This is a genomic window from Micromonospora sp. WMMB482, from assembly GCF_019038635.1.
In the GTDB taxonomy this organism is placed as follows: Bacteria; Actinomycetota; Actinomycetes; order Mycobacteriales; family Micromonosporaceae; genus Micromonospora; species Micromonospora marina.
This window is the reverse complement of the sequence record NZ_JAHOPD010000020.1, coordinates 2552442-2609769: the sequence shown is the minus strand read 5'-3', so window position 1 is coordinate 2609769 and position 57328 is coordinate 2552442. Positions and strand designations below refer to the sequence as shown.

Annotated in this window: 54 protein-coding genes (2 of these 54 only partly in view); 23 read left to right on the top strand and 31 right to left on the bottom strand. The window is 73.1% G+C overall.

The window, feature by feature from the left end; genetic code table 11:
* The 4 genes from KSK32_RS13245 to KSK32_RS13230 form a co-directional block, all read left to right on the top strand.
* Positions 1-17: the end of an SCP2 sterol-binding domain-containing protein gene (locus KSK32_RS13245; RefSeq protein WP_018785487.1), read on the top strand. It extends 436 nt beyond the left edge of the window; 17 of the gene's 453 nt are visible here — the last part of the coding sequence; its start codon lies beyond the left edge, outside the window; its stop codon occupies positions 15-17.
* Between the two features lies 1 nt (position 18).
* Entirely contained in the window at positions 19-1233 is a 1215-nt protein-coding gene (locus KSK32_RS13240; RefSeq protein ID WP_216931502.1) for an acyl-CoA dehydrogenase family protein, read from the top strand.
* Positions 1234-1403: 170 nt separating this feature from the next.
* The gene (locus KSK32_RS13235) at positions 1404-2969 is read left to right on the top strand and encodes an AMP-binding protein (protein WP_216931501.1); all 1566 of its coding nucleotides are present in this window, start codon (positions 1404-1406) and stop codon (positions 2967-2969) included.
* Positions 2970-3044: 75 nt separating this feature from the next.
* Entirely contained in the window at positions 3045-4535 is a 1491-nt protein-coding gene (locus KSK32_RS13230) for a N,N-dimethylformamidase beta subunit family domain-containing protein (protein WP_216931500.1), read from the top strand.
* Here the strand turns inward: KSK32_RS13230 and purD are convergent.
* The 3 genes from purD to KSK32_RS13215 form a co-directional block, all read right to left on the bottom strand.
* On the bottom strand, positions 4519-5766 hold the full coding sequence (gene purD, locus KSK32_RS13225; RefSeq protein WP_216931499.1) for a phosphoribosylamine--glycine ligase: 1248 nt from the start codon (positions 5764-5766) through the stop codon (positions 4519-4521). The two genes, KSK32_RS13230 and purD, sit on opposite strands and share 17 nt — an antisense overlap.
* Before the next feature lie 90 nt (positions 5767-5856).
* Positions 5857-6258 (bottom strand): endonuclease domain-containing protein, encoded by a 402-nt coding sequence (locus KSK32_RS33395; RefSeq protein ID WP_254187042.1) that lies wholly within the window; start codon positions 6256-6258, stop codon positions 5857-5859.
* A gap of 749 nt (positions 6259-7007) precedes the next feature.
* Positions 7008-8297, bottom strand: coding sequence for an adenylosuccinate synthase (locus KSK32_RS13215; RefSeq protein ID WP_216931498.1), 1290 nt, complete (start codon positions 8295-8297; stop codon positions 7008-7010).
* Positions 8298-8418: 121 nt separating this feature from the next.
* On the opposite strand from KSK32_RS13215, the gene KSK32_RS13210 reads away from it, so the two are divergent.
* Positions 8419-9417 carry an acylglycerol kinase family protein gene (locus KSK32_RS13210; protein ID WP_216931497.1) on the top strand — a complete coding sequence of 333 codons (999 nt, stop codon included), beginning with the start codon at positions 8419-8421 and terminating at the stop codon, positions 9415-9417.
* Positions 9418-9491: 74 nt separating this feature from the next.
* Complete coding sequence (locus KSK32_RS13205) at positions 9492-11426, top strand: chromosome partitioning protein (protein ID WP_216931496.1); 1935 nt, start codon at positions 9492-9494, stop codon at positions 11424-11426.
* 51 nt (positions 11427-11477) lie between these two features.
* On the opposite strand, the gene KSK32_RS13200 is transcribed toward KSK32_RS13205, so the two are convergent.
* Positions 11478-11903, bottom strand: a complete 426-nt coding sequence (locus KSK32_RS13200; RefSeq protein WP_216931495.1) for a DUF3151 domain-containing protein — start codon at positions 11901-11903, stop codon at positions 11478-11480.
* Positions 11904-12165: 262 nt separating this feature from the next.
* On the opposite strand from KSK32_RS13200, the gene KSK32_RS13195 reads away from it, so the two are divergent.
* On the top strand, positions 12166-13377 hold the full coding sequence (locus KSK32_RS13195) for an LOG family protein (RefSeq protein ID WP_216931494.1): 1212 nt from the start codon (positions 12166-12168) through the stop codon (positions 13375-13377).
* A 91-nt stretch (positions 13378-13468) separates the two neighbouring features.
* On the opposite strand, the gene fbaA is transcribed toward KSK32_RS13195, so the two are convergent.
* Together fbaA and KSK32_RS13185 are read right to left on the bottom strand one after the other, a co-directional pair.
* Positions 13469-14491 (bottom strand): class II fructose-bisphosphate aldolase, encoded by a 1023-nt coding sequence (gene fbaA, locus KSK32_RS13190; protein WP_216931493.1) that lies wholly within the window; start codon positions 14489-14491, stop codon positions 13469-13471.
* Between the two features lie 162 nt (positions 14492-14653).
* Complete coding sequence (locus KSK32_RS13185; protein WP_018785498.1) at positions 14654-15037, bottom strand: phage holin family protein; 384 nt, start codon at positions 15035-15037, stop codon at positions 14654-14656.
* Between the two features lie 138 nt (positions 15038-15175).
* On the opposite strand from KSK32_RS13185, the gene KSK32_RS13180 reads away from it, so the two are divergent.
* A complete protein-coding gene (locus KSK32_RS13180; RefSeq protein ID WP_120572362.1) occupies positions 15176-15385 on the top strand; it encodes a hypothetical protein in 210 nt (69 codons plus the stop codon).
* A 12-nt stretch (positions 15386-15397) separates the two neighbouring features.
* On the opposite strand, the gene KSK32_RS13175 is transcribed toward KSK32_RS13180, so the two are convergent.
* Together KSK32_RS13175 and KSK32_RS13170 are read right to left on the bottom strand one after the other, a co-directional pair.
* Positions 15398-16450: an LCP family protein gene (locus KSK32_RS13175; protein ID WP_216931492.1), complete on the bottom strand. Its 1053-nt coding sequence runs from the start codon at positions 16448-16450 to the stop codon at positions 15398-15400.
* A complete protein-coding gene (locus tag KSK32_RS13170; RefSeq protein ID WP_216931491.1) occupies positions 16450-16932 on the bottom strand; it encodes a SigE family RNA polymerase sigma factor in 483 nt (160 codons plus the stop codon). Before KSK32_RS13170 ends, KSK32_RS13175 begins: the two co-directional genes overlap by 1 nt.
* 118 nt (positions 16933-17050) lie before the next feature.
* On the opposite strand from KSK32_RS13170, the gene KSK32_RS13165 reads away from it, so the two are divergent.
* Genes KSK32_RS13165 through KSK32_RS13155 form a run of 3 tightly spaced genes read left to right on the top strand, consistent with a single transcriptional unit; the run spans position 17051 to position 21923 of the window.
* Positions 17051-18547, top strand: coding sequence for a 3' terminal RNA ribose 2'-O-methyltransferase Hen1 (locus KSK32_RS13165; protein WP_216931490.1), 1497 nt, complete (start codon positions 17051-17053; stop codon positions 18545-18547).
* Positions 18544-21060, top strand: a complete 2517-nt coding sequence (locus tag KSK32_RS13160; protein WP_216931489.1) for a polynucleotide kinase-phosphatase — start codon at positions 18544-18546, stop codon at positions 21058-21060. Before KSK32_RS13165 ends, KSK32_RS13160 begins: the two co-directional genes overlap by 4 nt.
* Before the next feature lie 23 nt (positions 21061-21083).
* Positions 21084-21923 (top strand): DedA family protein, encoded by an 840-nt coding sequence (locus KSK32_RS13155; RefSeq protein WP_216931488.1) that lies wholly within the window; start codon positions 21084-21086, stop codon positions 21921-21923.
* 172 nt (positions 21924-22095) lie between these two features.
* On the opposite strand, the gene KSK32_RS13150 is transcribed toward KSK32_RS13155, so the two are convergent.
* The 17 genes from KSK32_RS13150 to KSK32_RS13070 form a co-directional block, all read right to left on the bottom strand.
* Positions 22096-22473: a helix-turn-helix transcriptional regulator gene (locus KSK32_RS13150; protein WP_007454255.1), complete on the bottom strand. Its 378-nt coding sequence runs from the start codon at positions 22471-22473 to the stop codon at positions 22096-22098.
* Between the two features lie 57 nt (positions 22474-22530).
* The gene (pyrE, locus tag KSK32_RS13145; RefSeq protein ID WP_091413808.1) at positions 22531-23070 is read right to left on the bottom strand and encodes an orotate phosphoribosyltransferase; all 540 of its coding nucleotides are present in this window, start codon (positions 23068-23070) and stop codon (positions 22531-22533) included.
* A 154-nt stretch (positions 23071-23224) separates the two neighbouring features.
* On the bottom strand, positions 23225-24034 hold the full coding sequence (locus KSK32_RS13140; protein ID WP_216931487.1) for an SDR family oxidoreductase: 810 nt from the start codon (positions 24032-24034) through the stop codon (positions 23225-23227).
* Entirely contained in the window at positions 24031-24759 is a 729-nt protein-coding gene (locus tag KSK32_RS13135) for a hypothetical protein (protein WP_216931486.1), read from the bottom strand. Before KSK32_RS13135 ends, KSK32_RS13140 begins: the two co-directional genes overlap by 4 nt.
* Positions 24760-24831: 72 nt before the next feature.
* Entirely contained in the window at positions 24832-25608 is a 777-nt protein-coding gene (locus tag KSK32_RS13130) for a hypothetical protein (RefSeq protein ID WP_216931485.1), read from the bottom strand.
* Positions 25609-25675: 67 nt separating this feature from the next.
* Positions 25676-26674, bottom strand: coding sequence for a hypothetical protein (locus tag KSK32_RS13125; RefSeq protein ID WP_216936055.1), 999 nt, complete (start codon positions 26672-26674; stop codon positions 25676-25678).
* 64 nt (positions 26675-26738) lie between these two features.
* Positions 26739-28307 carry a polyamine aminopropyltransferase gene (locus KSK32_RS13120; RefSeq protein WP_289256564.1) on the bottom strand — a complete coding sequence of 523 codons (1569 nt, stop codon included), beginning with the start codon at positions 28305-28307 and terminating at the stop codon, positions 26739-26741.
* Positions 28304-29077 carry a hypothetical protein gene (locus KSK32_RS13115; RefSeq protein ID WP_216931484.1) on the bottom strand — a complete coding sequence of 258 codons (774 nt, stop codon included), beginning with the start codon at positions 29075-29077 and terminating at the stop codon, positions 28304-28306. Before KSK32_RS13115 ends, KSK32_RS13120 begins: the two co-directional genes overlap by 4 nt.
* Positions 29077-29499: a DUF350 domain-containing protein gene (locus KSK32_RS13110; protein ID WP_216931483.1), complete on the bottom strand. Its 423-nt coding sequence runs from the start codon at positions 29497-29499 to the stop codon at positions 29077-29079. The genes KSK32_RS13115 and KSK32_RS13110 overlap by 1 nt, the downstream gene beginning before the upstream one ends.
* A gap of 31 nt (positions 29500-29530) precedes the next feature.
* Entirely contained in the window at positions 29531-29956 is a 426-nt protein-coding gene (locus tag KSK32_RS13105) for a DUF4247 domain-containing protein (protein ID WP_216931482.1), read from the bottom strand.
* Positions 29953-30447, bottom strand: a complete 495-nt coding sequence (locus tag KSK32_RS13100; RefSeq protein ID WP_216931481.1) for a DUF2617 family protein — start codon at positions 30445-30447, stop codon at positions 29953-29955. Before KSK32_RS13100 ends, KSK32_RS13105 begins: the two co-directional genes overlap by 4 nt.
* 1 nt (position 30448) lies before the next feature.
* Positions 30449-31087, bottom strand: a complete 639-nt coding sequence (locus KSK32_RS13095) for a DUF4178 domain-containing protein (protein ID WP_216931480.1) — start codon at positions 31085-31087, stop codon at positions 30449-30451.
* An 81-nt stretch (positions 31088-31168) separates the two neighbouring features.
* Positions 31169-31540, bottom strand: coding sequence for a hypothetical protein (locus KSK32_RS13090; RefSeq protein ID WP_216931479.1), 372 nt, complete (start codon positions 31538-31540; stop codon positions 31169-31171).
* 242 nt (positions 31541-31782) lie between these two features.
* Positions 31783-32994, bottom strand: a complete 1212-nt coding sequence (locus KSK32_RS13085; protein WP_216931478.1) for an MFS transporter — start codon at positions 32992-32994, stop codon at positions 31783-31785.
* A gap of 275 nt (positions 32995-33269) precedes the next feature.
* Complete coding sequence (gene clpB / locus KSK32_RS13080) at positions 33270-35861, bottom strand: ATP-dependent chaperone ClpB (protein WP_216931477.1); 2592 nt, start codon at positions 35859-35861, stop codon at positions 33270-33272.
* 156 nt (positions 35862-36017) lie between these two features.
* On the bottom strand, positions 36018-36272 hold the full coding sequence (locus KSK32_RS13075; protein WP_216931476.1) for a hypothetical protein: 255 nt from the start codon (positions 36270-36272) through the stop codon (positions 36018-36020).
* A complete protein-coding gene (locus KSK32_RS13070; protein ID WP_374226710.1) occupies positions 36269-36586 on the bottom strand; it encodes a DivIVA domain-containing protein in 318 nt (105 codons plus the stop codon). Before KSK32_RS13070 ends, KSK32_RS13075 begins: the two co-directional genes overlap by 4 nt.
* Before the next feature lie 79 nt (positions 36587-36665).
* On the opposite strand from KSK32_RS13070, the gene KSK32_RS13065 reads away from it, so the two are divergent.
* From KSK32_RS13065 to KSK32_RS13050, 4 genes are all read left to right on the top strand, one after another.
* Positions 36666-36896 (top strand): winged helix-turn-helix domain-containing protein, encoded by a 231-nt coding sequence (locus tag KSK32_RS13065; RefSeq protein ID WP_216931475.1) that lies wholly within the window; start codon positions 36666-36668, stop codon positions 36894-36896.
* Between the two features lie 68 nt (positions 36897-36964).
* Entirely contained in the window at positions 36965-37465 is a 501-nt protein-coding gene (locus KSK32_RS13060) for a cation:proton antiporter regulatory subunit (protein ID WP_216931474.1), read from the top strand.
* Positions 37466-37470: 5 nt separating this feature from the next.
* Positions 37471-38688, top strand: coding sequence for a cation:proton antiporter (locus tag KSK32_RS13055; RefSeq protein WP_216931473.1), 1218 nt, complete (start codon positions 37471-37473; stop codon positions 38686-38688).
* A gap of 166 nt (positions 38689-38854) precedes the next feature.
* Entirely contained in the window at positions 38855-39283 is a 429-nt protein-coding gene (locus KSK32_RS13050) for a hypothetical protein (RefSeq protein ID WP_013473407.1), read from the top strand.
* Between the two features lie 303 nt (positions 39284-39586).
* Here the strand turns inward: KSK32_RS13050 and KSK32_RS13045 are convergent, their stop codons facing one another.
* The 5 genes from KSK32_RS13045 to dnaK all read right to left on the bottom strand — a co-directional run bounded on the left by KSK32_RS13045 (position 39587) and on the right by dnaK (position 44359).
* On the bottom strand, positions 39587-39793 hold the full coding sequence (locus KSK32_RS13045; RefSeq protein ID WP_216931472.1) for a hypothetical protein: 207 nt from the start codon (positions 39791-39793) through the stop codon (positions 39587-39589).
* A 176-nt stretch (positions 39794-39969) separates the two neighbouring features.
* Positions 39970-40410 carry a heat shock protein transcriptional repressor HspR gene (locus KSK32_RS13040; RefSeq protein WP_216931471.1) on the bottom strand — a complete coding sequence of 147 codons (441 nt, stop codon included), beginning with the start codon at positions 40408-40410 and terminating at the stop codon, positions 39970-39972.
* A gap of 24 nt (positions 40411-40434) precedes the next feature.
* A complete protein-coding gene (gene dnaJ / locus KSK32_RS13035; protein WP_216931470.1) occupies positions 40435-41625 on the bottom strand; it encodes a molecular chaperone DnaJ in 1191 nt (396 codons plus the stop codon).
* 79 nt (positions 41626-41704) lie between these two features.
* Positions 41705-42442, bottom strand: coding sequence for a nucleotide exchange factor GrpE (gene grpE / locus KSK32_RS13030; RefSeq protein WP_216931469.1), 738 nt, complete (start codon positions 42440-42442; stop codon positions 41705-41707).
* 48 nt (positions 42443-42490) lie between these two features.
* A complete protein-coding gene (gene dnaK, locus KSK32_RS13025; RefSeq protein ID WP_216931468.1) occupies positions 42491-44359 on the bottom strand; it encodes a molecular chaperone DnaK in 1869 nt (622 codons plus the stop codon).
* 210 nt (positions 44360-44569) lie between these two features.
* On the opposite strand from dnaK, the gene KSK32_RS13020 reads away from it, so the two are divergent.
* From KSK32_RS13020 to KSK32_RS13010, 3 genes are read left to right on the top strand one after another with little or no spacing between them, the layout of a single operon-like run.
* Positions 44570-46390, top strand: a complete 1821-nt coding sequence (locus KSK32_RS13020; protein WP_216931467.1) for a GTPase domain-containing protein — start codon at positions 44570-44572, stop codon at positions 46388-46390.
* 37 nt (positions 46391-46427) lie between these two features.
* Positions 46428-48086, top strand: a complete 1659-nt coding sequence (locus tag KSK32_RS13015; protein WP_216936049.1) for a GTPase — start codon at positions 46428-46430, stop codon at positions 48084-48086.
* A gap of 53 nt (positions 48087-48139) precedes the next feature.
* Positions 48140-49366 carry a hypothetical protein gene (locus KSK32_RS13010; RefSeq protein ID WP_216931466.1) on the top strand — a complete coding sequence of 409 codons (1227 nt, stop codon included), beginning with the start codon at positions 48140-48142 and terminating at the stop codon, positions 49364-49366.
* A gap of 233 nt (positions 49367-49599) precedes the next feature.
* On the opposite strand, the gene KSK32_RS13005 is transcribed toward KSK32_RS13010, so the two are convergent.
* Positions 49600-50358: a hypothetical protein gene (locus tag KSK32_RS13005; RefSeq protein ID WP_216931465.1), complete on the bottom strand. Its 759-nt coding sequence runs from the start codon at positions 50356-50358 to the stop codon at positions 49600-49602.
* A gap of 487 nt (positions 50359-50845) precedes the next feature.
* On the opposite strand from KSK32_RS13005, the gene pdhA reads away from it, so the two are divergent.
* The 5 genes from pdhA to KSK32_RS12980 form a co-directional block, all read left to right on the top strand.
* Positions 50846-52024 (top strand): pyruvate dehydrogenase (acetyl-transferring) E1 component subunit alpha, encoded by a 1179-nt coding sequence (gene pdhA / locus KSK32_RS13000; RefSeq protein ID WP_013473399.1) that lies wholly within the window; start codon positions 50846-50848, stop codon positions 52022-52024.
* On the top strand, positions 52024-53013 hold the full coding sequence (locus KSK32_RS12995; RefSeq protein WP_216931464.1) for an alpha-ketoacid dehydrogenase subunit beta: 990 nt from the start codon (positions 52024-52026) through the stop codon (positions 53011-53013). Before pdhA ends, KSK32_RS12995 begins: the two co-directional genes overlap by 1 nt.
* Positions 53014-53018: 5 nt before the next feature.
* The gene (locus tag KSK32_RS12990; protein WP_216936047.1) at positions 53019-54494 is read left to right on the top strand and encodes a dihydrolipoamide acetyltransferase family protein; all 1476 of its coding nucleotides are present in this window, start codon (positions 53019-53021) and stop codon (positions 54492-54494) included.
* A 224-nt stretch (positions 54495-54718) separates the two neighbouring features.
* On the top strand, positions 54719-54856 hold the full coding sequence (locus KSK32_RS12985; RefSeq protein WP_013283356.1) for a hypothetical protein: 138 nt from the start codon (positions 54719-54721) through the stop codon (positions 54854-54856).
* A gap of 348 nt (positions 54857-55204) precedes the next feature.
* On the top strand, positions 55205-57328 hold the 5' portion of the coding sequence (locus KSK32_RS12980; RefSeq protein ID WP_216931463.1) for a hypothetical protein. Its footprint extends 669 nt past the window's final position; 2124 of the gene's 2793 nt are visible here — the first part of the coding sequence; it begins with the start codon at positions 55205-55207; its stop codon lies beyond the right edge, outside the window.

The window sequence follows — 57328 nt, the reverse complement described above, 5'->3', positions numbered from 1 at the left end:
ACATCCCCAAGGCCTGACATGGCCGAGTTCTCGCTCGACCTGAACGAGGAACAGCGGGACCTTCGCGACTGGGTGCACGGCTTCGCCGCCGAGGTCGTGCGCCCGGCCGCGGCCGAGTGGGACGCCCGGGAGGAGACCCCGTGGCCGATCATCCAGGAGGCCGCGAAGGTCGGCCTGTACGGGTTCGAGTTCCTCGCCACCTGCTGGGCCGACCCCACCGGCCTCTCCCTGCCGATCGCCAGCGAGGAACTCTTCTGGGGTGACGCCGGCATCGGCCTGAGCATCTTCGGCACCTCCCTCGCGGTCGCCGCGATCTACGGCGCCGGCACCCCCGACCAGCTCGTCGAATGGGTGCCGCAGTGCTTCGGCGACGTCGACTCCCCGGCCGTCGCCGCGTTCTGCACGAGCGAGCCGGAGGCCGGATCCGACGTCGGCTCGATGCGGACCCGCGCCGTCTACGACGAGGCCACCGACGAGTGGGTGATCAACGGGCAGAAGGCGTACGCCACGAACGGCGGAATCGCCGGGGTGCACGTGGTCACCGCCTCGATCGAGCCGGAGCTGGGCTCGCGCGGCCAGGCCGCGTTCGTCGTACCCCCCGGCACGCCCGGCCTGACCGCCACCCGCAAGCTGCGCAAGCTCGGGCTGCGCGCCTCGCACACCGCCGACGTCTTCCTCGACGACGTCCGGGTGCCCGGCCGCTGCCTGCTCGGCGGCAAGGACGCGCTCGACGAGCGGCTGGCCCGCGCCCGGTCCGGGCAGCGCGCCTCCGGCCAGGCGGCGATGCGGACGTTCGAGCTGTCCCGCCCGACAGTCGGCGCGCAGGCGCTCGGCGTGGCCCGCGCCGCCTACGAGTACGCCCTGGACTACGCCAAGGAGCGGGTCCAGTTCGGACGCCCGATCATCGAGAATCAGGCGGTGGCGTTCGCGCTCGCCGACATGAAGACGGAGATCGACGCGGCTCGGCTGCTGGTCTGGCGCGCCTCCTGGATGGGCCGCAACAACCGGCCGTTCACCGCCGGCGAGGGTTCGATGTCCAAGCTCAAGGCCGGTGAGGTGGCCGTCTCGGTGACCGACAAGGCGGTCCAGCTCCTCGGCGGCGCCGGCTTCCTGCGCGACCACCCGGTCGAGCGGTGGTACCGCGACGCCAAGATCTACACCATCTTCGAGGGCACCTCCGAGATCCAGCGGCTGGTCATATCCCGGGCCGTCTCCGGGATGCAGATCCGCTGACCGAAGGCGGGCCGCGGCCCGGCCGTCGACGACGCCTCGTGCCGTCGACGGCCGGGTCGCCGCTCCCCGGGCCGACCCGCACCGCGATCGGGCACAAGATCATGCCGAGGCGGACGGCCGACCCGTGCGGAGCCTGGTCGACGAACCACGAACGCGAAGGGAGTTGCGCCGTGGACCTGCCGTTCATCGCCGCCACGCTTACCCGACGTGGACTGCTCACCCCGGGCGCACCGATCCGCGTGGCCTCCCAGCTGAACGCGCTGCGCCGATGGGGCTGGAGCCTCGCCGGGGAGCTGCGCCAGGCCGCCGCCCGCGATCCCGGCCGCGTCGCGATCGTCGACGAGCGCGGCGCCACCATGACGTACCAGGAACTGCTCGACCGCTCCGAGCGGCTGGCCCGGTCGCTGCGGTCCCACCTAAGCGTGCAGAACGGCGACCGGGTCGGCGTGCTCTGCCGCAACCACCACGGCCTGATCGAGGCGATAGTGGCGGCGATGCTGCTCGGCGCGGACGCCGTCCTGGTCAACACCGGGCTGTCCGCCGCACAACTGGTGACTGTGGCCGAGGAGCAGGGCCTGCGCGTCCTGGTGCACGACGGCGAGTTCACCGAGCGTGTCCTCGGCCTCCCGGCCGAGCTGCCCCGGATCGACGAGCGGCGGCAGGAGGAGCTGATCGCCGCCGCGGTCCCCGGTGAGAAGCTCCAGCCGCCGGAGCGCGACGGGCGCACCATAGTGCTCACCTCCGGCACCACCGGCGCGCCCAAGGGTGCCCGCCGGCCCACCCCGCACGGCTTCGGCCCGTTGGTGTCCATCATCGACCGCATCCCGCTGCACGCGAAGAACACCGTGATGATCGCCGCGCCGATCTTCCACACCTGGGGGTACGCCGCGCTCCAGGTGTCGTTCGCGCTGCGCGCCACAGTCGTGCTGCACCGCCGCTTCGACCCGGCCGCCACGCTCGCCGCGCTCGCCGACAAGCGGTGCGACGCGATGTTCGCCGTACCGGTGATGCTGCAACGACTCATGGAGGTGGCGCCGCCGGAGCCCCGGCCACCGCTCAAGGTGGTAGCGGTCAGCGGCTCCGCGCTGCCCGGCAACCTGGCCACCGCGTTCATGGACCGGTACGGCGACGTGCTCTACAACCTCTACGGCTCGACCGAGGTCTCCTGGGCCTCCATCGCCGGCCCGGCCGAGCTGCGCGCCGCGCCGACCACCGCGGGCCGGCCGCCGCACGGCACCCGGCTGGCCATCCTGGACGGAACCGGGCAGCCGGTCCGCGACGGCGAGGTCGGGCGCATCTTCGTGGGCAACGAGATGCTGTTCGAGGGCTACACCTCGGGCACCGGCCGGGAGAGCCGCGACGGCCTGCTGGACACCGGCGACCTGGGCCGGCTGAACGCCGACGGGTTGCTCTTCGTCGACGGCCGGGCCGACGACATGATCGTCTCGGGTGGCGAGAACGTCTTCCCGTCCGAGGTGGAGGATCTGATCGCCCGGTTGCCGCAGGTCCGCGAGGTCGCCGTGATCGGCGTACCGGACCCCGGCTACGGCCAGCGGCTGGCCGCGTTCCTGGCGCTGCGCACCGGCGAGACGCTCGACCCGGAGGCGGTCCGCGAATACGTCCGGCGCTACCTGGCCCGCTTCTCCGTGCCCCGCGACGTGGTGTTCGTGAAGTACCTGCCGCGCAACGCCACCGGCAAGGTGCTCACCCGGGAGTTGCGCCGCTACTTCGACTGATCCACATCGGTCACCGGACTGCCGCCGTCCGGTGCTACGGTCTCCCCCGATCGAACGGGGAAACGGAGCACCACAATGGACAGGCTTCGGCGGCGTACCGCACTCGGCCTCCTCGTCGGCGGCGCGTCCGCCGCCGCGCTCGGCCCGTTCGACCCGGTCCTCGGCGGCCGGCCCGACGACTCACCCACCCGGTGGCCGGAACCGCCCGTCGAGCGGGAGAACCGCGCCGCCGGTGAGCCGTGGTGGCCCGAGCACGGCGGCCGGGCCGCCGACGACCGGCGGCGCCAGATCCAGGGGTACGCCTCGACGACGAGCGTCGCGCCCGGCGAGGAGATCGACTTCCACGTCGCGGTCAACCCGGGCGGCCGGTTCCGGATCAGCGTGCACCGCCTCGGCTGGTACGACGGCGCGGGCGCCCGCACGATGCTGACCAGCCCCGAGTTGCGCGGCGTGCCGCAGCCGGTGCCGGTGGCCGACCCGGACACCGGCGTGCTCGACTGCCGGTGGCCGGTGTCCTGGCGCCTGTCCGTCCCGCACGGCTGGACCTCCGGCCTCTACCAGGCGGTCTTCACCTCGGCCGGCGGCTGGCGGGCCTGCACGCCGTTCGTGGTACGCGACGACCGGCGCCCGGCCGCGCTCTGCGTGGTGCTGCCGGTGACCACCTGGCAGGCGTACAACCAGTGGCCGCGCGACCGGCGGGTCGGCAGGAGCCTCTACAACGGCTACCGGGCCGACGGGCGGCGCGACCCGGCACTGCGCGCACGAGCGGTGTCCTTCGACCGCCCGTACTCCGGTGCGGGCCGGCCCACCCACTTCGACCGCGACGAGGCCGCGATCCGGTGGCTGGAACGCAACCGCTACGACGTCAGCTACGCCACCAGCTTCGACCTGCACTCCGGGCGGCTCGACCCGGCCCGGTACCGGGGCCTGGTGTTCTGCGGGCACGACGAGTACTGGTCGGCCGAGATGCGCCGCGCCACCGAGGTCGGACTGGACGGGGGCACCAGCCTCGCGTTCCTCGGCGCGAACAGCGTCTACTGGCATACCCGCGTACGCGCCGCCGCCGACGGCCGCGCCGAACGGGTCGTCGAGTGCGCCAAGACGCTCCCCGACCCGGGCGCCGGCACCGGCGACCCGACGGTGACCTGGCGCGACCTCGACCGGCCCGAACAGGCGCTGCTCGGCGTGCAGTACAACGGCATCGTGTTGACCCCGCAGCCGCTCGTGGTGCGCGCCGCCGACCACTGGGTGTGGGCGGGCACCGGCGTCGCCGACGGCGACCGCATCCCGGGCGTGGTCGCGGGCGAGGCGGACGGGCTGCACGCGGCCCTCCCCCGGCCCACCGGGACCACGCTCAGCTCCTCGCCGTACCCGGCACAGCAGGGCGGGCGGCGGCTCCAGAGCAGCCACGTCCACGAAACGGCACGTGGGGCTGTCGTCTTCGCCAGCGGCACACTCGGCTGGACCCTGGCACTGGACCGGCAGGGACACCGTGACCCGCGCATCGAGCGGGCCACGGCGAACGTGCTCGAGCGGATGGTCGGGCCGGTCAGCCCGGAATCGTGATCCGGCCGTCCACCGCCGCCGCCGCGACGTCGGTGCGGTGGTGGGAACCGGCCAGCTCGACGTCGCGTACCAGCTCGTAGGCGGCGTCGCGCGCGGCGGCCAGGTCCGGCCCGGTAGCCGTACCGCAGAGAACCCGGCCGCCCGCGGAGCGCAACGTGCCGTCGGCGTCCCGGCGGGTGCCGGCGTGGATGATCCCGGCGCGGTCCGCGCCGGTGATCACGTCACCGGTACGCGGGCCGGCCGGATAGCCGTCGGCCGCCACCACGACCGTCACAGCCGCGCCGTCGCGCCACCGCAGCGGCGGGTGCGCGCCGAGTGTGCCGGTGGCGGCGGCGTGCAGCAGCCCGCCCAGCGGCGTCTCCAGCAGGGCGAGCACGACCTGCGTCTCCGGGTCGCCGAAGCGCGCGTTGAACTCGATCACCCGCGGGCCGGACGGGGTGATCGCCAGGCCCACGTAGAGCAGGCCGGTGAACGGGGTGCCCCGGCGGCGCAGCTCGGCGAGCGTCGGGTGCACCACGTCGCGCATCACGTCTTCGACCAGGTTCGGCGGGGCCCACGGCAGCGGCGCGTACGCGCCCATGCCGCCCGTGTTCGGCCCGGTGTCGCCGTCGCCGACCCGCTTGAAGTCCTGCGCGGGCAGCAGCGGCACCGCCGCCTCGCCGTCGGTCACCACGAACAGGGAGACCTCGGGGCCGGACAGGTACTCCTCGATCACCACCCGGCCGCACTCCGCGGCGTGCCGCTCGGCGACCGTCCGGTCGTCGGTGACCACCACACCCTTGCCGGCGGCGAGCCCGTCGTCCTTCACCACGTACGGCGCGCCGAACTCGTCCAGCGCCCGCGCCACCGCCGCCGCGCCCTCGCAGGTGTACGCGCGGGCGGTCGGCACACCGGCAGCGGTCATCACGTCCTTCGCGAACGTCTTCGAACCCTCCAGCCGGGCCGCCTCCGCGCCCGGGCCGAACACCGCGATGCCCTTGGCGCGTACCGCGTCGGCGACGCCCGCCACCAGCGGCGCCTCCGGTCCGATGACCACCAGGTCGGCCGCGACCTCGACGGCGAGGGCCGCCACGGCCGCCGGGTCGGTGGGTGTCACCTCCCGCAGCTGCGCCACCGCCGCGATCCCCGGATTCCCCGGAGCCGCGACGAGCGCCTCGACAGCCGGGTCACCGGCGAGTCCGAGCGCGAGAGCGTGCTCTCGCCCACCACCACCCACAAGAAGTACGCGCACGACCGGCATCCTACTGACCGCCCCACCCCACCCCGTCGATCAAGGAGTTCGCGTCTCAGATTGAGGGGTGAGGGTCCGCAAACTCCTTGATCACCGGTGTTTCGGGCTCTGGCGCAGGGCGCGTTTCACCGTCTGGGGGATGTAGTCGGGGCGCAGGGTGTCGGACCAGGTGAAGCGGAGGATCCGCCAGCCGGCGTTGACCAGGCGGTTCTGCCGGAACCGGTCCGCGTAGACAGCCTCGGGCGTCAAGTGCGGGGCCCGGCCGTCCGCCTCCGCGATCAGGCGTGCGCGCCGCCAGCCCAGGTCCCCGATGCCGAGCAGGTAACCGTCCTCGTCCCGTACCGGCAATTGCAGCACGTCCGGCGGCACACCACCGTCGTCGCACCGGAGCCGGGCGCGGGTCTCCAGAGGCGACTGCGCCCGGCCGTCCGCCTCGGCCAGGTATCCCCGCGCGGCGACCGCCCCTCGGCGTCCGGCGAGGCGCGCGAGCACCCAGGGGCAGGTCGTTCTCGGCCAGAATCCCCTGGTTGAGCGCGGAATCGAGAACGGAAACCGCCGGGTACCGTCGAGCCCGCAGCAGCACGTCGGCTACGGTGCGCACCGGCGTCGTGACCGGTACGCCGTCGGCCCGGCACACGTCCACCTCGCCGAGCGTCAACTGGTGCACCGTCAGGCCCGGCTCCGCCCGGCGCTGCATGTGCGGTCGATCCGGCGGCACCGAGACGTGGATCGCCGCCGTCGGCGGAAGGCCGGCGATGCCGTGCAGCTCGGCGGCGGTACCCATCACGGCGACCGCGCCCTGCCCGAGGCTCGCGATCGTGGCGCGAATCATGGCACGTCGTAGTGCCACCGGCGTCGGTCCGGCAGGTAGCAACCGCGCGAGACGCGCGTCCATCGCCCGGACCGGACGAGGTACCCGATCTGCTCCCGGCCGAGGCAGGCGCAACGCCTGTCCCGCCGTCACGAACCCGCCCTGCGTGGCGGCCAGCCGCATCAGCTCGTCGAATTCACCCACACGCGCAGGCTCCCCCGCGCCACCCCACAGCCGACACCCCTGTGGACAACTCTGTGGACAACCGGGACTGTCCTCCCCCTAGCCCATCCCGCCCTCCACCCCCGCCCGCCCCGGTGATCAAGGAGTTTGTGTCCGGATCCGACGCCGAACTGGACACAAACCCCTTGATCACCGGGGTGAGGGCGTGGGGCGCGGAGAGGGGGGGTGGGGGTGGGGTGGGGTGGGGTTAGGGGAGGAGGGGGTGGCGGAGGACGTTTTCCTCTCGGCCTGGGCCTACTCCTACGACGCTGACGCGGGTGCCGGTCAGTTCTTCGATCCTGGCGACGTAGCGGCGGGCGTTCTCCGGGAGCTCGTCCTCGGTCCGCGCCTTGGTGATGTCCTCCCACCAGCCGTCGAGCTCTTCGTAGATCGGTGTGGCGTGGTGGAAGTCGGTCTGCGTCATCGGCATGTCGTCGAAACGCTCGCCGTTGATCTCGTACCCGACGCAGATCGGCACCTTGGCCAGGCCGGTCAGCACGTCCAGCTTGGTGACCACCAGGTCGGTGACGCCGTTGAGGCGGCACGCGTACCGGGCCACCACCGCGTCGAACCAGCCGCAGCGGCGCTCCCGGCCGGTCGTGGTGCCGTACTCGTGGCCGATCTTGCGCAGGTGCTGCCCGTTGTCGTCGAACAACTCGGTCGGGAACGGGCCGGAGCCCACCCGCGTCGTGTACGCCTTGCTCACCGCGATGACCTTGGTGATCGCGGTCGGCGGGATGCCCGCGCCCACGCACGCCCCACCGGCCGTCGGGTTCGACGAGGTCACGAACGGATAGGTGCCGTGGTCCATGTCGAGCATGGTGGCCTGGGCGCCCTCCAGCAGCACGGTCTCGCCGCGGTCGAGCGCGTCCCAGAGCATCACCCGGGTCTCGGCGATGTACGGGCGCAGCCGCTCGGCGTACTGGAGGTACTCCTCGACGGTCTCCTCGACGTCGATCGCCTTGCGGTTGTAGATCTTGAACAGCAGCTGGTTCTTCTCGCGGAGCGCCAGCTCCAGCTTCTTGCGCAGGATGCCCGGGTCGAGCAGATCCTGCAGGCGGATGCCCATCCGGGCGACCTTGTCGCCGTACGCGGGCCCGATGCCCCGGCCGGTGGTGCCGATGCGGGAGCTGCCCAGGTAGCGCTCGACCACCCGGTCCAGCGCCCGGTGATGCGGCATGATCAGGTGCGCGTCACCGGAGATGCGCAGGCGGGACACGTCCACGCCGCGCTCGGCGAGCCCGTCGATCTCCTGGAGCAGCACCTTCGGGTCGACCACCACGCCGTTGCCGATCACGATCATCGCGCTCGGTGACAGCGCCCCGGACGGCATGAGGTGCAGCGCGTACTTCTGGCCGTCCGGCGTGATCACCGTGTGGCCCGCGTTGTTGCCGCCCGAGTAGCGCACGACGTAGTCGACCCGCTCACCCAGCAGGTCGGTAACCTTGCCCTTGCCCTCGTCGCCCCACTGGGCGCCGAGCAGCACGATCGCTGGCATCTTCTCGCCTCCAGAAGGCTCGGGTGCCAGGTGGCGACCGGTCAGCGAGCCCGGGGTGTCAGGCTAACAAGTAGTGACGGCGGGACCAGCAGGGGTTGGTCGGAAAGCAGGAGGCTCCTTCGTGTACGACGTGGTGCTGCTCACCCTCGGCTCGGAGCGGGACGCCCCCGGTGGTGGCTGCGGCAGCGGCGGCGCCTGTTGCGGCAGCGCGGACGACACTGCCGCCGAGACCGGCGAGGAGCGCTGCGAGACGCCGCGCGTACCGGTGCTGGCCTGCGCGGACGAGCTGACCGCCCGGGGCGCCCGGGTGACCACCGTGACCGCCCGGTCGGACGCCGAGATCGACGCGGTGCTGGCCCGCCTCGACGGCCCGCCGCGCGCCGACGGCCTCACCTGGCCGGATTCCGACGGCAAGACCCGGCTGATCGTCGCCGCGGCGAGTGACGGCCAGTTGCGCGCCGTCCTGCGCCGGCTGGTGCGCCGGTACGCTCCGCCGCCGAGTCGCCGCCCCGCGGACCTGGCCGACAACCGTACGGTGCCCGACCTGCCCCCGGTGGGCGTACTCCCGCTCGATCCGGCCCGGTCCGGGGCGGCGCGGGACCTGGCCGCGCAACTCGGGCTGCCCCGGGATCCGGCGGGTGTGGCCGCCGCGGTGCTCGACGGCACCGCCCGGCGGCTGGACCTGCTGCGCAACGACGGCGGCTCGGTGACGCTCGACGGGGCGCTGCTCGGCGCCGCCGACGACGCCGGCCGTCCGCTGCACTGGCGGGCCCGGGTCGAGGTCGACGGCACGGTGCTCAGCGACGGTTCCGAACCGATCACCGCGTGCGCGATCGGCAACGCGGGCGGGTACGCGCGCCTGGGCGAGGTGGACCTGCTGGGCGGTCCGGATCCCGCCGACGGCCGGGTGACTGTGGGCGTCGCCGTACCAGTGGTGACCCGGTCGGCGTTGGGCCGGAAGAAGGTCCGGCTGGAGGTACGGCGGGCGCGGGGCCGCGCGGTGGCGGTGGTGCCCCGCGACGAGAAGGTGCCCTTCCTCGACGACGGCGTCGAGGGCGAGCTGAGCCGCAAGCGCTCCTGGTGGACCGAGCCGGGTGCCTGGGCGGTCTGGACGGGCTGACCTCGGTCGATCCCCACCCGGCTCGCGGCGCTGGCCGGACCGCCTATCCTCGGCGGAAGGAATGGGGAGGATCCGTGGTGCACGAGAACGACGACCGGGCCCACGTACCGGGCCGACCGCAGGTGCCGCAGCGGGAAGTCGAGCCGCTCTGGCCGCCGGAGGAGACCGACGCGGCGGCCACGGTCCCGCCGTGGGCGTCGGTGCCCTGGCCGCTCCCGCAGGCCGATGCTCCCACGCCGGCGGCGGACGTTCCGGCGTCCCAGGCGCCGGCGGTCGACCTGGACCTGCCGTTCACGCTCGACCAGGCGTCGTCCGGCCCGTCACCGGCGCGGCCGGGACCGGCGGCGTCCGGCTCACCGGCGATGTCCGGTGCCCCGGCCGGGCCTGTTTCGCCGGCCGCCACGCCGGTGCACCCGCCCTCGTCCGCGTCGTCGGCGGCACCCGCCCCGGCGACCACGCCCGCCCCCGGCACGCCCGCCGCCCGGGGAACGGCCGGCGCAGACGACGACGGCACCGGGAACGGCCGGGCCACCTCGCCGTGGGCACAGCCGCCGCAGCGGGCCGGGTCGGACCCCGCCGCCACCCCCGACCCCGCCGACGCCACGGCTCCGCCGTCCGAGGCAGCGGGGGCCGACGCCATCGCGTCCGGCCGGGCCACCGTGACACCGCCCCCGCCGCCTGACGCCCTCCCCGCCGACGGCACCGCCGCAGGCCGGGCCACCGTCGCCGGCTCGCCGGCCCAGCCGGTGTCCGGCACGGGACCGGCAGGGCCGGACGCGTCCGAGCAGACGCCCCGCCTCGGGCCGTTCCCGCCGTCGCCGGGCGTGCCGGCGCAGCCGTCCCCGTACGGCAACGGCTACCCGCCGCCCGGCTACCAGCCGCAGCCCGGCCAGGCCGGGTACCAGCCGCAGCCCGGTCAGCCCGGCTGGTACCCGCCGCCCGGCTGGACACCCCAGGCCGGGGCGCCGCAGCCCGGCGGCCCGCTGCCCCCGCAGGCGCCGGTATCCGGCCCGGTGGTGCCGCCACCGCCGCCTCAGCCCGGAGCGCCCCACCCGGAACAGGGCTGGATGCCTCAGCAGGCGGTACCCCCGACCGCCGAGGACTTCGCCCGCCGCCGCCAGGCCCGGCCGGTCGACCCGGTGGCCACCATGGGCGTACGCGCGGTGGTCAACAAGATCGGGCTGGTCCGGCTCGCGCCCGGGCGGCACGAGCAGGAGATGAAGCGCGACATCGAGATGGTCCGCCGCAACTTCGGTGGCCTGCGCCAGGTGACGGTGGTCAACCCGAAGGGCGGCGCCGGCAAGACGGTGGCGATCCTGCTGCTCGCCATGACGTTCGGCCAGAAGCGCGGCGGATACGTGCTGGCCTGGGACAACAACGAGACCCAGGGCACCCTCGGCATGCGGGCACAGCAGGACTTCCACGCCCGTACGGTGCGGGACATGCTGCGGGACCTGGCCCAGTTCCAGGGCCCGCACGGCCGGGTGGGCGACCTGTCGCAGTACGTCCGCTCGCAGGGCGAGGGCATGTTCGACGTGCTGGCCTCGGACGAGTCCGCGACCGGCGGCGAGATGCTCACCGCCGCTGCGTTCGCGGAGATCCGTGAGGTGGTCAGCCGGTTCTACAAGCTGATCTTCGTGGACACCGGGAACAACGTCCGGGCACAGAACTGGCAGGCCGCGATGGACGCCACCGACCAGCTCGTGGTGACCATGTCGGCCCGTAACGACTCGGCCGAGACCGCCGCCCGGATGCTCGACCACCTGGAGCAGAGCGGCCGGCAGCGGCTGGTCCGGCAGGCGGTCACAGTGGTCTCGATGCCGCCGTCGCGCAAGGAGATCGACCTGCCCGCGATCCAGGCTCACTTCGCGGCGCGGACCCGGGCGGTGCTGCTGGCACCGTACGAGCGGCTCATCGACACCGGCGAGCCGCTGCGGTACGGGCAGCTCTCCTCCGCCACCCGGGACGCCTGGCTGAAGATCGCCGCGTCGGTGGCGGAAGGGCTGTAGGACGGGCGCGACGGCCGGCGCCCGGGTCGGGACCGGCCGTCGCGGCAGTGGTCAGTCGCTGGAGAGCGCGTCTCCGGCGGCCGGGTCGCAGTCGCGGAGGAACTGGGCGCACCGGGCCGCCTCGTCCGCCTCGCCGATCTCTCCCGCGGCGCGGGACAGCACGTAGAGGCAGCGGAGGAAGCCCCGGTTGGGCTTGTGCGACCAGGGCACCGGGCCGTGGCCCTTCCAGCCGCTGCGGCGCAGCTGGTCGAGGCCCCGGTGGTAGCCGGTGCGGGCGTACGCGTACGCCGTGACGACCTGACCCGCGGCGAGCGCGCGGCCGGCCAGCGCGGCCCAGGCCGCACTGTAGGTCGGGAATCGGGCCGCGACCTCGGCATACGCCTCGTCGGTGCCCTGCTCGGCCGCCGCCAGCGCGGCGTCGGCCTCCTCGTGGACCGGGAGCAGGGTGGCCGGTGGCTCAGGCAACAGGTTCTGCATCGCCCCATTCAACCCGCTTCGCCCTCGGGTACGCGAGGGGCCTCGCCCGTACGGTTGACTGAACGGCTGAGGGTTTCGTCACGCCTGCGGCGGGAGCACACGTACCCGCGGCCCATGCCGCCGCCGTGGTTCTTGCACTACAAATACAGATCCGGAGCCTCCCCAGGACCCGGTTACGCAGGAGCCCGGCGGCGTGCCCGCCGGGCTCCTGTCGTTCCCCGCCCCGGTTTCGGCACTTGCCGTGCGGGGGCAGGATGGCCTGGTGCCGACCCCACCACCCGCGGACGTCATCGAGCCGCACGCGCCCCACGTCAACGAGATCGAGACCCGCACCGCGTTCGAGCAGCGGCTGGCCGGGGGAACCCTGGCCGGTCTGACCGTGCAGGGCCTGCGCCTCGACCTCGACCCGGTTCCCGACCTGCGCGACATCGACGTCACCGGCACGCTCTTCGTGGGCTGCCGCTTCGCCGGTCGCGAGGTGGGCGCGGACCTGGTCCGCCGGGGCGCCAACGTGGTCCCGCCGTTCTCCGGGCTGCCCTACCCGACCCAGCCGTCGCACCTCTACACCGCCGACGAACTGGCCGCCGGGTTCGCCGAGGGCGGGTTCGCCGAGATGTACGACACCCGGGTGTACGCGCACTTCCGGGCGCACGGCGGCGCGCTGCCGGACGTACGCGAGGCGCTCGGGCAGCGACTGCACGACCACGGCGTGGACAACGCCCTGGCCGACGCCACCCGGTCGTGGCTGGCCACGCACGGGCCGCAGTCGGTGGTGGGGGTGATGGGCGGGCACGCGGTACCGCGCGGCAGCGTCGCGTACCGGATGGCCGCCGTGCTGGGCTGGGAGCTGGCGCGGGCCGACCGCCTGGTGGTGACCGGCGGCGGTCCGGGCGTGATGGAGGCGGCGAACCTCGGCGCGTTCCTCGCGGCCTGGCCGGCCGAGGAGCTGTCCGCCGCGATCGACGTGCTCGCCGTCGCACCGGACTTCACCGACCACGACCGGTACACGGCGGCGGCGCTGGCGGTGCGCAAGCGGTACGCGGACGGCCCGTCGCTGCCCTCGCCCCGCCCGTCGGCGCCCGGCACCGACTGGGCCCGGTCCGGCGGGCTGGCCATCCCCACCTGGCTGTACGGCCACGAGCCGGCGAACCTGTTCGCGGGCCGGATCGCGAAGTACTTCTCCAACGCCATCCGGGAGGACACGATCCTGCGGCTGGCCCGGGGCGGGATCGTGTTCGCGCCCGGCAAGGCCGGCACCGTGCAGGAGGTGTTCCAGGCGGCCACCAAGACGTTCTACGGCACCGACGGGGCGAGTGGGGCGTACGTCTTCCTGGACCGCACGTACTGGACCACGGAGCTGCCGGTGGAGTCGCTGCTGCGGCCGCTGTTCGCCGCGTCGCCGTTCGGCGACCTGTCGCACACGATCCACCTGACCGACGACGTCCGCGAGGCCGTCACGCTGCTGGTGCGGTGAAAGGAAGGGCCCCTTATTAACGCCTCCGGTAGAGGAAGGGCCCCTTGTTAACGCCGAGCGTTAACAAGGGGCCCTTCCTTACACGCGGGGGTCACTTCATGGTGGTGCCGGTGGAGCGCAGGTGCTCACAGGCCTCGACCACGCGGGCAGCCATGCCGGCCTCGGCGGCCTTGCCCCAGACGCGCGGGTCGTACATCTTCTTGTTGCCGACCTCGCCGTCGACCTTCAGCACGCCGTCGTAGTTGCGGAACATGTGGTCCGCGACCGGGCGGGTGAACGTGTACTGGGTGTCGGTGTCGATGTTCATCTTCACCACGCCGTAGTCGAGCGCCTCCCGGATCTCCGACAGCAGCGAGCCGGAGCCGCCGTGGAAGACCAGGCTGAGCGGCTTGTCCTTGCCGTACTTGGCGCCGACCGCGTCCTGGATCTGCTTGAGCACCTCGGGGCGCAGCTTGACGTTGCCCGGCTTGTAGACGCCGTGCACGTTGCCGAAGGTCAGCGCCGCCATGTAGCGGCCCTTCTCGCCCAGGCCGAGCGCGTCGACCATGGCCAGGCCGTCGTCGACGGTGGTGTAGAGCTTGTCGTTGATGGCGTTCTCGACGCCGTCCTCCTCGCCGCCGACGACGCCGACCTCGATCTCCAGGACGATCTTGCCCTTGGCGGCCTCGGTCAGCAGCTGCTCGGCGATCTCCAGGTTCTCCGCCACCGGCACGGCCGAGCCGTCCCACATGTGCGACTGGAACAGCGGCTCCTGGCCGGCCTTGACGCGCTCCTGCGAGATGGCCATCAGCGGCCGGACGAACTTGTCCAGCTTGTCCTTCGGGCAGTGGTCGGTGTGCAGCGCGATGTTGACCGGGTACTTCTTGGCGACCTCGTGCGCGTACGCGGCGAACGCCACGGCGCCGGTCACCATGTCCTTCACGGACGGGCCGGACAGGTATTCCGCGCCGCCGGTGGAGACCTGGATGATGCCGTCGCTCTCCGCATCGGCGAAGCCCTTGAGCGCCGCGTTCAGCGTCTGCGAGGAGGTCACGTTGATCGCGGGGTACGCGTACCGGCCGGCCTTGGCCCGGTCCAGCATCTCCGCGTAAGCCTCGGGGGAAGCGATGGGCATGTCGAACGCTCCTTACTTACCGCTCTCGGCCGTGCAGGCCGCTGTCTTCCATGGGCGCGACCGTTCCGGTCGCTCACGTCCACGGTTGCGCCGGACCGCGCTGTCCACCGCGGGCAGTATCCCGCAGGAGCGCGAGCGAGGCACAACCGGCCCGGACGCCGCTCACCGATTCTCCAGCCGGTCCGGTACGACGACGCTGATCAGCCAGCTCACCACCGCGACCACGATGGCGCCCCAGAATGCGGCCCAGAAGCCGTCCACGTGGAACGGGAGCTTCAGCACCCCGGCGATCCAGTCGGTCAGCAGGAACAGCAGCGCGTTCACCACGAGCGCGAACAGGCCGAGCGTGAGCAGGTAGAACACGCAGCCGAACACCTTGATGAGCGGCTTGAGCACCGCGTTGACCACACCGAAGACCAGTGCCACCACGATCAGGGTGAGCACGGTGCTGCCGGTGTTGCGGCCGCTCACCTCCACCCCGGGCACGATCAGCGTCGCGATCCACAACGCGACCGCGGTGATCCCGAGTCGGATCAGGAAGCCCATGGCAACCATCCTGGCACCGGCCGTGCGCCCGGAGCGGGACAATCGCCGACTCCGCCGTTCCGCCCGCCACCCAGCGGCGGCCGGGAGCAGCCCGTACGGTGGTGGGGACGATGCCCGCACGGAGAACAGGGAGGGACGATGGGTCAGCCCGACGAGGACTTCGCCCCCAGTGACCACCTCGCCCCGGAGGAGCGGGATCTGGAGGCCGAGCCGGCCGACGCGGTCGAGCAGGCCACCACGGTGACCGACGAGACCGACGGCGAGCCGCACCGGGGCATGGAGGTCGACGACTGGGACGCCATGGAGCAGGCCCGCGTCGTCACCGCCGACGAGGACGACTACCGCTGACCCGGCACCCGGTCACCGCAGGGCGGTGACCCGGTCCGGGTGTTCTGCGGCCCACTGCGCCAGCCGGTCCGTGCGTAACGCGTCCAGGAACCCGGGGGTGAGTTCCGGGTCCGGCTCGAACCCGCGACCGTTCCCCTCGGCAAGCACCGGAAAGGCGAGCGCGACCGGCTCGGCGGCGGCTGCGCTGCCGCTCGCGGCCACCAGCGCCGGCAGCGACAGGTCGCCGGTGTCGGCCGTGACGGCCGGTCCGATCCGCAGGAGCAGCCGGCCGAGCTGCGCCGGATCGGTCACCGTCCCCTGCTTCCGGAGCTGGTGGAGCAGGCCTGCGGCGTAACGCGCCGCGTTCCGGTCCCGGTCCAGCCCGCCGTCGCGCAGGCCGTACCGCTGCCGCAGCAGATCCACCGCCGCTGCGCCGTCGAGCTGCTGGCATCCGGCCGGGAAACGCCGCTCGGTGTGCACCGAACGCACCGGCGCCGGCAGGCAGACCGGCACACCGCCGACCGCGTCGGTCAGCTCACTCGCCCCGGGGTACGTCAGCACCGCGCCGGCGTCGACGCGTACCCCGGTCAGCCGGGCGACCGCCTCGCGGGTCGCCCGGTAGCCGGCGGCCAGGTCGGTGCCCGACCCGGCGGCGCGGGAGAACGTCGCGTTGAGCTTCTCCGTCCCGCCCTGCGACGGCACCGCCACCAGCAGGTCACGCGAGAGCGACACGAGGTAGAGCCGGCTCCGGTCGGCCGGCAGGTGCACCAGCAGGACCGAGTCGGCGCGCCGGCTGCCGGCCGACTGGTCGACGCCGAGCAGCAGCAGGTTCAGCGCGCCGGTGGGCTCCGGCACCGGTGTGGGAAGCGCGGGCGCCGCCGTCGGCACCGGCGGCCGGGGCGCCATCACTGTGAAACCGACGAGGGCGACGGCCGCGACCGCCAGCGCCGCGCCGGCCAGGCGTACGCGCCGACGCCGCCGACGGCGAATGGTCACCGCCCGGTCGACGGCGGCCCGCACCGGGCCGACGGGCGGGGTCGACTCCTCGATGTGGGCGAACGCGGCCCGCAGCTCGTCCTCGATCATCAGCAGACCTCCACGAGTTCGGCTCGGAGCGTGGCCAGCGCGCGCGAGATGCTGGACCGGACGGTGCCGACGGCGCAGCCGAGGATTTCGGCGATCTCCCCGTCCGGCAGGTCCTCGTAGTACCGCAGCACGAGTGCGGCGCGCTGCCGCCGGGGCAGCCGGGACAGCCAGGACCGGATCTGGTCCCGGTCCACGGCGGACTGGGCGTGGTCCGTCGGCGCGGGCACCGACTCGTCCGCCTCACCGCGCAGCAGCACCCGCCGCGCCCACGATCCGCGCCGCCAGTCGATGAACTGGTTGGTGAGCATCCGGCGCACGTACCGCTCCGGGGCGTCGGTGCGGGCCACCCGCCGCCAGTTGAGCTGGACCCGGACCATCGTCTCCTGCACCAGGTCCTGCGCCTGGTGGGGATCCCCGGTCAGCATGACCGCGTACCGCAGCAGGGCGCCCAACCGCGCGTCGGCGAACTCCTCGTACGTCACTGCACCTCCCGGTGTCCCGATCCATGGACGGTCCCGGGCGGCCGGAACATTGCGGCGCGGGCCGGGCTCCCCGGAAACCCCCACGACAGAAACCAGAAAAAGACGAGATCATCGACGGGTGCTGCTGACCCTGACCACGACCCACCGCCCGGCGACCGACCTCGGCCACCTCCTGGTGAAGCATCCGGACCGCGTGCAGAGCTTCGACCTGCCCGCCGGTGCCGCGCATGTGTTCTACCCGGAGGCGGACGAGGCGCGCTGCACGGCGGCGCTGCTGGTCGAGGTCGATCCGCTCAAGCTGGGCGGCGGCCGGAAAAGCCGGGCGCCGGAGGGCTTCGCGCTCGGGCAGTACGTCAACGACCGTCCGTACGCCGCCTCCAGCCTGCTCTCGTCGGCGCTGGCGAAGGTGTTCCGCTCCGCACTGCGCGGCGAGTCGCGGGACCGTCCCGGGCTGGCCGCGAGCGCGATCCCGCTGACCGTACGGGTGCCGGTGCTGCGCTGCCGTGGCGGGGCCGAGCTGGCGGTACGGATCTTCGCCCCGCTGGGCTGGACCGTGACGGCCACCCCGGTCCCGCTCGACGAGACGTACCCGGAATGGGGTGACAGCCGGTACGTCGACCTGACGCTGACCGGCACGCTGCGGCTCGCGGACGCCCTCAACCACCTGTACGTGCTGCTGCCGGTGCTCGACGACGCCAAGCACTACTGGGTGGCGCCGGACGAGGTGGACAAGCTGCTGCGCGCCGGTGCCGGCTGGCTGGCCGGTCATCCGGAGCGGGGCCTGATCACGCGCCGCTACCTGGCGCACCGCCGCGCGCTCGCGGGCGAGGCGATGGCCCGCCTGACCGAGCTGCGGCTGGCCGACGAGCCGCCCGCCGACGACAGCATCGAGACCGCGACCGGAGAAGCCGCGGCGGCGGAGGACGTCCGCCGGGCCTCGCTGGCGGTACGGCGGCGGGAGGCGGTGCTCGGCGCGCTGCGGGACAGCGGCGCGAGCCGGGTGCTGGACCTGGGCTGCGGTGGCGGCGCGCTGCTCACCGCGCTCGTCGCCGACCGGCGGTTCACCGAGGTGGTGGGCGTCGACGTGTCGGACCGGTCGCTCGGCCTGGCCGCCCGGCGGCTGCGCCTGGACCGCCTTCCGGAGCGGCAGCGGGACCGGATCCGGCTGTGGCAGTCCGCGCTCACCTACCGGGACGACCGGCTCCGGGGGTACGACGCGGCGGTGCTGATGGAGGTCGTCGAGCACCTCGATCCGCCGCGCCTGCCGGCGCTGGAGGACGCGGTGTTCGGTCACGCCCGGCCCGGCACGGTGGTGGTGACCACCCCGAACGTCGAGTACAACGTGCGCTACGAGGGGCTCGGGCCGGACCGGTTCCGGCACGCGGACCACCGGTTCGAGTGGACCCGGGCCGAGTTCGCCGCCTGGGTGGACCGGGTGGCGGCGGCGCACGGCTACACGGCGGTGCTCGGCGGCGTCGGCGACGACGACCCGGAGGTGGGCACGCCGACCCAGATGGCGGTGCTCACCCGCGCCGACCGAGACGAGCGCGCGGGCCGCGACGAACGGCGCGACCGGAACGACAGCAACGACCGGAAGGAGGCGACTGACCGATGACCGTCCTGGACATCCCCGAGCTGGCACTGGTGGCGCTCGTCGGCGTCTCCGGCTCCGGCAAGTCCACGTTCGCCCGGCGGCACTTCGCGCCCAGCCAGGTGCTCTCCTCGGACACGTTCCGCGGCCTGGTGGCCGACGACGAGAACGACCAGTCCGCGTCCGCCGACGCGTTCGACGCGCTGCACCACGTCGCCGCCATCCGGCTGCGGCGGGGACTGCTGACTGTGGTCGACGCGACGAACCTCCAGCCGCACGCCCGCGCCGGGCTGATCCGGGTGGCCCGGGAGCACGACGTGCTGCCGGTGGCGATCGTGCTGGACGTGCCGGAGGCGGTGGCCTGGGAGCGTACGGAGGCGCGCGCCGACCGGACGCACGGCCGTCAGGTGCTGGGCCGGATGCGCCGCGACCTGCGGCAGTCGTACGGGCGGCTGGCCCGCGAGGGCTTCCGCAAGGTGCACGTGCTGCGCGGGGTGGAGGAGATCGACGCCGCGGAGATCCGCTACGAGAAGCTGTTCAACGACCGGCGCGAGCTGACCGGTCCGTTCGACGTGGTCGGGGACGTGCACGGCTGCCGTACCGAGCTGGAGGCGCTGCTGTCCCGGCTCGGCTACGTGCTGCGGCACGACGACGCGGGCCGCCCGGTGGACGCGGCGCACCCGTCGGGGCGTACCGCGGTGTTCGTCGGTGACCTGGTGGACCGCGGCCCGGACTCGCCCGGCGTGCTCCGCCTGGTGATGGGCATGGTGGCGGCCGGCCACGCGATCTGCGTGCCGGGCAACCACGAGCAGAAGCTGCTGCGCAAGCTGCGCGGCCGGGACGTCCGGCTGACCCACGGCCTGGCCGAGACGATGGAGCAGCTCGCCGACGAGCCGCCGGAGTTCGTCGCCGAGGTGGAGACGTTCATCGACGGCCTGGTCAGCCACTTCGTGCTCGACGGCGGCCGGCTCGTGGTGGCGCACGCCGGCCTGAAGGAGGCGTACCACGGGCGGGCGTCCGGCCGGGTGCGGTCGTTCGCGCTCTACGGCGAGACCACCGGCGAGACCGACGAGTACGGCCTGCCGGTGCGCTACCCGTGGGCGCGGGACTACCGGGGTTCGGCGACGGTCGTGTACGGGCACACGCCGACGCCCGAGCCGGAGTGGGTGAACAACACCATCTGCCTGGACACCGGTTGCGTGTTCGGCGGGCAGCTCACCGCGCTGCGCTACCCGGAGAAGGAGCTGGTGGCCGTTCCGGCGGTGAAGGAGTGGTACGCCCCGGCCCGCCCGCTGGGCCCGGTCGCGCCGGCGCGGCCGGACGCCGTGCTGGACCTGGCCGACGTGACCGGGCGACGGCACCTCACCCACGCGTACGGGTCGCTGACGGTCCCGGCCGAGAACGCCGCCGCCGCGCTGGAGGTGATGAGCCGGTTCGCGGTCGACCCGGGCCGGCTGGTGTGGCTGCCGCCGACCATGGCGCCCTGCTCCACGTCGTCAGTGGACGGGTTCCTGGAGCACCCGGCCGAGGCCTTCGCCGACTACCGGGCGGCCGGCGTCGACCGGGTGGTCTGCGAGGAGAAGCACATGGGCTCGCGGGCGGTGGTGCTCGTGGAGCGGGAGCCGGGCCGCTTCGGCGGCGGGGTGGTGCACACCCGTACCGGCAGGCCGTTCTTCGATCCGCCGCTGCACGACGAGTTGCTGGCCCGGGTGCGCGCCGCGGTCACCACGGCCGGCCTCTGGGCCGAGCTGGACACCGACTGGCTGTTGCTCGACGCCGAGCTGCTGCCCTGGTCGGCGAAGGCGGGCGGGCTGATCCGCGAGCAGTACGCCGGGGTCGGCGCGGCCGGGCGGGCCGCGTTGCCGCCGGTGCTCGCCGCGCTGGACACCGCTGCCGGGCGCGGGCTGCCGGTGGCCGGGCTGCGCGACCGGATGGCGGGGCGGGCCGCAGAGGTCACCGCCTACTCGGCGGCCTACCGGGCGTACGTCCGGCCGACCGACGGGCTGCGCGGGGTGACGCTGGCGCCGTTCGCGGTGCTGGCCGGGGCCGGGGTGAGCTACGCCGGCCGCGACCACGGCTGGCACCTGGCGCTGGCCGACCGGCTCTGCGCCGCCGACCCGGAGTTCTTCACGGAGACCCGGCGGCGGGTGGTGGACCTGGCCGACGAGTCGGCGGTGGCCGACGCCACCGGGTGGTGGCTGGCGCTCACCGCGGCCGGCGGCGAGGGCATGGTGGTCAAGCCGTACGCGGGCCTGGCCGCCCGGTCACCGAGGGGCTCGCTGCTCCAGCCGGGGATCAAGTGCCGGGGGCGGGAGTACCTGCGGATCATCTACGGTCCCGGGTACACCGACCCGGCGCAGCTCGCCGCGTTGCGCCGCCGGTCGCTGGGCCGCAAGCGCGGGATGGCGCTGCGGGAGCACGGCCTGGGCCTGGCCGCTCTGGACGCGCTGGCCGAGGACGCGCCGCTCTGGCGCCGCCACGAGCTGGTGTTCGCGATCCTCGCCTGCGAGTCCGAACCGGTCGACCCCCGCCTCTGACGACGACGCCCGGTCCGGCCGAAATGCCGGACCGGGCCGGGGTACCGTGTGTGGCCGTGAACACAGCAGAGAAGACCCGGATGTTCTCCGAGAGCGTGGCGCTGAACCCGCTCGATCCGAAGGATCTCATCCACACCTTCGGCATGATCGGCGTCTGGGTGATCCTCTTCGCCGAGACCGGGCTGCTCGTCGGCTTCTTCTTCCCCGGCGACTCGCTGCTGTTCCTGGCCGGGGTGGCCGCCTCTCCGGTGGCCGACGCCATCTTCGGCGACGGCACCCGTGTGTCCCTGATCGGGCTGATGATCGGCGGTCCGCTCTGCGCCATCGTCGGCGCCCAGCTCGGGCACTGGCTCGGCGCCCGGTACGGCCGGCGCATGTTCGAGAGGCCCAACTCCCGGCTGTTCAAGCGGGAGTACGTGGAGAAGGCGGAGTACTACTTCCAGAAGTTCGGCCCGGCGAAGGCCGTGGTGCTGGCCCGGTTCATCCCGATCGTGCGGACGTTCCTCAACCCGGTCGCCGGGGTGCTCGGCATGCCGGCGCGCCGGTTCTTCGTGTGGAACGTGGTGGGCGCGGTCCTCTGGGTGGACGGCATCCTGCTGGTCGGCTATCTGCTGGCCCGCCAGATCTACGACGCCATCGGCGACAAGATCGACAGGTACATCCTGCCGGTGGTCGCGCTGATCATCGTGATCTCGGTGATGCCGATCTTCTTCGAGTTCCTGCGCGACCGGCGGGCACGCAAGCGCGGCGAGGCGGTCGCCGTCATCACCGCGGCGACGTTGACCGGCACTGTGGAGGCGGCCCGGGAGGGCATCGAGGAGCACCGCCCCGGGCACGGCGACGGTGGTCAGCACCGGCGCTGAGCACGTACGGACGCCGAAGGCCGGCCCTCGGACGAGGACCGGCCTTCGACAGCACTGCTCCAGCCGGGTCACACGGACGACGACAGCCGTCACCGTGCGCTGATGGCGCCACCCCTCGCACGCCACCGGTCACCCGGCCGGGACGACCCTCGGTCGGGTCGGCCCGAAGGTTTCAGCGAGCCTTCTTGGTGGCCCGCTTCCGCGGCGGGGTGAGCAGATCCGCGATCGTGGCGATCGCGGACGGCACCAGCCGGTAGTACGCCCAGACCCCGCGCTTCTCCCGCTCCAGCAAGCCGGCCTCGGTGAGGATTCGCAGGTGGTGGCTGACCGTCGGCTGCGAGAGGCCGAGCGGCGCGGTGAGGTCACACACGCACGCCTCCCCCTCGGGAGCCGACTGGATCAGGCTGAGCAGCCGCAGCCGGGCGGGGTCCGCGAGGGCCTTGAGGACCCCCGCAAGCCGCTCGGCGTCGGCGCGTTCGATCGGCTCGCCAGCAAGCGGCGAGATCTGAGGCATGGTCATTTCAGCCAACGCAGTTCCCACGTATTCCATCCTTCCACCAGCAGCATCGATCCGCCTGCATATCAGCAGATCCGAATCGGCAAACTTTTACGCCACAAGGCCGAGGTCAGCCAACGTATAGGCCGCCCGATAGGGCAATCCGGCGGCTCGCACCGTGTCGCCGGCACCTCGATCAACAATAACCGCCACACCCACCACCTCGGCCCCTGCCTCACGCAATGCCTCGACCGCCGTCAACACGCTTCCACCGGTGGTGGAGGTGTCCTCGACCGCGAGCACCCGTCGCCCGGAGACGTCCGGCCCCTCGATCCGGCGCTGGAGACCGTGGGCTTTGCCCTCCTTGCGGACCACGAAGGCGTCGACCGCGCGGCCGGTGCCCGCCGAGGCGTGCAGCATGGCGGCGGCCACCGGATCGGCGCCCAGGGTCAGCCCACCGACCGCGTCGTACGCCCAGTCGGCGGTGAGGTCACGCATGACCCGGCCGATCAACGGAGCCGCCTCGTGATGGAGCGTGACGCGGCGCAGATCCACGTACCAGTCCGCCTCGCGGCCCGACGAGAGCACCACCCGGCCGTGCACCACAGCGAGGTCAGTGATGAATTTGCGCAGGTCGTCGTGGTCGCCCATGGCCCAAGAGCGTACTTCGCGAGTCTGAGAGCCGTGTCTCGGGTCGGCCCTGGTCAACCCTGCGGGCGACCGGCGGGTGGCGATGAGCGGCTACGCTGTGCGACCGTCCATCCCGGCCGGCCGCCGTACCGGCCCGCGTACCGGCCGCCGCCGGTCAGCCGCGCTGCCGGCCGACCGCACCCCGGGTGTCCCGCCGGAAGCCGCGCAGCAGGCGCTTCGGCGCGTACCGCAGCCCGGCCACCGCCACCTTGTACTTCCAGTCCGGGACACTCACGAACTTACCTTTATACAGGTCAATAAGCCCTTCGGCGACCACATCGTCGGCTCGTAGCCAGGCCCAGGCGGGCAGGCGCGACATGTCGATGCCCGCGCGTTCGTGGTTTCCGGTCCGGGTGTAGCCGGGGCAGAGGGCCATCACGCGTACGCCGAGCGGCGCGACGGACTGGCCGATCGATTCACTGAAATTCGTCACCCACGCCTTGCTGGCCGAGTACGTGGATCCCGGCATGGGGACGCCGAAGCCCGCAACGGAAGAGACATTTATCACTGCCCCGTGGCCTCGCTCGATCATCGGGCCGAGGGCGGCGTGGGTCAGACGCAGCACCGCGAGCACGTTGAGCCGGACCAGCCGCGCCTCGTCCGCCACCGGCGAGCGGACGAACGACGTGTTCAGGCTGATGCCGGCGTTGTTGACGAGCAACTCGATCGGCGTACCGGCGGTCAGCCGCCGTTCGACCGCCGCGCAGCCGTCCTCCGTGGACAGGTCGGCGGCGATCGTCTCCGCGTCGCCGCCGTGCCGGCCGGTCAGCTCGGCCGCCAGCGCGTCGAGCCGGGCGGCGTCCCGGGCCACCAGGACGAGATCCCAGCCGTCGGCGGCGAGCCGGCGCGCGAACGCCTCGCCGATGCCCAGGCTGGCGCCGGTGACCAGGGCGCGGCGCCGGGAGGGGTCGGTGTCACCGGTCATCGACGGTCCTCCGGAGGTGGCGGGAACCCACCCGGCGGCGGCGCGGGCGGGACGGACGGGGGCGGGTTCAGGCCGGGTGGCGGTCCCCAGGGCGTCGGGCCGGGGGCGGTCGCGCCGGACACGGTCGAGCCGTAGCCGGACAGCCGCAGCGGAGCGGTGCGGCGGCGCAGGAACGCGCCGGACGACGGCAGCGTGAGCAGCGCGGCGACCACCAGATAGCCGAGGATCTGCGCCACCGACAGCGTGGCGTTCACCGGGATCCACCACGACGGGTAGGCGTCGCCGACGAGCCCCAGCAGGTCGGCGGTGATCCGGTCGTCCGCGCCGAGCCGCAGCGGGGCGGCCCGCTGGCCGACCAGCACGGCCAGCCCGCAGCAACCGCAGAGCAGGCCCGTCCCGGCGACCACCCACGTCGCCGTGCGGGCGCCGGACCGGCCGGCGAGCAGACCGAACGCGAGCCCGACGAGCAGCAGCGCGGCGAGTACGCCGAGCACGGCGGCCAGCACTGTGGAGCCGCGCAGCAGACCGGCCACCTGGTCGATGTCGCCGCCGCCGGCACCGGTCCGCTGCGCCGCCGCATCCCGGAACCGGTCCACCGTGCCGCCGCTGACGGCCAGGTTGACCACCGCGTACGCCACGGCGCCGACCGCCATCACCAGCAGCAGCGCCGCCGCGGAGAGGACCGTGGCCGGCCGGCGGGGTGCGGCCCGATCGGGGTACGACACGACTGATCCCTCCGGTAGGCGTCGGCTTGCAACCTACTCGGAGGGATCGTCGGCGTCGCTGCAATCCGGACGTCAACTTCCGGATGGCGGCTCCGGATCGCGGCGCTCACCCGGCTGGTCGCCCGGCGCGGACGACGGCTGACCACCCGGCGCGGACGGCGGCTGACCGCCGGGCGTCGACGGCGGAGTGCCGGGCGTCTGCGGGTACGACGGGTACGCCGGATCCCCCGCCTGGCCCGGGTGCGACGGGTACGCCGGGTAGGCGCCACCGGGCACCGGCGGCTCCCAGCCGGCCTTGGGCTTGCGGAAGAACTCGTTCGACTTCGGCAGCGCCAGCAGGATCAGCGCGGCCAGCAGGGCGAGCAGCGCGACCAGACCCAGCAGCAGGTTGACCGGGGTGTACCAGGACGGCAGCGCGTCCTCCATCCGGCGCTGGATCTCCTCGGAGCTGGGCACGTCACCGGTGCCGCCGCCGCCCGTCATGCCGCCGGCGAGACCGCTCAGCAGCCCACCGCCGGTGCAGCAGAACAGGATGCCGCCCAGCACCCAGGTGGTGATCCGGGAGCCGTTCTTGCCCCGGTTGTTCAGCAGCGCGAGGACGACGAGCCCGGCCGCGATCAGCAGCGACGCGACCGCCGTGACGAGGCTGAACGCGTACGCGATGTCGGCGGCCCCCTCGGCCGAGGTGCCCGCGTACGCCTCGGTGAGAACGTCGCGGATCGTGCCGACGACTGTCAGCGCCACGATCAGGTTCAGCACCTGGATCACGGCGACGAGGATGAGCAGCCAACTGGAGAGCGTCACCACACCGGGACGCGTGCGGGGCGGGGTGCCCGGAGCATCGACCATGATTCTCCCTTCCTGGATCAGATGCTCACCGTAGCGATCTTCTATCAGCTCAGCACGCCGGAACGGCTCACCTCTCGGCGGCGCGCCGCAACCGGCGGTGCTCGGCGGTCACCACGCCGAGCAGCGCGAGATCGAGGGCGACGGCGAAGACCGCGCCGAACTGGTTCACCGTGAAGTTGAAGACCTGCCCGAACAGCAGGTCGACGAGCAGCGCCAGCTTGAACAGGCGGAACGCCTCGGCCCGGTTGCGCCGCAGCAGCCAGGCGGCCGACAGGCCGAGCACCGCGGTGATCAGCGCGGTGGCGCTGACGCCGAGCACCGCGCCCCACTCCCGTTCCTGGTCCAGTTCCCCGGTCACGCCGTCGAGGAACACCGCCACCACAGTGAGCACCGGCTCCACCACCAGGTAGACCACGACCGGCCAGACCAGCCAGCGGCGTCCGGCCGCCCAGACGGCGAGGCGCCGGGCCTGGTCCGCCGCCCGCTGCCAGAGCGGCACCGGCGGCGGTTCCCGGTGGGGCACCGCGTCGAGCAGGTGCCCCACCGCCGTCTCGGTGGCCGGTCCGGTGCCCTGCACGAGCCGCAGCACGGCGATCCGGCGGCGATCGGTCAGCCCGCCCGGAAGGCCGCTGAGCACCGTGTCCAGCGCGTTCGCGGTGCGCTCGGCGGGGGTCAGCCGGGACCGGCCGGTCCGCCCGCGTACCGCCTGGGTGAGCAGGACCAGCAGCGCGAACGCGACGTAGATGATGGCGGCGGCGGGGGCGTAGAAGTAGTCGGTGCCGGTGGTGACGAACTTGCCCACCTCGTCGATGAACAACCCGAACCCGATGCCACCGACCACCGCCCCGCCGCTGCGGGCGCCGCGACCGAGGAAGACGAGCGGGATGCCCAGGCCGACGGCGAGCAGCAGGCCGCCCCAGAGGACGTGCGCGATGTGCAGCCCGCCGCCGCCGAGCTGCGGATAGCCGGTGGCCTCCAGGTATGCCCGCACGGCCAGCACGGTGACCACGCCGGAGAGCACGAACGCCTGTAGGTAGGACGCCGCCTCGACCGCCCGGGTCGGCAGCCGGCGGACCAGCCAGCCGAGCCCCGGCCGGTGGCGCGGCGATTCGGGTGGCATATCCCGAAACCTAGTAGCCGCGCCACTCCTCGCGGGCGTAGTCCAGCACCCTCGGCCGCAACAGCGTGGAGGCCGGCACGTCGAGGCGGGCCCGGTCGGCGGGGAACGTGCCGGCGGCGGCCAGCACCTGCGGGGTGAGGAAACGCAGCGGCGGCGGATCGGCCGGCAGCGCCAGCTCCGGCGCGACGTCACCCGGCGCGGCGAGCACGAACCCCCAGTCGCCGAAGCTCGGCACGTCGACGTGGTACGGCACGGTGGCGAAGCCCGCCTCGCGGACCGACCGCTCGATCGACCAGTACGACCGGGGCGCGAAGTAGGGCGACCCGGACTGCACGACGAGCCGCCCGCCGGGGGCCAGGACCGGCCGGATCAGCGTGTAGAACTCGATCGTGTAGAGCTTCGCGGTGGCCGTCTCGTCCGGGTCCGGCAGATCGGCGATCACCACGTCGAAGCGGTCCGCGGCCGTACGCAGCCAGGCGAACGCGTCCAGGTTGAGCACCCGTACCCGGGGGTCGGTGAGCGACTCCCGGTTCAGCTCGCGCAGCTGCGGCTCGCGGCGGGCCAGCTCGACCACGGCCGGGTCGAGGTCGACGAGCGTCACCGAGCGCACGTCCGGGTACTTGAGGATCTCCCGCGCGGCCAGCCCGTCCCCGGCGCCGAGCACCAGCACGTCGCCGTGCGCCCCGCGCATCGCCGGGTGCACGAGCGCCTCGTGGTAGCGGTACTCGTCGATCGAGCTGAACTGGAGGTCGCCGTTGAGGAACAGCCGCAGGTCGGTGGCGGAGTGGCCGGGCTCGCGCACCGAACGGGTCAGCACGATCTCCTGGTATCGGCTGCGCTCGGCGTGCACCACCGGGTCGCGGTAGAGCTGCTGACGCGTGGTCACCTCGAAGTCGTGGGCCGTCACCCACGCGTACCCGAGGAGCAGGCCGACCACGACGGTGGCCGCGCCCAGCACGGCCCGCGCCCGGCGGCCGAGGTCGGCCCGGAACACGGTGAAGACGAGCACGACACCGGCGACCGCGTTCACCGCGCCCACCACGAGCGCGCCCTTGAGCTGGCCGAACACCGGGATCAGCAGGAACGGGAAGGCCAGCCCGCCGAGCAGCGCGCCCACGTAGTCGGCGGCGAACAGGTCCGCCACCGCGCTGCCCGCGGACTGCTCCCGGATGCGTTGCAGCATCACCATGAGCAGCGGGATCTCCGCGCCGATCAGCAGGCCGAGCACGAACGCGGTGCCGACGAGCGCCGGGCCGTACAGGTCGAGCCAGGCGAACGCGGCGTAGAGGCCGAGCACGGACAGGCCGCCGAGCAGCGCCAGCGTCAGCTCGATCACCGCGAACGAGACCACCGCCCGGGACTGCAACGGCTTCGCCACCAGCGCGCCGACGCCCATCGCGAAGACCATCACGCCGAGCACGATCGACGCCTGACCGACCGTGTCGCCGATCAGGTAGCTGCCGAGCGCGACCAGCGCCAGCTCGTACACCAGGCCGCAGGCCGCACAGACGAAGACCGCGAGCAGGACCGCCGCGCGGGCCAGGCGCCACCGCGGCCGTGCGGCCACGTCGACGGTCACCGTCTGCTCCGGGTACGTCCGGCGGCTCCCGCCCCGGCGCGCTGCGCGGGCACCCGTCCCCGGTGCCTGCGGCGCTGGCGCACGCCCACGGCGAGGAACAGCGCGGCGAGCAGGAACAGGCCGACCGAGCTGAGGACATAGATCCAGCGGTCCCGCCAGAAGTCGTTGCCGGCGTCCGGCAGCGGGGCGGCCTCGGCCGACGGCCCGGCGGTGGGCGTCGCGGCCGGCTCGGCGAGCCCGCGCTCGGCGGCGAGCAGCGGCAGGATCGTGGCGGCCCGGGTGACGGCCCAGCCCGGGTCGTCGACGAACGCCTCCTCGTCCAGCCCGAAGCGGCCCAGGCGGGTCTCGATCGCGGCGAGGTCGGCGAACTCGATGTCGTCCGAGCCCTTGATCCGGACCGTGGCGGAGTCCTCCGACTCGCTGCTGGACGAGGTGTACCTGATGTTCGCGGACACCGCGATCCAGCGCGTGCAGCCGGGCGCGTCGACGACGCTGGTGCCGTCGCCGAGGTTGGAGCCGACGCTCACCTCGTCGTACACGTCGAGCAGTTCCCAGCCGTAGCAGATGCCCTGGCTGTCGGCGGCGGCCCGGAGGATCGGCACGGTGCCGGACCGCTCGTCGGCCACCGGGGCGGGGACGGAGGTGTCCGAGTCGCCGCCGAACGCGCCGATGGCGCAGACGACGACCACGACGCCCACGACCACGGACCAGATCACCGTCTGGGTGCGCTTGTCCTTCCCTGCCGCATGCTGCGCGGGCTTGCCGCTCATCAGATGATCGCGGCCGCGATGATCGCACCGGTGGCAAGGTGCACGGTGGCGGAGACCCACACCGCCGGGTGCGGCTCCGGGTCGACGAGCAGCTCACCGAGCTTGCCCGGGGTGGCCACGTCGAGCAACACGAACGCCGCCGCCATGATCACCAGACCGAGGATGCCGTACGCGGCGGCGCCGACCAGCCCCAGCGTGAAGTCGTCGGCGCTGGCCACGATCGCGGCGACCACGATCGTGCCGACCCCGAGCAGGTTGGACGAGAGCAGCAGCGCCGCGTTGCGGTTGCGCTCGGTCCAGATCAGCTCGTGGAGCTTGCCCGGGGTGGCCACATCGACCAGGACGTAGCCGATCGCCATCAGGACGACGCCGACCGCGCCGTACGCGAGGGTGACCAGCAGATCGGTGACGAGATGCTGCACAGGAGACTCCAGAGTGAGGGGGTCGGAGGGGCTACTTGCCGGAACCGGGGCCGCCGCCCCGGACCGTGCTGCCTCGGCCCCAGCCCCAGCTGTTGCCGACGATGCTGTGGTACCGGGGGTAGGCGGTGGTCATCTTCTCCAGCAGGATCACCGAGCCGACGGCGAGCGGCAGGATCACCACCGAGTCGTCGTCGTAGCGCAGGTACACGCCGCTGCCGTCGACGTACTGGTCGGCCGGCTTCCAGGCGTCGGTGATCTGCTTGGAGACCTCGCTCGGCGCCTTGTTCGAGGTGTACGCGATCGCGTTCGAGCCGATGTCCCGCCCGGAGGCGCGGGAGAAGGTGTCCTCCACGTAGCCCCGGGGCGAGAAGTTGCCGTAGAAGATCGTGAAGGCGGCGATGAGCGCGCCGATGACAGCGACCGCCACGCCCACCACGAACCACCGTCGGTACGTCACAGCTCCTCCACCACGGTCTCGGTCAGGACCAGCTCGTTCGTCTGCGGGTAGGCGTGCCAGGTGCGCCAGGCGAGCGCGCCGTCCGGTGGGCCGGGCCGGACGGAGAGCGCGGTGACCGCGTCCTCGTCGCCGGGGAAGACCCCGATCAGCGCGTACGGGTCGTCTGCCAGTTCGGCGCGCAGCGCCGCGACCCGGGCGCGCAGGCCGTCGCCGTCCGGCCGGAGCACAGTCGCGAGGAACCGGTAGCCGGTCGTCTCGTCGTGCAGCGTGCCCGGCAGGTGCGGCGGGCGGCCGGGCAGGCAGGCGACCGTCTCGGTGAGCGTGCCGAGCACCACCTGGTGGGAGGCGCCGAGCAGGCGCAGCCGCAGCCGCGGCAGCCCGGGCAGGTCGATGTCGCGTACGGCCAGCGCCGGCAGCTCCGGGCCGCCCAGGGCCAGGCTCAGGTCGGCGGCGCTGGTGTCGACGTAGGGCGCGTGCAGGGAGACGAGCACGTCAGCGCACCGTCTCCGGGCCGCCCTGCGGGTAGATCATCACCTCGGCGCGGCGCAGCTCCTCGCCGAGGTTGACCTCCCAGCCGGCCTCCCCGTACGCCTCGAACGACAGCCGCGCGCCACCGGGCGCCTGGTAGTCGTGGTAGCGCATGGTGCCGTGCGGGTCGAGGCCGGTGCCCTCGGTCGCGGTGTACCGGGCCTGGCCCGACTCGTCCCAGTTGTAGCGGCGGCCGGCGATCTCCAGCGTCGGGGCGCCGGGCGTCACGGTGGCTCCCGGCTCGCTGGTCCACAGCACCATCTCCACGTCCGGGTCGGTCTCGACGGAGAGCCAGCGCTTCACCCCGCCCGCGTCGTCGAGCAGGTGCTCCGCCCAGCTCCATCCGCCCTCGACCAGGTGCACCGAGCCGCGCACGGTGTACGGCACCGTGCGGATCTCGACGATGTCGCCGGGCTTGAGCGCGCGCGGGTCACCCCGCAGCGCGTCGGCGTCCCGGTCCCGGAACGGGTCACCCGGCGCCGCCTTCGTCTTCGGGCTTGCCGCCTGCCGGGACTTCAGCACCGCGATCACGGCGACCACCACACCGGCCACCCCGACCAGACATCCCAGCGTGGCCAGCACCCACGCCAACGAACCGTTCACGACCGCCTCCCCCAACGTGCTCGGCGGGAACGGTAACAACCGCACGCACGCCTGACGAAGTCCTGTTCGCTGAGTGTGTGCTCAGCTACCTTCGGCACCGGCGAGCCGGTCGGCGGCGTATTCGCCCAGCGTGGCACGCCCCATGAGGCAGCCGGAGAACGTGGTGAACTCGCCGTCGTCGCCGCGCAGCCGGGCCCAGGCGTCCCGTCCGGCCGCCGGGTCGACCGCCTCCAGCAACGTCGCCGCGTACGCCCGGCCGGCCGGCGAACCCTTGCGGAGCAACCTGTCGATCCGCTTGCGGGCCGCCTCCGGGTGCTCCCGCAACCCCTGTTCCAACGTCCGGTACGCCTCGGTCGCGGGCAGGATCTGCCCCGCCAGCCCCACCCCGCCGAAGGCGAGGGTGTCCGCGCCGTCGAGTTCCCGCGCCGCCTCGTCGAGTTCCCGTTCCCTCATGCCTCACTATGTGCCCACCCCACCAACCCCGCACTCCCGGTAAGGAAGGGCCCCCTATTAACGCCTCCGGTAGAGGAGGGGGCCCCTGTTAACACCCACGACGCGCACGCACCGGCGGCAGGCGGGCCGCGCCGCCGGTGACCACCCGATCCCGGCCCTCCCCACTGATCAAGGAGTTTGGGTCCTCCGGGGGCTCCGGCGCGGACACAAACTCCTTGATCAAGTGGTGCAGCCCGTCTCGGTCAGGTCAGCCGGGTCGCGCCGCGCAACGGCCGCCAGGCGAATCCGGCGATCACCGCCATCGCCGCCGCGGCGACCCAGAACGGTGTGGTGATCTGCCAGGTCCCGGCCAGCAGCCCGCCGAGAAGCGTACCGAGCGCCGCTCCGCCCAGGTCGAGCAGCGCGAACACGCTGCCGACCCGCCCGCGCAGGTGGGCCGGCACGATTCGCTGCCGGACCGACGCGGCGGTGATGCCCCAGACCATGGCGTGGACGCTGAAGGTGATCAAGACGGCGGCGGCGATCCAAGGTGATGTCGTGACGGCCAGGGCCACGTGTGTGACGACCTCGACGACCAGGCCGGCACGCAGCACCGTGCCGGCACCCAACGCCCGGGTGAGCCTGGTGGCGACCGTCGTGCCGAACAGGCCACCGACTGCGAACGAGGTCAGCAGGAAGCCGTATCCGACATCAGACAGGCCCAGTCGCTGCCGGCAGTAGAGCACGAACACCGCGAATGCGGCACCGAACGCGACGTTGCCCAGGCCCATGCTCACGGCGAGCGTCCGCAACAGGCGGTGCCGCCACAGCCAGCGCACACCATGGCCTATCTCGCCGCGCAGCGGGCCGCGCGGACGGGGTTCCTCCGGTACGGGCGCCGGTCGGATGCCGGCGATCAGAGCCGCAGCAGCCGCGAAGGTCAGTGCGTCGAGCCCGAACGGCACAGCGGCGGAGACGACGAACAGCCACGCGCCCAGCGGCTTGGCGACGAACTGGTTGCCGATGGTGAACGTCGCGTACAGCCGGGCGTTGGCGGCGGGCAGTCTCTCGGGTGCGACCACCGCCGGAAGCAGGGCGCCCATCGCGGTGTCCACGAGGGTTTCACCGACGCCGAGCAGGAACAGCACCACGTAGATGACGGTCACGGTGACCGTGCCGGTGGCGACGGTGAGCGTCAGCCCGGCCAGCGCCGCGGCGCGGAGCAGATTGACGACGACCACCAGCTGCCGCCGGTCGAGCCGGTCAACGTAAGCACCGCTGACCAGGGCGAACAGTAGCCAGGGCAGTTGTTGGACGAAGACGGCGCCGGCGATCAGGGCCGGATCCTCACTGATGGAGGCCACCAGCAGAGGGCCGGCCGCCATGGTGACACCGTCACCGATGTTGGAGACCGCAGAAGCGGTCCAGAGTCTGGTGAAGTCCGCGCCCAGACGCGCGGATACAAGGGCACGCAAGAAGAGCTCCTCGAGCCAGGAAAGGGAAACGGTCATGAGGGACCGCTTCGCGGCGAGGAGCACCGCGCCGCCGGGATCCGGCGGCGAAGCGTCAGCGAGCGGTGTGCTCTCGCGGCGAAGCGGGGACCGCCGGCAGGCCGAGGCGCATCTGCGGCTCCTAACTGTCGATTGACGTTCCGGGCAGGATATTCCGGCTGACGCCCGCAGCGCTGTCCGTCTCACCGGACGGCGAAGGCCCGGCCTTGAGGGGCCGGGCCTTCGCGGGGTGGGACGGGTCAGGCGGCGGTGACCGCCAGGGACTCCTTGGAGTCGGACAGGTCGACGCGGACCGTGTCGCCGTCGCGGATCTCGCCGGCCAGCAGCGCCTTGGCGAGCTGGTCGCCGATCGCCGACTGAACCAGCCGGCGCAGCGGGCGGGCGCCGTAGATCGGGTCGTACCCGTGCTCGGCCAGCCAGTTGCGCGCGGAGTCGCTGATGTCCAGTGCCAACCGGCGGTCCGCGAGACGGGCTCGCATCCGGTCGAGCTGGATGTCGACGATCGACCGCAGGTCCTCGCCCTGAAGCGCGGCGAACACCACGATGTCGTCGAGCCGGTTGAGGAACTCCGGCTTGAAGTGCGACCGGACCACTGCGAGCACGCCCTCCCGGCGCTCGTTCTCGGTGAGCGTCAGGTCGCTGATCACCGACGAACCCAGGTTCGAGGTGAGGATCAGGATCGCGTTGCGGAAGTCCACGGTACGGCCCTGACCGTCGGTGAGGCGGCCGTCGTCGAGCACCTGGAGCAGCACGTCGAAGACGTCCGGGTGGGCCTTCTCCACCTCGTCCAGCAGGATCACCGAGTACGGCCGTCGGCGTACCGCCTCGGTGAGCTGGCCGCCCTCCTCGTAGCCGACGTACCCGGGCGGGGCGCCGACCAGGCGGGCCACCGAGTGCTTCTCGCCGTACTCGCTCATGTCGATGCGGACCATGGCCCGCTCGTCGTCGAAGAGGAACTCGGCGAGCGCCTTGGCCAGCTCGGTCTTGCCGACGCCGGTCGGGCCGAGGAACAGGAAGCTGCCGGTCGGACGATCCGGGTCGGCGACGCCGGCCCGGGCGCGGCGGACCGCGTCGGACACCGCGCCGACCGCCTCGGCCTGACCGACGACGCGGGCGCGCAGCGACTCCTCCATCCGGAGCAGCTTGGCCGTCTCGCCTTCGAGCAGCCGTCCGGCGGGGATGCCGGTCCAGGAGGCGACCACGGCGGCGATGTCGTCCGCGCCGACCTCCTCCTTGAGCATCGCGCCGTCGGCCTGGAGCCGGGCCAGCTCCTCCTCGGCCTGCCTCAGCTCGGTCCGCAGCGCGGGGATCCGGCCGTACCGCAGCTCGGCGGCACGTTCCAGCTCGCCGTCGCGCTCGGCCCGCTCGGCCTCGCCGCCGAGGCGCTCCAGCTCCTCCTTGGCGGTGGAGAGCTTGGTGATGTGGCTCTTCTCGGTCTGCCAGCGCTCGGAGAGCGCGGTGAGCTGCTCACGCTTGTCGGCCAGCTCCTTACGCAGCCGCTCCAGACGCTCGGCGGACGCGGCGTCCGGCTCCTTTGCGAGCGCCATCTCCTCGATCTCCAGCCGGCGTACCGCCCGCTCGATCTCGTCCACCTCGACCGGCCGCGAGTCGATCTCCATGCGCAGCCGGGACGCCGATTCGTCCACCAGGTCGATGGCCTTGTCCGGCAGGAACCGGTCGGTGATGTACCGGTCGGAGAGCGCGGCGGCGGCGACCAGCGCGGCGTCGGTGATCCGTACGCCGTGGTGCACCTCGTAGCGCTCCTTGAGCCCGCGCAGGATACCGATGGTGTCCTCGATCGTCGGCTCGCCGACCAGCACCGGCTGGAAGCGGCGCTCCAGGGCCGGGTCCTTCTCGATGTGCTCGCGGTACTCGTCGAGCGTGGTCGCGCCGACCATCCGCAGCTCGCCGCGCGCCAGCATCGGCTTGAGCATGTTGCCGGCGTCCATCGAGCCCTCGCCCTTGCCCGCGCCGACGACCGTGTGCAGCTCGTCCAGGAACGTGATGACCTGGCCGTCGGAGTTCTTGATCTCCTCCAGCACGGACTTCAGGCGCTCCTCGAACTGGCCGCGGTACGACGCACCAGCGACCATCGCGCCGAGGTCGAGCGAGACCAGCTTCTTGTCCCGCAGCGACTCCGGCACGTCGCCGGCCACGATCCGCTGAGCCAGGCCCTCCACGATCGCGGTCTTGCCGACGCCCGGCTCGCCGATCAGCACCGGGTTGTTCTTCGTACGCCGGGACAGCACCTGGATCACCCGGCGGATCTCCGAGTCCCGGCCGATCACCGGGTCGATCTTGCCGTCGCGGGCGCTGGCGGTGAGGTCCACGCCGTACTTGGCCAGGGCCTGGTAGGTCTGCTCGGGGTCGGCGGTGGTGACCCGGCGGTCCCCGCCCCGGACGGTCGGGAACGCGGCGACCAGGTTCTCCTCGGTGGCGCCGGAGTTCTTCAGCGCGACCGAGACCGCGCCGCCGACCCGGGCCAGCCCGGCCAGCAGGTGCTCGGTGGAGGTGTACTCGTCGCCCAGTGGCCGCGCGATCTGCTCGGCGGCGCCGATGGCGTTGACGAACTCGCGGGCCAGCGTCGGCTCGGCGATGCTCGACCCACGGGCGGCGGGCAGGGCGTCGACCGAGCGCTGGGCGACGCGGCGCAGCTCTGCGGGGTCGGCCCCGACGGCGCGCAGCAGGCCCGCGGCGGTCGAGCCCTCGGTGTCCAGCAGTGACAGCAGCAGGTGCCAGGACTCCACGGTGGCGTGACCGCGCTGGTTCGCCAGCGCTACGGCACCGGTGATGGCTTCGCGGCTCTTGGTGGTGAGACGTTCCGTGTTCATGGCTCCCCCGGATCGGCGTGTCCACTGGACATGACACAACCAGGGTTGAGTCTATTCCGCTCAACTCCACCCCTGTGACCTGAGTCACTACTCGCTGGCGCGCGGGTAGATCTTGGTGGCAAACGGCCCCTCCGGGGGCCCTTTCGTACCAAGATCTCAGCGACGTGGGAGACGCGCGAGGCAAGGAGTCTCGTGGTCGGCGCGCAGCACGCAACGCCGGCCGCCGTCCAGCTTGCGGTCGCAGAACACCCAATGGCGTACGGCCTGGTCGTCCTCGGCCGAGACGGTGATCCCGCCCAGCTCCACCACCGCGAGGAACGCCAGCGACCGCCCGGCCGTGCGACCGAGCATCTTCGCCCGGGCCAGATCGGCCGCGCGTACCGGCAGATGGATCACGAACCGCTCCGTCACGACCGACCGGCCAGGTCGCGCATCGACGGCGCCTGACGCGACTGCCACTCGCGCAACGCGTGCTTGATCCGGGCCGTCTCGTCCCGACTTCGAGCGATTTCGGCGTACGCGGTGGCGAGGTCCCCCGCAACGCGATCGAGGAACGCGGCGACCTCGGCGGGGTCCAGCCCTCGGCGGCGCGTCGCGAAGCGGTGGCCCCGCACCTGCCAGGGCCGGAGCGGAAGGTACGAGGTGGCGCGGTAGGCGCCGACCGGCGCGGAGTTGGGCGGTTCCGCGTTCCGCCGCTTCGGACGTATTAGCAGGAGATTGCGCACGACACTGCTCCTTCTGCCGAGGAGACGCTGAGCGGTCTGACTCGTGGGAAGATCTTGGGGCCTACCAGGAGTTGCCGCCATGCCCCGAGTTTCGGACCGTCAGAGAATCGCGCAGGACATCAGAGACAAGATCGCGTCGGGCGAGTACGGCCCTGGCGACAAACTCCCCTCCCTGCGTGAGCTGATCGCGCACTACCAGGTGTCCGCGGAGCCGGTCCGCTCGGCACTCTTGATCCTTCAGGCCGAAGGTCTGGTCGAGGGACATCAGGGCAAGGGCACCTATGTCACCACTCGCGACGACGCCCCCTGATCCCGCACCACCGCGCGACCGATCCGCCCCGAACGCGGCAGGTGCGTGCCCGGAGTAGCCTCACCGGCGTGCGAGTACGAGTCGAGCAGACCGCCCTGCCCGGGATCGGCGTCCGTCATGAGCTGATGACGGAGTCGGGCCGCCGGCTCGGTGTGGTCTCCCACCGCAATGGCCGCCGCGACCTGGTTCTCTACGATCCGGACGATCCGGACTCCTGCCAGGCCGACATTCCCCTGACCGACGACGAGGCGGAGGCGCTCGCCGACATCCTCGGCGCGTCGCTGATGCTCAGGCAGCTCTCGGGGCTGCGAGAGCAGGCCGCCGGGCTGCTGACCGAGCAGATTGCCATCCCGGCCGGGTCGAAGTACGTCAACAATCGGCTGGGCGACACCAAGGCACGGACCCGGACCGGCGCGTCGATCGTGGCCGTGCTGCGTCAGGGCACCGTGAACGTCTCGCCCGATCCCACGTTCCGGTTCGAAGCCGGCGACGTGGTGGTCGTGGTCGGCACCCGCCAGGGACTCGACGGGGTGAGCGCCATCCTGGCCGAGACCGATCCGGACGGCTGAGGCGCATGCACGAAACCACGACTCTGCTCGTCGAGGTCGGGGCGCTGCTGCTCCTGCTGGGGCTGCTCGGCCGATTCAGCCGCCGGTTCGGTATCTCGCCCATCCCGCTCTACCTGCTCGCCGGCCTCGCCTTCGGGCACGGCGGCCTGCTGCCGCTCAACGCCAGCGAGGAGTTCTTCGCCGTCGGCGCCGAGATCGGCGTGATCCTGCTGCTGGTCATGCTCGGCCTCGAATACAGCGCGAACGAGTTGGTGGGCAACCTCCGCTCGGCCGCGCCGGCCGGCCTGATCGATGCCGTGTTCAACGCGCTGCCCGGCTTCGCCTTCGCGCTGCTGCTCGGGTGGGGCTGGGTGGCGGCCGTGGTGCTCGCGGGCGTCACCTGGGTGTCGTCGTCCGGTGTGATCGCCAAGGTGCTCAACGATCTGGGCCGGGTCGGTAACCGGGAGACGCCGGTGATCCTCTCCGTCCTCGTGATCGAGGATCTGGCAATGGCCCTCTACCTGCCGGTGGTCACCGCACTGCTCGCCGGCGCCGGCCTGCTCAAGGGTGGGATCTCGCTCGCCGCCGCGATGCTCACCGTGGTGGTCGTGCTGGCGGTGGCCATCCGGTACGGCCATCTGATCTCCACGGCGCTCTCCGCCAAGGATCCGGAGGCGCTCCTGCTCGGGGTGCTCGGCCTGACCCTGCTGGTCGCCGGTATCGCGGCCAAGCTCCAGGTCTCCGCCGCGGTCGGCGCGTTCCTGGTCGGCATCGCACTGTCCGGCCCGGTGGCGCACCACGCCACCGAACTGCTCTCCCCGTTGCGCGATCTGTTCGCCGCGGTCTTCTTCGTGTTCTTCGGGCTGGTCACCAACCCGCTGGACATGCCGCCGGTGCTGCTGCCCGCGCTGCTGCTCGCCGTGGTGACCATGGCGACGAAGGTGGCCACCGGCTACCTGGCCGCCCGCCGGGCCGGGATCGCCGAGCCCGGACGCTGGCGGGCCGGCCTGGCGCTGACCCCGCGCGGCGAGTTCTCCATCGTCATCGCCGGGCTGGCCGTCGCGGCCGTCTACCCGGTGGAGCCGAAGCTCGCCGCACTCGCCACCGCCTACGTGTTGATCACGGTGGTGACCGGGCCGATGCTCGCCCGCCTGCCCGACACCCCGTGGTTCAAGCAGTGGCTGCGCACCCGCGCCGCCGCCGCTCGTGCGGCCTCGCCGTTGCCCACGCCGGTCGGCGACTGACCGGGTGCCGGGCCGGATCCGCCGCAGGGCAGGTCCGGCCCGGCGTTGTCAAATTGATCCCGGGAAGGTCTACCACTGCTCCGTCCAAGCGCGTTAACGTTTCGGCCCAGCAGCCAGGGTCCGCGGGTGGCCTGCGCCCCCGCCAGCGCAAGCGGAAGGTCGGCCGGTGAGCGTGCAGGAAGAGACGTTCCGCGGCTTCGCAAACCCGGTCGACCCCTCGCCCGCCGAGCTTCGGGCGTGGGCCTATCAGCCGGACTCGGTGCCGCTGACCTCGATGCCGCCGGACTGGGATCTGCTGGTCGCCGGTGACCACCTGGTGCAGACGCTGTTCGATCTGGCCATGGATCAGGGCTGCCCGGCCCGGCGGTTCACGCTGCACTGCCTCTACATCTACGCCGCCGACGGCATTCGGACGAACTTCCGCGCCCACCCCAAGCGCCGGTTCCGCAAGCTGGTCGAGCAGGCCGAGAAGTCCGGCGACGACCTGATGCGCAACTGGGCGCACAACAGCCGGGTGCTGCTCGCCCGGCCGGATCTGTTCGTCTACCGGGACTGGTGCGAGGGCGGCCTGGTCCGCGAGAACCGCCGCCTCTGACGCCTCGAACGCCTCGCCACCCCGAATGACGAACGGGCCGGGATCCCCTCCCCCCCCGGGGTCAGCGTCGCCCAGCCACCTCGACCTGCCCACGTCGACCTCGCTGGCCACGTCGACCCGACCGGCCTGGTCGATCATGAACTTGGCGGTGTTTGGTGTCCGGTTTGTCGCCGCCAACTTCATGATCGACCGCGGGGCGGTGCGTGGTGCCCGCCCGGGGCAACCCAGCATCCGGGCCCGCCCTCCGGAACACGAACGGGCCGGGATCCCCCGTGGATCCCGGCCCGCACGTCGGCGGATCGTCTAGGTCGACCCGCCCTGCTTCTTGCGCCGCTCGTCGTCCCGTGCCCGGTCCACGCCGTGGTCCGTCTGGTCGACGAAGCGCCCTTCCTTGACCCTGTCGCTGAAGCGTCCCTCGGTGACCCGGTCGAACCGCTCGCGCACGTTCTCGGCCACTTTCTCCAGCCGTTCCTCCGCGCGCTCGGCCACCTTCTTCGCCGGTTCCGTCATGACTCCCCCCGCCAGCCCGGAATCCGCTTTGGGGGCTTTTGCCCCTACGGAAAGCCTAGTTGACCCCGCTCTGCCGGACGCCGCTTTCCCCTGACCCGGCCCACGAACCCCCGGGGAACCGACGAAGGCCGGCGCAGCCCCGGGGGAGCGGGGCGCGCCGGCCTTCAGGTACGAGGTCAGCGGTCGGGCGTACGGCGTGGACGCCAGACGACGAGCGCGGTGGACGTGCGGTTGGTGGGCACGAGGTCGCCGCGGGGGAAGCCGCCGAGCGACTCCAGCTCGGCGATCCGCCGGTACGCGGCGTCCAGCTCCGCCTCCAGCCGGGCGACCCGCTGCTGCGCCTCTTCGAGCAGCCGCTCCAACCCGATGATCCGCTTCACCCCGGCCAGGTTGATCCCGTCGTCCTGGCTGAGCCGCTGCACCTCGCGGAGCAGCACCACGTCCCGGACGCTGTAGCGGCGACCTCCGCCGGACGCCCGGCCGGCCTGCACCAGGCCCAGCCGGTCGTACTGGCGCAGCGTCTGGGGGTGCATCCCCGCCATCCGCGCGGCCACCGAGATCATCAAAACCTTGGCCTCGTAAGCCGGGTCACCCGAGCCGACGTACTCCTCCGACATGCCCGCTCACCTCCGCTGCCGCCGTCAACTGAATCGACGTACCCGCGCGTCGAGATGTTCCCGCGCGGCGGGCGGAGTCTGCGCCGCGAAGGTCTCCAGCGCCGCCCGCGCCTCGTCCGAGACCTTCGCCGGGACCACCACGTCGAGTGTGACCAGCAGGTCACCGGCGCGGCCGTCCTTGCGTACGACGCCCTTGCCACGGGCGCGCAGCACCCGCCCGCTGGGCGTACCCGGTGGCACCCGCAGGGTCACCGTCCCGTCCAGGGTCGGTACACGCAGGTCCGTGCCGAGAACCGCCTCGGCGTACGTGACCGGGACGGTCAGGGTCAGGTCGTCCCCGGTACGCCCGAACAGCTCGTCCGGGCGGACCTTCACCTGTACGAACAGGTCGCCCGCCGGGCCGCCCCGCTCGCCGGGCTCACCCCGGCCGGCCAGGCGGATCCGCTGCCCGTCGGCCACCCCGGCGGGGAAGCGGACGTGCAGGGTGCGGGTCTTGGTGACCCCGCCGGTGCCGTGGCACTCCGGGCACTTCTCCTCGACGATCGTGCCGACGCCCTGACAGTTGCGGCACGGCTCGGAGAAGCTGAACGACCCCTGGTTGCGGGTGGTCACCCCGGCGCCGTGGCAGACCGGGCAGGCCACCGGCTGGGTGCCGGGCTTCGCGCCGTTGCCGTGACAGGTGTCGCAGACCCCGGGCGCGCGCAGCGTCAGCGGCAGCGTGACGCCGTGAACCGCGTCGGTGAAGTCGAGCGCCACCTCGGTCTCGACGTCCCGGCCGCGGGCCGGGCCGCGCGGACGCGCCGGACCACCGCCGCCACCTCCGCCGCCGGAGAAGATCGAGCTGAACAGGTCGGTGAAGCCGCCGCCGCCGAACCGGCTGTCGCCACCGCCGGCGCCGCCGCCGAACAGGTCGGAGACGTCGAACGGCATGCCGCCCGGCTGGCCCGCGCCGCGGGCGTTGCGCCGGAAGGCGCCGGAGCCGAACAGCGAGCGCATCTCGTCGTACTCGCGGCGCTTCTTCTCGTCACCGAGCACCGCGTACGCCTCGGAGACGGTCTTGAACCGCTCCTCGGCGCCGGTGTCGCCGGGGTTGTGGTCCGGGTGCGACTCCCGGGCCAACTTGCGGTACGCCTTCTTGATCTCGTCCGAGGAGGCGGACTTGTCCACGCCCAACGCGGCGTAGTAGTCCTTCTCGATCCAGTCCTTGGAACTCACCGGTCCACCCCCTTCCACGGGTCGAACCCCGGTCGTCCCGCCCGCCCGGTGCGGGCGGGCGGGACGTCACGGGTCGGCACTACTCCGGGTCCGCGACCGCGACCATGGCGGGCCGCAGCAGCCGCTCGCCGAGCTGGTAACCGCGGCGCATGACCTGCACGCAGGTCGGCTCCGTCACGTCGGCGGAGGTCTGGTGCGCCACCGCCTCGTGCCGGGTCGGGTCGAACGGGTCGCCCGTCTCACCGAACGCGGTCAGGCCGAACTTGGCGAGCGCGCCGGTGAGCTGCTCGGCCACGCTGCCGAACGGGCCCACCAGGTCGCCGTGCTCGCGGGCCCGGTCCAGGTCGTCGAGGATCGGCAGCAGCGCGGTGAGCACCGCCCCGGTGGCCTGCTCCTGCACCAGGTTGCGGTCCCGGTCGACCCGCTTGCGGTAGTTGGCGTACTCCGCGGTCACCCGCTGGAGGTCGCGGGTGCGCTCCTCCAGGTCGGTACGGAGCGACTCCAGCTCGGCGCCGAGCGGCGTGTCCGTGCCGGTCCCGCCGTCCGGCTCGGCGGGCGAGTCGACCACGGCCGGACCGCTGACCTCGGCCTCGCCGCCGATCTCGTCGACCACGACCTCGGCCTCCTCGACCAGCCCTTCGGCGGGCGCGTCGGCGGCCGCGTCGGCCGCCGAGGCGTCGTTCGCCGGCTGCTCGGTCACCTTGCCGAGCTTGCGCTTGTCGCGGATGACGACCCGGGGTTCGTCGCCGGTGTCCTTGCCGGCGCCCGGCGCCGACCCGGTGGCACCCGGGTCGGCCGCTCGTGGCTTGTCCGTCATGCGGTTACCTCATCCCTCTGCCGTGCGAATCGTGTCCGGGACCGGATGTCACTTCTTGTCCTCGTCCACGATCTCCGCGTCGACCACGTCGTCGTCGCCACCGGCCTTCGGGCCACCGGCCGCACCCGCACCGGCACCGGCGCCCGGCCCGGCCGCGCCCGGGGCGGTCTGCTCGCCCTCCTGCTGCTGGGCGTAGAGCAGCGAGCCCGCCTGCTGGGAGACCTGCGCCAGCTTCTCGTGCGCGGACTTGATCTTCTCGATGTCCTGCCCGCCGAGGGCGCTGCGCAGCTCGCCGAGCGCCTCGTTGAGCTGGTCGCGGTTCTCGCCGGGCAGCTTGTCGCCGCTCTCGGCGAGGAACTTCTCGGTCTGCCACTGGAGCGCCTCGGCCACGTTGCGGGTCTCGGCCTCCTCACGGCGACGCTTGTCCTCGTCGGCGTGCTCCTCGGCGTCCCGGCGCATCCGCTCGATGTCGTCCTTCGGCAGCGAGGAGCCGCCGGTGATCGTCATCTTCTGCTCCTTGCCGGTGCCCAGGTCCTTGGCGTGCACGTTCACGATGCCGTTGGCGTCGATGTCGAACGTGACCTCGATCTGCGGCACGCCGCGCGGGGCCGGCGGGAGACCGGTCAGCTCGAAGGTGCCGAGCTTCTTGTTGTAGGCGGCGATGTCCCGCTCGCCCTGGAACACCTGGATCAGCACCGACGGCTGGTTGTCGTCGGCGGTGGTGAACACCTCGGAGCGCTTGGTCGGGATGGTGGTGTTGCGCTCGATGAGCTTGGTGAAGATGCCGCCCTTGGTCTCGATGCCCAGGCTCAGCGGGGTCACGTCGAGCAGCAGGACGTCCTTGACCTCGCCCTTGAGCACACCGGCCTGGAGCGCGGCGCCGACGGCGACGACCTCGTCCGGGTTGACGCCCTTGTTCGGGTCGCGGCCGGTGAGCTGCTTGACCAGGTCGGTCACGGCCGGCATCCGGGTCGAGCCGCCGACCAGGATGACGTGGTCGACGTCGGAGATCTTGATGCCGGCGTCCTTGACGGCCTGCTCGAACGGGCCCTTGCAGCGGTCCAGCAGGTCCTGCGTCATGCGCTGGAACTCGGCGCGGCTGAGCGTCACGTCCAGGTGCAGCGGCCCGGCCGAGCCGGCGGTGATGTACGGCAGGTTGATGTTGCTGGTGGTGGCGGCGGACAGCTCGATCTTGGCCTTCTCGGCCGCCTCCTTGAGCCGCTGCATGGCCATCTTGTCCTGCGAGAGGTCGATGCCGTGCTCGCCACGGAACGTCTTCACCAGGTGGTCGATGATGCGCTGGTCCCAGTCGTCACCACCGAGCTGGTTGTCACCGCTGGTGGACTTGACCTCCACGACGCCCTCGGCCAGCTCCAGCAGCGACACGTCGAAGGTGCCGCCACCGAGGTCGAAGACCAGGACGGTCTGCTCCTTGGAGCCCTTGTCCAGGCCGTACGCCAGGGCCGCCGCGGTCGGCTCGTTCACGATCCGCAGCACGTTGAAGCCGGCGATCTCACCGGCCTCCTTGGTGGCCTGGCGCTGCCCGTCGTTGAAGTAGGCCGGGACGGTGATCACCGCGTCGGTGATCTGCTCGCCCAGGTACGCCTCGGCGTCCCGCTTGAGCTTCATCAGCGTGCGCGCCGAGATCTCCTGCGGGGTGTACTTCTTGCCGTCGATGTCAACGGTCCAGTTGGTGCCGATCTCACGCTTGACCGACCGGATGGTCCGGTCGGGGTTGGTCACCGCCTGGCGCTTGGCGACCTCACCGACGAGCACCTCGCCGTTGCGGGCGAACGCGACGATCGAGGGAGTCGTACGCGAGCCCTCGGCGTTGGCGATGACGGTGGGCTCACCGCCCTCGAGAACGCTGACGCAGGAGTTCGTCGTGCCGAGGTCGATGCCGACCGCACGTGCCATGTTCGCTTCCTCGCTTCGTAACGGGTGAGCAGGTCAGACGGCCTGCCCGGCGGGCCGCCCGGAAGCGGCCGCACCACAAGTTGAGTGAACTTGACTCAATAGTGCCACGCGATCGCCAATCCGCAAGTCGGGGTTGAGCCGACCCGGCGCAACCCGACCGTTACTACTGTCCGGTTGTCTTACCTTGCGTCGGTCGGGCACGCTTTAGCGGTGACGACGCATGGCGATTCCGCCACCCGTGCCGGCGCGCCCGCCGTCGCAGCCCGCACCGGAGCCACCACGGGCGACGACCAGCCTGCTCACGCCGCCGACGGCCTGCCCGCCGCGCTCACCAGCCTGCGCGCGGCGATCGATGCTTCCCGCTTCCCGCTCGCCCTGCCCTCGGCCGAGCCGGCCCGGCACGCCGCCACGAGCATCACCGACCAGCTCGACGACTACCTGCTGCCCCGGCTGGCCCGGCTCGACGCCCCGCTCCTGGTGGTCGTCGGCGGCTCCACCGGTGCCGGCAAGTCGACGCTCGTCAACAGCCTGGTCCAGGCGCGGGTCAGCGCGGCGGGCGTGCTCCGCCCCACCACCCGCTCCCCGGTGCTGGTGTGCAGCCCGACCGACGCGGCGTGGTTCCGGCAGGGCGAGCTGCTGCCCGGCCTGACCCGGACCACCGAGCCCAGCGAGCAGCCGGGCACCCTGCACCTGGTCACCGCGCCGGCGCTGCCGCCCGGCCTGGCCTTCCTCGACGCGCCCGACATCGACTCGGTGGTCGACGCCAACCGGGCGCTCGCCGGTCAGCTGCTCGCCGCCGCCGACCTCTGGCTGTTCGTCACCACCGCCGCCCGGTACGCCGACGCCGTCCCCTGGGAGCTGCTGCGCAGCGCCCGCGCCCGCGGCACCGCCGTGGCGATGGTGCTGGACCGGGTACCCCCGGAAGCGGCCGACGAGGTCGCCGCCCACCTGTCCGAGATGCTCGCCGAGCAGGAGCTGGGCGCCTCGCCGCTGTTCGTGCTCCCGGAGACCTGGGTGGACGGGCAGGGGCTGCTGCCGGACCGGATCACCGCGCCGCTGAGCGACTGGTTCGCCCGGCTCGCCGCCGACGCCGAGGCCCGCGCCGCCGTGGTCCGGCAGACGCTCGACGGCGCGCTGGCCGCGCTGCACCCGGTCGTGGAGGAGCTGGCCGAGGCCGCCGACGAGCAGGTCACCGCCGCCGACGCGCTGGACGAGCGGGTCCAGGCCGCGTACCGGAGCGCGGAGCGCAGCGTCGACCAGGGGCTCAGGGACGGCCGGCTGCTGCGCGGCGAGGTGCTGGCCCGCTGGCAGGAGTTCATCGGCACCGGCGACTTCTTCCGAGGGCTGGAGGCCCGCATCGGGCGGCTGCGCGACCGGGTGGTCGCGGCGGTCACCGGGCGGCCCGCTCCCGCCGCGGAACTGCGTACCGCGATCGAGTCCCAGCTCGTCACGCTGCTGCGCGGGGTGGCCGCCGAGGCGGCGGAGAACGCGTACACCGGCTGGAAGGCGCACCCGGCGGGCGCGGCGCTGCTGGAGCCGGACCTGGCCCATCCCTCGGCCGACCTGCCGCAGCGGGCCGAGCAACTGGTCCGGGACTGGCAGCGCGGCGTGCTGGAACTGGTCCGGGTCGAGGGCGGCGACCGGCGGTTCGTGGCGCGCACGGCCGCGTACGCGGTGAACGCCACCGGCCTCGCCGTCATGATCGGCGTGTTCGCCTCCACCGCGTTCATCCCGACCGGACTGGAGGTCGCCGCGGGCACCGGCACGGCGGTGGCCGGCCAGACCGTGCTCCAGGCGATCTTCGGCGACCAGGCGGTCCGCAACCTGGCCCGCAAGGCCCGCGTCGACCTGCTCGACCGGGTCGGCAAGCTGCTGGCCGAGGAGGCCGCGCGTTTCCTGAGTCGCACCGAGGCCGAGCGCCCGGCCGCCAACTCCGGTGCGGCGCTGCGCTGGGCCGCCGTCGAGGTCGAGCGGGCCCGGCACCGCAGCGGCCTGTTCCCGCCGGCCACCGAGCAGGAAGTTCGCCCGTGAACGCGAGGACGGCACCGTGAGCAACATCGTGGGACGGATGCGCGAGGCGATGCGGGGTGAGCAGCGGGTCGACCCGGACACCCTGATCGAACGGCTCACCGCGATCCAGCGGTTCCTGGGCGCGGTGGACGGCCACGTGCCCGACGCCCAGCTCGTCGCCGCGCACACGGTGGTCGAGCGCGCCGGTGACCGGCTCGCGCTCTCCGGCCGGCACACGGTGGTCGCGCTCGCCGGTGCGACCGGCAGCGGCAAGTCGAGCCTGTTCAACTCGCTGGCGCGGCTCGACCTCTCGCCGGTGGGCGTGCGCCGGCCGACCACAGGTGTCGCGCACGCCTGCGTGTGGGGTCCGCTCGACGGCGCGGTCCGGCTGCTCGACTGGGTCGGGGTGCTGCCCCGGCACCGTTTCGTCCGGGAGAGCCCGCTGGATGCCGACGACGAGTCGAACCTGCACGGCCTGGTCCTGCTCGACCTGCCCGACTTCGACTCGGTGCAGCACGGCCACCGGCTGGAGGTCGACCGCCTGCTCGGCCTGGTCGACCTCGTGGTCTGGGTGGTCGACCCGCAGAAGTACGCCGACCGCGTGATCCACACCAGCTACCTGCGTGAGTTCCACAGGCACAGGGACGTCACAGTCGTGGTGCTGAACCAGGCCGACCGGCTGCACCCGACCGAGTTGCCGAAGGTCCTCGACGACCTGCGCCGGCTGCTCGACGCCGACGGACTGGGCGGGGTGCCGCTGCTGCCGACCGTCGCGGTGGACCCGAACGGGCTGGACGGGCTGCGGGCCGAGCTGGAGCGTACGGTCGCCGAACGGCAGGCCGCCCTGCGCCGGCTCTCCGGCGACGTGGACGCCGTGGTGGCCGATCTCGAACCGCTCGTGGGGCCGGAACCGCCGCGCACCCGGCCCGGTGACGCCTCGGCGCAGGAGCTGACCCGGGCACTCGCCGGGGCGGCCGGGGTGCCGACGGTGGCGGCGGCGGTCGAGGGCGCGTACCGGCACCGGGCGGTGAGCAACACCGGCTGGCCGCTGCTGCGGAGCTGGCGCAAGCTGCGGCCGGATCCGCTGCGCCGGCTGCACCTGTCCGGGCGCGATCCGGACGCGCCGGCGGAGAGCCTGGTCGCGGCCACCTCCGTACCCGATCCGACAGCCGCACAGCGCTCGGCGCTGACGCTGGCGATCCGCGCGGTGGCCGACCGGTCGGGCGCCGGTCTGCCGGCGCCGTGGCCGACCGCGGTGACCGCCGCGGCGCGGGCCCGGCAGGCCGACCTGCCGGGCGCGCTCGACCACGCGGTCGCCGCGACCGACCTCGGCATGGACCGGCGGCCCGCCTGGTGGCGGGTGGTCGGCGTGCTCCAGTGGGTGGTCACCCTGGCCGCGCTGGCCGGCCTGGTCTGGCTGCTCCTCGGGTACGCGCTGCGCCTGCTCGGCCTGCCGGAGCTGGAGCACCCGACGCTGGGCGTGGTGCCCTGGCCCACCGTCCTGCTGCTCGGTGGCCTGCTGGCCGGGCTGCTCGTCGCGTCGGTCACCCGGCCGGTGGTGGGATGGGCCGCCCGGCGGGCCCGGCGGCGGGCCGAGGACCGCCTGCTCACCTCGGTGGGCAGCGTCGGGGAGAAGTACGTGCTGGACCCGGTCTGGGCGGTGCTGGCACGCTACGGCACGGCCCGGGACGCGCTACGCGAGGCGGGACGGTGCTGAACCCGGCGTGCTGACCGGTGTGGGGGCGGCCGGTGCGGCGTAGGGTCGATTGCATGGCCACGCCACAGACCCCCTACGACGCGGTACTGCACGCCGCGCGCGACGTGACGAGGCTCGACTCGGCCCTGGACGCGGAGATGCTCGGCGCCGCGTTGCTGGGCAGCGTCTACGCCGTCGCGGAGCACGACCGGGAGCAGGCCGTCCGCGAATTCGTCTCCGGCTTCCTCGCCGCCACGTCCCGGCGCCGCAGCGCCTCCGCGACCACCCTGCGGGCCGTCTTCGCCGCCCTGGTGCCCGACGCCGAGGGCGCCGCCCGGGTCCGGCCCGGCGCGTACGCCCCGTCGTGGGCCAGCCAGCTCGGCCGGGTGCGTGTCACCGGCGCCTGGGCCTACGGCGACGTGTACGGCGACCAGACCTCCTACCTCGCCACGTTCGCGTACGACGACGAGGAGGAGGGCGGCCCGGAGCACGCGCTGGTGGCCCTCGTCGACCACAACATCGGCATCACCAAGGACGTCTTCGTCGGCGGCCCGGCCGGACGGATCGTCGAGCAGGCCCGGGAGATCTGCACCGAGGACGAGTTCACCTGGTTCCGCACCGAGGACCCGGCCCGGATGCACGCCGAGGTGAGCCGTCACCTGGCGGTCACCGACGACCTCACCGACCTGCCCGCGCAGGGCTCGCTGGCCACCGACCGGGCGCTCGTGGGCGCGCGGCTGGCCGTACTCCCGGGGCCGACCCCGCCGCCCGGTCCGGCGGTCGCGCCGCCGCTCACCGACGAGGAGCGGACCCGCCTGGTCCGCGCCTTCCTCGACTCGCCCGAGGCGGCCCGGTTCGGCCTGCCCGAGGTGGCCGACGGTGAGCTGGCCTCGCTGCACTTCTGCCTCGGCCTGCTGCTCGACCACGCGGCGAGCTTCCCCGATGCCGACGCCATGCGGTGGAGCCCGATGGTGGCCGAGCTGTTCCTGCTCGACTGGGTGCACCGCCGGGCCGTGCTCGACATGGACGACGCGGCGATGCTGCCCCGGGTGCTGCGCGCCTGGGCGGCGTACGCGGCCCGGCAGCGCGGGCTGTCGCAGTCGGCTGCCGCCCGGACGGACGAGGCGATCACCGAGATGGTTCCGGAGTTCGCGCGGCTCTACAGCACCGGCGAGCGGCGCAGTCCGGCCACCGCGGCGGTCGCCCAGCTCATGGCGGACGGGGTGGACCCGGACGACCCGGAGGCGCTCAACGCCTGGATCGAGGCGAACCGCCACCGCCTGACCGACGACCCGGCCTAGGCGGCCGCGCCTCGCATGATCGGCACCATCTCGGCGAGGTGGCGGCATCGGATCGCCCGGGACCACACCACCACGCCGTAATGGTGTCGATCATGCGGCCCGCCGTCCCCGACCTCCCCGCCCCACACGAGGGGCATGACCCCCGGCCCCCAACCCCGTTGATCCACACCAGCTCGGCGAAGTGGGTACATCAGGGCGGCCGGGACTGCACCACTACGCCGGAGTGGTGTCGATCATGAGGTGTGGGAAACCGACGGACTGGCCTGGCCGGACGGGTCGGCAGGACCGGACGGGTCGGCGGAACTCGACGGATCTGGTGGACCGGACGTACCCGATGGGCCGGAGGGCTCGGACGTCGGTTCCGACGAGGCCTCGGAGGTGGGCGTCGGCTCGGAGGTGGGCGTCGGCTCGGCGGTCGTGACGGACGGCTCGGGGCTCGGGCTCGGCTCGGGCGTCGGCGTACCCGGATCGGACGGCGAGGGCGACGGCGAGGGCACCGGCGACGGGCGCGGCGGGCGGACCGGTGTGGGCCGGACCGGCGCGGACGGCGGCGGGGGCGCGGCGATCGGGCGGGACCGGTGCCGGGAGCCGAGGTCGCTGTCGTCGGGCAGGGCCGGTGCCGCCGGGAGCACCGGCCGGGCCGGGGGCACCGAGGTCACGTGAACGGCGGGCGTGGGTGTGGACGGCACCGGGGCCTGGGTGCCCCGGGGCATCGGGATGACCACCGGGCCGACCGAGGGTGTCGGCAGGAACGGCGTGCTGGTGTCGGGGAGGGCGCTGTTGCCGACGGTGGCCGAGCCGGTGCTGATCGCGGCGAGGATCGGCATCGACGCGGTGCCGGCGAGCAGGGCCACGGTGAGCAGGTAGCCGCGGCTGGGACCGCCGGTCCCGGGGGCGCGGTGCGCGCCCACGACCCGGCGGTACGGGGAGGCGGGCAGTGCCCGGTGCCGGCCGAGGAAGGGCGTACCGGGCGGACCCTCTGGTTCGGACACCGGCACACTCCTCAGGTACGGACGGGACGGGAGAGCACGCGCAGATATTCGGACAAATGCCGCGCAGAGGCTCATCGCCAGCTTGACCCAGTGACGCTCAGTTCACCAGCCGCAACCGCGTGTCGACACACAATTTGTGCGTCGACCACACCCGCCGCTGCGGACAAAAGCGCTTATCCGTCATGAACCCGATGGAACCTCACCGGCGGGGGAGGCCATACTGTGGGCCCGCTCACCTCCTCTGCAATCATTCAGACACGACGGCAACGCAGCCGCCACCTCCGCGTACCCCGCGGCTGGTGCGGAACGGCGCCGGCGCTCCCGGGCCTGGGTCTGTCCCCGACCGACTCCGGCTCACGCCGCGCGGCAACCCCTACCGGGGTCAGGCGCGGTCGCCAGGGACCGACCCGGCACCAGCCGGGCGGGCGCACGAGGTGTTCGGCTCGGGTAACCCCCGGCGCCGGCGCAGACAGACAGGGAGAGACGGATGGCAAAGGGCGACCCCGGGGCCGCCACCCGCAGCAAGCGGGCCGCACCCCGCACCAGACGCGCCGCCGCGACCGGTGAACCGGAACTCGTACAGCTGCTGACCCCCGAGGGTGAGCGGATCGAGAGCGCGCTCGGCCCGGACGGGACCGAGTACCGCGTCGACTTCACCGACGAGGAGTACCGCGGGCTCTACCGCGACCTCGTCCTGGTCCGCAAGCTGGACGCCGAGGCCACCGCCCTGCAGCGCCAGGGCGAGCTGGGCCTGTGGGCCAGCCTGCTGGGCCAGGAGGCCGCGCAGGTCGGCTCCGGCCGGGCGCTGCGCACCCAGGACATGGCCTTCCCGACCTACCGCGAGCACGGCGTGCTCTACTGCCGCGGCATCGACCCGATCATGCCGCTGGGCCTGTTCCGCGGCGTCGACCAGGGCGGCTGGGATCCGAACGAGTTCAAGTTCAACATGTACACGATCGTCATCGGGGCGCAGACCCTGCACGCGACCGGGTACGCCATGGGTGTCGCCATGGACGGCAAGACCGGCGGCGAGGACGGGGAGGCGGTCATCGCCTACTTCGGCGACGGCGCCACCAGCCAGGGCGACGTCAACGAGTCGTTCGTCTGGGCCAGCGTCTTCAACGCCCCGCTGGTGTTCTTCTGCCAGAACAACCAGTACGCCATCTCCGAGCCGCTGGAGCGGCAGACCCGCGTGCCGCTGTACCGGCGGGCCGGCGGGTTCGGCTTCCCCGGCGTCCGGGTGGACGGCAACGACGTGCTCGCGTCGTACGCGGTGACCCGGCACGCGCTGGACAACGCGCGCAACGGCCAGGGCCCGAGCCTGATCGAGGCGTACACCTACCGGATGGGTGCGCACACCACCTCCGACGACCCGACCCGCTACCGCATCGCCAGCGAGGTCGAGGCGTGGCAGGCCAAGGACCCGATCGCCCGGATGAAGGCGTTCCTGACCAAGCAGAAGATCGCCGACGAGTCGTTCTTCACCGCTGTCGACGAGCAGGCCCGCACCGAGTCGGTGCACCTGCGCGAGCGCGTGCTCGCCATGCCCGACCCGCAGCCGGTGACCATGTTCGACCACGTCTACCCCAACGGCTCTCCCGAGCTGGACGAGCAGCGGGCCCGGTTCACGCAGTACATGGAGTCCTTCGAGGGGAGCGCGCACTGATGGCCACGGAGACGCTCACCCTCGGCAAGGCGCTCAACACCGGCCTGCGGCGGGCCCTGGAGAACGACCCCAAGGTCGTCATCATGGGCGAGGACGTCGGCAAGCTCGGCGGCGTGTTCCGGATCACCGACGGTCTCCAGAAGGACTTCGGCGACCAGCGCGTGATCGACACCCCGCTGGCCGAGTCCGGCATCATCGGCACCGCCGTCGGCCTCGCCATCCGCGGCTTCCGGCCGGTCTGCGAGATCCAGTTCGACGGCTTCGTCTACCCCGCGTACGACCAGATCGTGTCGCAGGTGGCGAAGATGCACTACCGATCGCAGGGCAAGGTGCGGATCCCGATGGTCATCCGCATCCCGTTCGGCGGCGGCATCGGCGCTGTCGAGCACCACTCCGAGTCGCCCGAGGCGTACTTCGCGCACACCGCCGGTCTCAAGGTGGTGAGCTGCGCGAACCCGCAGGACGCGTACGTGATGATCCAGCAGGCGATCGCGTCGGACGACCCGATCGTGTTCCTGGAGCCGAAGCGGCGCTACTGGGAGAAGGGTCCGGTGGACCTGGACGCGCCGATCGCCGACGCGTACCCGCTGCACGCGGCCCGGGTCGCGCGGCCCGGCACGGACGCGACGGTGCTGGCGTACGGCCCGATGGTCCGCACCGCGCTCGACGCGGCCACCGCCGCCGCCGAGGACGGCCGCGAGCTGGAGGTCATCGACCTGCGCACGATCTCGCCGCTGGACCTGACCGCCGCGTACGAGTCGGTGCGGCGCACCGGCCGCTGCGTGGTCGTGCACGAGGCCCCGGGCAACCTGGGTCTCGGGTCGGAGATCGCGGCCCGGATCACCGAGGAGTGCTTCTACTTTCTGGAGTCCCCGGTGCTGCGGGTGACCGGCTTCGACACCCCCTACCCGGCCGCCCGGGTGGAGGAGGAGTACCTGCCCGACCTGGACCGGGTGCTCGACGCCGTCGACCGCACGTTCGGCTGGTGAGCGGCATGTCCCGGATCAAGGAGTTCAACCTTCCCGACCTGGGCGAGGGCCTGACCGAGGGCGAGATCCTCGCCTGGCTGGTCAAGGTCGGCGACGACATCGAGCTGAACCAGCCGATCGTCGAGGTCGAGACCGCCAAGGCGGCGGTCGAGATCCCGGCGAAGTGGGCCGGACGGGTGCAGGCGATCTTCCACCCGGAGGGGTCCACTGTCGAGGTCGGCGTGCCGATCATCGCGATCGACACCGACCCGAACGCCGGGCCGATCGAGGAGTCGACCACCGCCGCCCCGGCGTCGGACCTGCCCGCACCGTCGGCCGCTTCGCTGGCAGCGGTCGAGGTCGCACCGGCCGAGGGCATGGTCGAGCCGGGCCTGATCGGTGGTGTCGCCCCGGGTGGGCGTACCGCCGTGCTGGTCGGCTACGGCCCGCGCAACGCCCCGGCCAAGCGCCGCCCGCGCAAGGGCGACGTACCGGCTCAGCCGGCGGCACCGGTTCAGGCCGCCGCCTTGGCGGCACCCGCGCCGGTCGCTCCCGCGCCGGTGGCGCCCGCCCCCGCGCCGGGGGTCAACGGCAACGGCCGGGTCTCCGGTCCGGTGCTGGCGAAGCCGCCGGTCCGCAAGCTGGCGAAGGATCTCGGCATCGACCTGGCCACGCTGACCGGCTCGGGTCCGCTCGGCTCGATCACCCGTGACGACGTACAGCGGGCGGCGAGCACGACCCCGGCGGCGGCCGAGCCGCAGACTGTCGCGGCACCGGCCGCGTCGGCCGCGAGCTTCGGCGCGGACCGCGAGCAGCGCATCCCGGTCAAGGGGGTACGCAAGCTCACCGCGGAGAACATGGCCCGCTCGGCGTTCACCGCCCCGCACGTGACGGAGTTCCTGACCGTCGACGTGACCCGGGCGATGAAGGCGCTGGACCGGCTCCGCGACCGGCGCGAGTGGCGCGACGTCCGGGTCTCGCCGCTGCTGCTGGTCGCCAAGGCGGTGCTCCTGGCGGTCAAGCGGCACCCGATGGTCAACTCGACCTGGGCCGGCGACGAGATCGTGGTGAAGGAGTACGTCAACCTCGGCATCGCGGCGGCCACCGAGCGCGGCCTGATCGTGCCGAACATCAAGGACGCCGGGCGGCTCTCGCTGCGCGAGCTGGCGGACGCGATGACGGATCTGGTGCAGACCGCGAAGTCGGGGAAGACCTCCCCGGCGGACATGTCCGGCGGCACGCTCACCATCACCAACGTCGGCGTCTTCGGCGTCGACACCGGTACGCCGATCCTGCCCCCGGGCGAGTCGGCGATCCTCGCCTTCGGCGCGGTACGGGAACAGCCGTGGGTGCACAAGGGCAAGGTGAAGCCGCGCCTGGTGACCACGCTGGGTCTGTCCTTCGACCACCGGATCATCGACGGTGAGCTGGGCTCGAAGTTCCTCCGCGACATCGGGGACTTCCTGGCCGACCCGGAGGCGGCGCTGCTCGCCTGGACCTGACGTACCACCGCTCCGGTCACGGCCGGTGTGCCACGGGTGAACGCCCGGCACACCGGCCGTGACCATTTTGGGAACGGAATCATAGGATCTGGGGGGCGGCAGGCCTACGATCCTTCGGCACGTGGCTCAGCTCACCTAATAATCGATGGCGATCGGCGGGCTGGTGCGCTTGAATAGAGACATCAAGGGGCTGACAACCGAATAGCCAGGAGGAGAGACCCAAGATGAGCATGATCGAGCGAATCCGCACCCGCCGCGACGCCAACCGCCGCGCCCGCGCCATCGAGCACGCGCTGCGTTCCGCCAACTCGCCCGCGGTCCGCGAGGAGCTTCTCGCCATCGCCCAGCGTCACATGAGCTGACGCCACCGACCTTTCTCACCTCCTCCAGTCCGAAGACCCGCCCGGCACCGGGCGGGTCTTCGGCGTATCGGTATCGGTCGGCACCGGGATTCCACCTCGCTCCACCGCCCGGTACGGTTGGCACGGTCGCCAACCGGCTGACTCCGGACGGATGCGGGGCAACGAAACCCATCGACGCCGTCCGGTGACTTTCGGTGACCGCTGATGCTCCCCCGGGGCGGTCCCGGGCGACCACCGGATACGGTGCGGGGGGCCCGCACGGCCGGTACCCGCCGGCGACGCCGGCAGCCGTGCCGACGGTTCCCCGACCGGCATCGGCGGCCGACCTGTGATGGAGGAGGCGCACCCATGACGTCCGAGGCTCCGCACCGCCCCGGCCAGGAGCCGGGCGAGGTGTCGCCGGGCACCGGCGGACCGGTGCCGTACGGCGATCAGCCGGCGCAGCAGGACAACGGGTACAACGGCGCACCCGACCTCGGCTGGGCACCGCCCCCGCCGGCCGGTCGGCCCGCGCAGCCGGCCCCGGCCTGGGCCGCGAACGACGACCAGCCGCCCGCGTGGGCCCCGCCCGCGGGCCAGCCGGTGACCGGGCGGGCGACCGCCCAGGTTCCGCAGCCCGCCTGGGGCGGCAACGACCAGGGCAACCCCGCCTGGGCCGGTTCCGGTGGCCCCGCCTGGGGCAACCAGGAGCAGTCCGGCCCGGACCGCGGCGCCGAGCAGGCTCCGCCCGCCTGGGCCGCCACGCCGCCGGGCAGCCCGGCCGAGCCGTCGCAGGCCCCCTGGGCCGCCGAGCAGAACCGTCCCGGATGGAGCTCCGGCGAGCAGCCGGGCTGGTCGCCGTCCGGCGACCCGGCCGCCCGCGGCACCGGTTACGTGCCCGCCCCGGCCACCGTGCCGAACGAGACCTGGGTGACGCCCGCCCCCGCGGACGACCCGAACCGCTCCGGCGGCTTCGCGCCCACCGGCGGGCAGCACGACGACGCCGCCGGTCGTGCCGGTGGCTGGGCCGCCGGGCAGCCGGATGACCCGAACCGCTCGGGCGGCTGGAACCCGCGCGACGAGCAGCCCGCCGCGTCCGACGACCCGAACCGCTCGGGCGGCTGGAACCCGCGGGAGAGCCAGCCGGCCTGGGCGCCGGGTCAGCAGACCGGCGCCACCTGGCCGCCGGCCGACCCGCCCGCCCGTGCCGCCGCCGCGGTCTCCGTGCCGGGCGCCGCCCGGCCGGACAACGCCTGGTCCACTCCGGAGCAGTCCGACCAGGACGATCGCTCGGCTGAGGACAGTGGCGGCTGGCGGGCGACCGCTGGATCGCAGCACGACGAGGGACAGCGTTCCGGCGGCTGGCCCGCACCGCAGGCCGAGAACCGCTCCGGCGGCTGGGACGAGTCGGCCCGCACCGAGGATCCGGACCGCTCCGGTGGCTGGGCCGCCGGACGCGCCGCGAACCCGGCCGAGGCTTCGCAGCCGGGCGGCTGGGAGCCGAACCAGGGCCGGCAGGCAGGCGGCTGGGGTGACGGCGGCGCCGTACCGCAGCAGCGTGACTCCGGTGAGCAGGCCGGCACCTGGAGCGGCGCGGCCTCCGTACCGCAGCAGCACGAGCCCGGGCGACCGGCGGACGAGCCGGCGCAGCCCGCCTGGGGCGCCGCCGCCCCGGCGGAGGCCCGCGCGAGCGTGTCCGTGCCGTCGCCCGACGCACCCGCCGGCTGGGGCGGCAACCAGGACGAGCGTCCGGCCGCACCGTCGCCCGAGCCGTGGCCGCAGGCCGAGGCGTGGGGCCGGTCCGAGGACTCCGCCCCGGCCTACCAGCCCGCCCCCGCGCCGGGCATCTCCCCCGGCAACGCCGTGCCGCTTCCGGCGCAGCAGCAGCGGGTGCCGGGCGCCGCACTCGCCGCGTCGCCGCCCACCGACCACCCGGGGACCGAACCCCAGGGGTACGAGCCGGAGCGCGGCGACGGCGGCTGGGGCGCGTCCCGTACCGAGGAGCCGCAGTCGCCTGCCGTTCCCGGACCGCGTACCTCCCCGGAGGGCGGCCCGGTCTCGGCGAGCGCGTCGGTCCCGGTGGCCAGCCGGGTCACCCCGCCGTCCGACCAGCCGCTGCCGACCGGCGGCCCCACGCCGCAGCCCCGGGTGTACGGCCGGCCGGCCCGCCCGGAGCCCGAGGACGCCCCCGAGCAGGACGAGCCCGGGTTCCCCGGCCAGGACGGGCCCCCCTTCCCCGGCCCGCAGTCGCGGTCCGAGGACGCCGACGGCCCGCACGGATACGCCGGCGCCCCCTCCTCGCCGGCCGCGCCGCCGTCGTTCCCCGTCGGTGTGCCGTCCTTCATGGACCAGCCCGGTAACACCCGCCCCGCAAACGGCGTGCACCCGGGCGGCGGGCAGCCCGACGCCGCCCGTGACCCGTTCGGCGGCCCGCAGAGCCCGTACGGCGCTCCCGGCGGCCAGGACGCGTTCGGCGGCCCCGGCGGCCGGCCG

Excerpts from the sequence above, each read along its gene's own strand:
- KSK32_RS13240 (WP_216931502.1), top strand. The coding sequence starts at position 19 with ATGGCCGAGTTCTCGCTCGACCTGAACGAGGAACAGCGGGACCTTCGC.
- KSK32_RS13230 (WP_216931500.1), top strand. The coding sequence starts at position 3,045 with ATGGACAGGCTTCGGCGGCGTACCGCACTCGGCCTCCTCGTCGGCGGC.
- KSK32_RS13215 (WP_216931498.1), bottom strand. The coding sequence starts at position 8,297 with ATGCCAGCGATCGTGCTGCTCGGCGCCCAGTGGGGCGACGAGGGCAAG.
- KSK32_RS13200 (WP_216931495.1), bottom strand. The coding sequence starts at position 11,903 with ATGCAGAACCTGTTGCCTGAGCCACCGGCCACCCTGCTCCCGGTCCAC.
- fbaA (WP_216931493.1), bottom strand. The coding sequence starts at position 14,491 with ATGCCCATCGCTTCCCCCGAGGCTTACGCGGAGATGCTGGACCGGGCC.
- KSK32_RS13185 (WP_018785498.1), bottom strand. The coding sequence starts at position 15,037 with ATGGGCTTCCTGATCCGACTCGGGATCACCGCGGTCGCGTTGTGGATC.
- KSK32_RS13180 (WP_120572362.1), top strand. The coding sequence starts at position 15,176 with ATGGGTCAGCCCGACGAGGACTTCGCCCCCAGTGACCACCTCGCCCCG.
- KSK32_RS13175 (WP_216931492.1), bottom strand. The coding sequence starts at position 16,450 with ATGATCGAGGACGAGCTGCGGGCCGCGTTCGCCCACATCGAGGAGTCG.
- KSK32_RS13160 (WP_216931489.1), top strand. The coding sequence starts at position 18,544 with ATGACCGTCCTGGACATCCCCGAGCTGGCACTGGTGGCGCTCGTCGGC.
- KSK32_RS13155 (WP_216931488.1), top strand. The coding sequence starts at position 21,084 with ATGCCGGACCGGGCCGGGGTACCGTGTGTGGCCGTGAACACAGCAGAG.
- KSK32_RS13150 (WP_007454255.1), bottom strand. The coding sequence starts at position 22,473 with ATGGAATACGTGGGAACTGCGTTGGCTGAAATGACCATGCCTCAGATC.
- pyrE (WP_091413808.1), bottom strand. The coding sequence starts at position 23,070 with ATGGGCGACCACGACGACCTGCGCAAATTCATCACTGACCTCGCTGTG.
- KSK32_RS13140 (WP_216931487.1), bottom strand. The coding sequence starts at position 24,034 with ATGACCGGTGACACCGACCCCTCCCGGCGCCGCGCCCTGGTCACCGGC.
- KSK32_RS13130 (WP_216931485.1), bottom strand. The coding sequence starts at position 25,608 with ATGGTCGATGCTCCGGGCACCCCGCCCCGCACGCGTCCCGGTGTGGTG.
- KSK32_RS13115 (WP_216931484.1), bottom strand. The coding sequence starts at position 29,077 with ATGAGCGGCAAGCCCGCGCAGCATGCGGCAGGGAAGGACAAGCGCACC.
- KSK32_RS13090 (WP_216931479.1), bottom strand. The coding sequence starts at position 31,540 with ATGAGGGAACGGGAACTCGACGAGGCGGCGCGGGAACTCGACGGCGCG.
- clpB (WP_216931477.1), bottom strand. The coding sequence starts at position 35,861 with ATGAACACGGAACGTCTCACCACCAAGAGCCGCGAAGCCATCACCGGT.
- KSK32_RS13065 (WP_216931475.1), top strand. The coding sequence starts at position 36,666 with ATGCCCCGAGTTTCGGACCGTCAGAGAATCGCGCAGGACATCAGAGAC.
- KSK32_RS13055 (WP_216931473.1), top strand. The coding sequence starts at position 37,471 with ATGCACGAAACCACGACTCTGCTCGTCGAGGTCGGGGCGCTGCTGCTC.
- KSK32_RS13045 (WP_216931472.1), bottom strand. The coding sequence starts at position 39,793 with ATGACGGAACCGGCGAAGAAGGTGGCCGAGCGCGCGGAGGAACGGCTG.
- KSK32_RS13040 (WP_216931471.1), bottom strand. The coding sequence starts at position 40,410 with ATGTCGGAGGAGTACGTCGGCTCGGGTGACCCGGCTTACGAGGCCAAG.
- grpE (WP_216931469.1), bottom strand. The coding sequence starts at position 42,442 with ATGACGGACAAGCCACGAGCGGCCGACCCGGGTGCCACCGGGTCGGCG.
- dnaK (WP_216931468.1), bottom strand. The coding sequence starts at position 44,359 with ATGGCACGTGCGGTCGGCATCGACCTCGGCACGACGAACTCCTGCGTC.
- KSK32_RS13015 (WP_216936049.1), top strand. The coding sequence starts at position 46,428 with ATGCGCGAGGCGATGCGGGGTGAGCAGCGGGTCGACCCGGACACCCTG.
- KSK32_RS13010 (WP_216931466.1), top strand. The coding sequence starts at position 48,140 with ATGGCCACGCCACAGACCCCCTACGACGCGGTACTGCACGCCGCGCGC.
- pdhA (WP_013473399.1), top strand. The coding sequence starts at position 50,846 with ATGGCAAAGGGCGACCCCGGGGCCGCCACCCGCAGCAAGCGGGCCGCA.
- KSK32_RS12995 (WP_216931464.1), top strand. The coding sequence starts at position 52,024 with ATGGCCACGGAGACGCTCACCCTCGGCAAGGCGCTCAACACCGGCCTG.
- KSK32_RS12990 (WP_216936047.1), top strand. The coding sequence starts at position 53,019 with ATGTCCCGGATCAAGGAGTTCAACCTTCCCGACCTGGGCGAGGGCCTG.
- KSK32_RS12985 (WP_013283356.1), top strand. The coding sequence starts at position 54,719 with ATGAGCATGATCGAGCGAATCCGCACCCGCCGCGACGCCAACCGCCGC.